Raw genomic sequence first — 55,840 nt, 5'->3', positions numbered from 1 at the left:
CCGCCGTAGCCGTCGCACCCACGCTTGCCATGGCCGCCACGCCCACCGATCAGGAAGTGGTGGCGCCGATCCAGGCGCTCTTCAACGGCATGGCCCGCTACGACAAGAACGCCATCCTGGCTGAAGTACAGCCGGAGGGTAGCGTGGCTTTGCTCCGCGAGGGCAAGGTGGTGCGCATGACGCTTGCCCAGTTCGCCGACCATATCAAGCCATCGAAGGACCGCATCGAGGAGCGCATCCGGGACCCGTTGATCCGCATCGACGACGATATCGCGATGGTATGGGCGCCGTACGAGTTCCTGGTCAACGGCAAGGTGGTCCACTGCGGGACCGACGTGATCAACCTCGTGCGCGACAATCAGCGCTGGGTGATCTCGGGGATTTCCGACAACAGCCGTAACAACTGTCCGTCTTCATAAAGTAAGGAGAAACACCATGACCGCCACTACCGAACGCGCCGTGCTTGCCGGAGGCTGCTTCTGGGGCATGCAGGATCTCATCCGGCACCAGACAGGGGTGATCTCCACGCGTGTGGGCTATACCGGCGGCGACGTGAAGAATGCCACCTATCGCAACCATGGCACGCACGCCGAAGGCATCGAGATCATCTTCGATCCGTCGCTTACCAGCTACCGGAAGATCCTGGAGTTCTTCTTCCAGATCCATGACCCGAGCACGATCGACCGCCAAGGAAACGACCGCGGCACGTCGTACCGGTCGGGCATCTATTACACCTCCGATGAGCAGAAGCGCGTGGCCGAAGACACCATTGCCGACGTGGACGCCTCGGGCCTGTGGCCGGGCAAGGTCGTGACCGAAGTGGCACCCGCCGGGGACTTCTGGCAGGCCGAGACCGAGCACCAGGATTATCTGGTGCATTACCCCACGGGCTACACCTGCCACTTCATCCGCCCGGACTGGAAGCTCCCCGAACGCGCCAGGGTGTGATGCGGGATTTAAGTGGCGTCGTGGAAGATGATGCCCAGCGTGTGCCGGTGGCCTGAACGCAGACGGCTCACGCCATGGCGCATCTTCACCCGGTAGACGCCCCGTGTGCCCTGCACGGGGCGTTCGTTCACCGGGAACACCACCGCATCGCCCTTGCGCAGGGGCACCACTTCCGCCCGTGACTGCATGCGCGGCCGTTGCTCGGTCAGCACGAACTCACCTCCGGTGAAGTCCGCGCCAGGCTCGGACAACAACACCGCTACCTGCAGCGGGAATACCAGCTCGCCGTAGAGATCCTGATGCAGGCAGTTGTAGTCGCCTTCGGCGTATTGCAACAGCAGCGGTGTGGGCCGCCGCTGGCCCGCGGCGTGGCAACGCTCCAGGTAATCGGCATGATCAGCCGGGAAGCGCGAGTCAACTCCCAGGACCTGGTTCCATCGGTTGGCAACTTCAGCCAGCTCTGGGTACAGGCTCGTCCGCAACTGTTGCACGAGGTGGGGGAGAGGGTAGTTGAAGTATTGATATTCCCCGCGGCCAAAGCCGTGGCGATGCATTACCACTCGGCTTCGGAACTTGCCTGCCTCCTCATACATCCGCGTTATCTGGTCGCAGTAGGCGGGGGACAGCAAACCGGGCAACAAGGCCATGCCGTGCGTATCGAGCTGACTGGCAAGGTCCGGTCCGTAGAGCAGGTCATCGTGGGTCTGTGCAGTGCTGTTCATGGCGCGATCGTGCGAGTGAGGGATGGGACGAGCATGCTCTTGCCAGGCCCGTTGAGCCACCGGCGTCTTGCTATTGAATTCGCCTCGGATGCCGCGTAGCCGAAACGCTCGAATGGGCAACGCACCGTAAACCAATCCACTGCGCCTCGGTCGTGTCGTCGGCTTCAGGTATGGTCCGGGTGCTGGCGTAGATTGGGCAGAAAAGCCGCCAACAATCCAATCGCCGGGAGGAACGCACAGATCGCATAGACCGTCTCGATACCCCAGACATCGGCAACTTCACCCAGCACCGCGGCGCCCAAGCCACCCATGCCGAACGAGAAGCCGAAGAACAGGCCCGAGATCATGCCGATCTTGCCCGGGACCAGCTCCTGGGCGAACACCACGATCGCCGGGAAGGCCGAGGCCAGCAGCAGGCCGATCACGATGGTCAGCGGCATGGTCCAGAACAGGTTGACGTGCGGCAGCAGCAGGGTGAACGGCAGCACGCCCAGGATGGAAAACCAGATCACGTATTTGCGGCCGATGCGATCGCCGATCGGCCCGCCAGCTACCGTGCCCACGGCCACCGCGGCTAGGAAGGCGAACAAGTGCAGCTGCGCCACCTCCACCGATACCGCAAACCGGTGGATCAGGTAGAAGGTGAAGTAGCTGGTGAGGCTTGCCAGGTATACGTACTTGGAGAAGATCAACGTCAGCAGAATGGCAATGCCGCGCATGGCTTCGCGCTTGGGCAACGCGGGCATGCCTTCGCGGTGCGTCGCACCTTTCTTCAAGCGTGCCAGGCCATGGTGCTTGTACCAGGTGCCCACGTTCCAGAGGATGGCGCACGAGAGCAATGCCAGCAGGGCGAAGAAGGCCACGCTGGATTGGCCCCAACGCACAACGACCACCGCGGCGGCCAGCGGGCCCAGCGCGGATCCGGCATTGCCGCCTACCTGGAACAGCGATTGCGCCAGGCCGTGCCGGCCCCCCGCGGCCATGCGAGCCACGCGGGACGATTCCGGATGAAACACCGACGAGCCCAGCCCCAACAGGCAGGCGCCGAAAAGCACCATGGGGTACACGTGAGCGGCCGACAGCACCAGCAGACCCGCCAAAGAGAACAACGTGCCGCCCGGCAACGCCAGGGGCGTCGGACGCTTGTCCGCATACAGGCCCACCAATGGCTGCAGGATGGACGCTGTGAGTTGGTAGGCCAGGGTGATCATGCCGATCTGGCCGAAGTCCAGGTGCAGGCCGCTTTTCAGGTTCGGGTAAATGGCCGGCAGCAGCGACTGCATCATGTCGTTGAGCAGATGGCAGAAGCTGATGGCCAATATCACGCCGAAGATAGTCTTGCTGGCTGCGCCCATGGGGGCTGCGGCCGTGGGAGGAGTGATGGATTCGGCGGCAACGGGCACTGGCGGGGCGAGCGACTGCTCCGCGATCGGGGTCGACATGGCGGGGGTTCCTGAGCTGATCTAATAAGAATATGCTCGCCTAAGCCGTCCCGCATCCTCGGATAGGCCATTCATATGTGCGAGTGGGACAATGCCCTTTTCCCGGACCGACCCTAACGATTTCGACGGCGTCCCCCGTCCGGTGGTCGCGGTGAAGAATAACTATCCGCCTTCGCACGAACTTGCCCCCCACACCCATCGCCGTGGTCAGCTGCTCTATGCCGCCAGTGGCGTGGTGGTGGCCAGCACGGCGACCGGCGCCTGGGTGGCGCCGCCGGAGCGCTCGGTTTGGATCCCGGCGGGTACTGCGCATGCCGTGCGCATGGTGGGCGCCGTCAGCACGCGTAGCGTGATGATGGATGCCTCCGTCGCTACCGCCCTGGGGGACGAATGCCGCGTGCTGGGTGTGTCGCCTTTGCTGCGCAGCCTGCTGGTCGAGGCCTGTGAACTGCCCAGGGAATACGACCTGCAAGGGCGCGACGGACAGCTGATGGCCTTGCTGGTATCGGAACTCGCCCGCGCTCCGGTGATCCCGCTATCGGTGCCGTTTCCAACCACGCCGGCTATCGCGCGCAAGTGCCATGCCTTCCTTGAATCACCCGCGCCACACGACACCATCGAGCAATGGAGCCATGAACTGGGCATGGGCCGCCGCGCCTTCACCCGGGCCTTCCGGCGGGAAACCGGCATGAGCTTCGGCGAATGGCGACAGCAGGCCTGCCTGCTGGTGGCGTTGCCGAGGCTTGCGGCAGGCCAGCCTGTCACCTCTATTGCGCTGGACCTGGGGTATGAGAGCCCGGCTGCGTTCTCCACCATGTTCAAGCGGCTACTGGGCATGGCTCCCAGCCAGTATCGAAACTGACACAAACGCAGCTGCCGTTGGCACGGCGTTGTTACCTGCATGTCATACGAGGTGTTTAGGCTCAGAAAGACCGCATGACAGGGGATGCGGTCCATCGCAACTGGGCCAAACTTCCTTGGAGGATCGTCGTCATGCGCAAGTCATTGGCCGTGGGCATCGCCTGCGTGCTCACCCTGTCAGCTGCCTCGATCGCTGCCGCGCAGCAGCCGATCGCCGTTCCCGCACAAGAGCAAAGCGCCGGCCTCGGTTTCGGCTGGGGTGGCCATGGCAACGAGCCGCGTACTGCCACCCCGATCAAGCACCTGGTTGTGATCTTCCAGGAGAACGTCTCCTTCGATCACTACTTCGGTACCTATCCGTATGCCGCCAACCCGAAGGGCGAACCGGCGTTCTACGCGCGTCCCTTCACGCCCGACATCAATGGCCTGTCCAAGCGCCTGTTGACCAAGAACCCGAACGCCGCCAACCCGCTTAACGCCGACGCCGCGATCAACCCGTTCCGCCTGGAGCGCGCGCAGGCCGCAACGGCTGACCAGGATCACGGCTACACCGACGAGCAGAAGGCTTTCAACGGCGGCAAGATGGATTTGTTTCCGCTTTTCACCGGCCACGGCGAATCACTTCCCGGCGGCGAGCCTTCCGAGGAAGGCAAGGGCCAGGTGATGGGCTACTACGACGGCAATACCGTTACCGCCTACTGGAATTACGCGCAGAACTACGCGCTGAACGACAACAGCTACGGCACCACGTTCGGCCCGTCGTCTCCCGGCGCGGTGAATTTGATTTCCGGCCAGACCAACGGCGTGATCGACACGCTCAACGGCACCGGCGCCGAAACCGACGACGGCAACGGCGGCCTGACCATGATCGGCGACCCGGACCCGATCGGGGATATCTGCTCGTCGCCCACGGCGAACCAGGTGACGATGGGCGGCGAGAACATCGGCGACCTGCTCAATGCGAAGAAGATCACCTGGGGCTGGTTCCAGGGCGGCTTCGACACCACGCGCAGCAACCCCGACGGCAGCACCGGCTGCGGCCGCCACTCGCTGTCGACGGTGACCAATACCACGTCGAACGACTACAGCCCGCATCACTCGCCTTTCCAGTATTACCCGTCCACGGCCAACCCGACCCACGCCCGTCCCTCGTCGGTGGCGATGATCGGCAAGACGGACGCCGCCAACCACAACTACGACATCGACGACTTCTACGCCGCCGTCGACGCCGGCAACCTGCCGGCCGTGAGTTTCCTCAAAGCTCCGGCCTATCAGGACGGCCATGCCGGTTATTCCGATCCGCTGGACGAACAGACCTTCGTGGTGCACGTGATCAACGCGCTGCAGCAGAGCGACGAGTGGAAGGACACGGCTGTGGTCATCGCCTATGACGATTCCGACGGTTGGTACGACCACCAGGATCCGCCGCATGTGAATGCCTCCAAAGGCAGCACCGATGCCGTGAACGGCGCCGGCATCTGCAACGGCCGGGGCACGCTGCCGGGTATCGATGGCAAGCCGGCGCAGGGCCGTTGCGGCTTCGGCCCGCGCCTGCCGTTGCTGGTGGTGTCGCCGTGGGCCCGCGAGAACCATGTGGATCACACGCAGACCGACCAGAGCTCGATCACCCGCTTCGTCGAGGACAACTGGCTCAATGGCAAGCGCATCGGCGGTGGTTCGTCCGACGCCCACGCCGGCCGCCTGGACAGCATGTTCGACTTCTTCGTTCCGCGCCTGTTCGATCGCAAGCTGATCCTTGACGAATCCACCGGCCAGCCGAAGAATCATTCCGGTTGGCCGACCTGGCCATTCGGAAACGGTATGCATGGTTGATTCCACCCAGCGCCGCCGCTTCTTGCGGGCGGCAGCATGGACGGCCGCGGCGGGAGTGATCCCGCCGCGGCTTTTTGCCCATGACATGCACGGCATGCCTAGCGGCAAGGTGGGCAACAAGCTGTGCATGCATCCGATGGGCGACACCTCGCACTTGCCCGGTATCATCGATCCGAACAAGCTTGCGCCGTTTGTCGACCCGTTGCCGATCCCGCCCACCTTGCACGCGCAGGCTGGCAAGCTGCTGCGCATCCGCATGGCGCAGACCGCGCAGAAACTGCATCGCGATCTGGCACCGACCACGTTGTGGACCTATGGCGGGCAGTATCCAGGCCCCACCATCGAGGCACGCACGGGGCAGGGCATCGATGTGGCCTGGGAGAACGCACTGCCGCTGAAGCATATGCTTCCCGTCGACCATGCTATCTGCGGGGCCGAGGCCGACAAACCCGAAGTGCGCGCCATCGTGCACCTGCATGGCGCCAAGGTGCCACACAAGGACGACGGCTTCCCCGAGGACTGGTACGTCCCGGGCAAGTCGCGCACCCACCACTATCCCAATACCCAGGATGCCGCCACGCTCTGGTATCACGACCATGCGATGGGCATCAATCGGCTGAACATGTATGCCGGCATGGCAGGCCTGTACCTGCTGCGCGACGACCACGAGCTCTCCCTCGGCTTGCCCTCGGGCGATGAAGAGATTCCGCTGGTGATCGCCGACCGCCTGCTGCATGAGGACGGCCGCCTGTACTACCCCGATTCCGGTGACGCCAACGCACCATGGGTGCCCGAAGTGTTCGGCAACCTGACGCTCGTCAACGGCGCCATCCTGCCCCGTGCCGATGTACAGCCGCGGCGCTACCGCCTGCGCGTGCTCAACGCTGCCAACGGCCGTTTCTACCACCTTCGCCTGAAAGACGGCCGGCCCTTCCAGGTGATCGGTTCGGACCAGGGCCTCTTGGCCAAACCTGCAACGCTCAAGGCTATATTCCTTGCACCGGGTGAACGCGCGGACATCGTGGTCGATTTTGCTTACCTGCGCGGAGGCAGCGTGGAGCTGATGAACGACGCGCTGCCGCTGATGCAGTTCAAGGTAGGACAGGGTGAAGTAAAGGACGACAGCCGCGTGCCCGAGGTGCTGCGTGAACTTCCCCGCGTGACCGAGGCCAGCGCATCGAAGACGCGCGAGCTCACCCTGGATGAATACAGCGACTGCGTGGCGACGCCCATGCTGATGCTGCTCAATGGCAAGCGCTGGCACGATGAGGTCACCGAGAAGCCGGTGCTTGGCAGCACCGAGATGTGGAGCCTGGTGAACCTTACCGAGGACACCCACCCGATCCACCTGCACCTGGTGCGCTTCCAGATCCTCGATCGCCGTCCTTACGACGTGGGTGAGTACATCAAGAGCAAGACCCTCCACTACGTCGGGCCGGCGCAGGTGCCGCCCGCGCACGAACAAGGCTGGAAAGATGTGGTGCAGGCCTACCCGGGCATGGTCACTCGCATCGTCGCCACCTTCGACGGGTACGCCGGGCGCTATGCCTGGCACTGCCACCTGGCCGAACACGAGGCCAACGAGATGATGCGGCCGTTCGAGGTGGTGGCCGCTTAAGCCCTTAGCGCAAGCACGGCGTTCAGGCCGCCGAACGCGAATGAATTCGACAGCGCTGCGCGTACCGGCGTCTGGCGCGCCGCATGGAACACAATGTCCAGGTTGCAGGCAGGGTCGGGTTCGAGCGCATTCATGGTTGGGGGAATAACGCCCTCGGTGAGCGCGCCCATCACGGCGATCAGTTCCAGCGCCCCGGACGCGCCCAGCGCATGCCCGTGCATGGATTTTGTCGACGACACCGCCGGATGCATGGCGTGGCTTCCAAGGGCCATATGGATGGCCCGCGTCTCGGTGACGTCGTTGGCGAGGGTGCCGGTGCCGTGAGCGTTGATGTAGTCAACGTCGGCCGGATCCATCCGTGCATCGGCCAAAGCCGCGCGCATGGCCCGGGCGGCGCCGGCATCCGATGGCGCCACGATGTCGCCGGCATCGGCACTCATGCCGACGCCTGCGATATGTGCCAGGACCTTGGCGCCACGTGCCCTGGCGTGGGCAAGGGATTCGATCACGAACATGCCGGCGCCTTCGCCCAGCACCAGGCCGTGGCGCTGCCGGCAGAAGGGGCGGCAGGTATCGTCAGAGAGCACGCGCATCGCTTCCCAGGCGCGGAAAACCCCGTAACTCAGGCACGCCTCGGTGCCACCGGTGATCGCCACGTCCACCAGGCCGCTGCGGATGGCAAGGACCGCCTGGGCGATGGCGTGGTTGGCCGATGCGCAGGCGCTGGACACCGCGAAGGAAGGCCCGGTAATGCCGTGGCGCACGCAGATGTGGCTGGACACCGCATTGGCCATGATGCGAACGATGGTCAAGGGATGCAGGCGCTGGGAATTCTCGCCGTAGAGCTTTTCGCTTGCCGCATCCTGGGTGGTCTCGCCACCCACCCCGGTACCGACGATGACAGCCGCCCGTGTACCGCTGGCTTCGTCGAAGTGGAGCCCGGACTGGGCCATGGCTTCGTTGGCGGCAAGCAGCCCGAACTGCGAAACCCGGTCCAGCAGTGGCAGCGTCCGCTCATCAAAAAGGGTGGACGGGTCGAAGGCTGGGACCTGGGCCGCTACCCGCACACGAAGGCTCTCCGCGCGCGGGTGCACCAGTGGGGCAATGCCAACCCGGCCGGCCTTCATGGCGTCCCACAGGACATCCGCGCCGAAGCCGAGCGCGCTGACGGCGCCCGCCCCGGTGATGACAACCTGGCGATCGTCGGTGCTGGAACTCACGTCGTGGCCGGGGTTCCCGAGGCCATGGCCTGGCGTACCGCGGCCACCAGCCCGGATGCCGTATCGGCGTCGAGGTTGGCGTCCTGCTCGGGCAGGTGGATATCGAAGGCTTCCTCGATGTCGAAAATCACCTCGATGGCGTCGAGCGAGCCGAGGCCAAGGTCCTTGAACGTGGTTTCCGGTGTGACCTTTTCCCGGTCCACCCCGGCGCTCTTGGCGATGATGTCGAACACGCGGCTTTCGATCGGGTCAGTCATGGACCTGCTCCCTGGCGGATGGATGGTTTGTGCCGATCTTCTCGACCCTCCATTACCTTTTGCTTTCATTTCGTAAGGAATTTCGCCCCCGGAAGGCGGCGACGAAGGCATCCAGGGCATCCGGGGCCACGTTCGATACGGCAATGAAGGCCATGCCGCCCTCGGTCCAGCTGACCGAATTGTAGCCATCGGCGGCGGTCGCGGCAGGTTCCGTGGAGCCTGCGGCTGGCCATTGATAGAGGTTGATCACGTGCAGGCGGTGCCGGTACACCAGCGCCGCCACGCTGCGTCCCTGCAGCACGTCCATCCGGCCCCCGGCCAGCGGGAAGCCTTCGGCGGCGAGGTCCGTGACCTCGGGGGAGAAATCGAGCTTGCCGTCGAACCAGGGCTTGACCGTGTGCTGGTCGGTGGAGACCACGTCGATCAGGTGGTTTATCTGCATCGACCGCATGTGGCCGGAGATCGCTTCGGCAACCATGGCGTCTTGCCTCGGGCCCGTCCCACGCAGCAACCCGAAACTGCCGATGGCGGCCAGGGCAAGGAATGACGCGGCCAGGGCCAGCCCCCAGGCCGGCGGCCTGCGGCGCGTCATGGCGCTGGTGCGCGGGGCCGCGGGCAGGATGGACGCACGCAGGTAGGCAGGTGCCTGGTAGCGCAGTTGCGGATGGGACATCGCCCCGCGCGTGGCCTCGAGCCTGCGGTAGTACGTGCCGCAGCGTTCACAGGCTTCCATGTGGCGTGCCACTTCCAGGCTCTGTGCCGCGTCCAGTTCGTCATCCAGGTAGGCCTGCACCAGCAGGGCATCATGGCAGTTCATGGCGACACCTCCAGCGGCGAACGGACGAGTTCGGCGGCCAGGCGTTCGCGCGCCCGAGCCAGCCGCGACATCACCGTGCCGATCTTGAGCGATGTGATGGTGGCGATTTCCTTGTATGAGAAACCCTCCAGTTCCCGCAGCACCACGATCTCGCGCAGCGGCGCGGGCAGGGTATCGAGCGCCGACTGCAGTACGGCGATATCGGACGCGACCAGGGCGATGGCTTCGGGAGTGGGGCCACCGTCCACAAGCAGGTGGAGGTCTTCGTCGAGCGATTCATGCACACCCTGGCCAGGCTTCTTCGCGATCAGCGTCCAGGTGGTGTTGCGCACGATCGCCAGCAGCCACACCCTCGGGTTCTCGCCGTTGAAGCTGTCGAAGTAGCGAAGCGCCCGCAGCATCGATTCCTGCAGGGCGTCCTCGGCATCGGCATCGCTGCGCGCCAGCCATCGGGCAAGGTTCCAGGCAGCGTCCAGGTGCGGAAGAAAGCAGGCCTCGAAACGGGCTGTCCGATGGCGGTCGGGCGCTGGGCTCATGGCGGCGAGGAGGGCGGGCATGAAGATACTTACCGAGGTTACTCCCGTTTTATTCCCGTGGGCTTGAATGGGAATAAAGCCGCAGGGAAGGGGGTATGGGCAAGGGAGGCACGCGGTGGAACCCGCCGGTCTCTCCCCTTTGAAAACCAACCCCACGGAGACTCCCATGGACCATTCAAGCAACGATACCGAAAGCCCCGAAGGCCGCCGCGGATTCCTCAGGTGCATGGCCATGGCTGGCGCCGGCACCCTCTGGCTGATGAAGGGCGGCGTATTGCAGGCCCATGGGCTCGCCGATGGCAATGCCGGCACCGCCGCGCCTGACGCCACCTTCAGCTTCGTGCAGGTAAGCGACTCGCACATCGGTTTCCACAAGGAACCGAACATGGATGTGGCCGGTTCCTTCCGCGACTGCCTGGCGCGCGCCACGCATCAACGCAGCCGTCCGGACTTCATCCTGCACACCGGCGACCTCACCCATCTTTCCCGCCCCGAGGAATTCGATACCGTGGCGCAACTGGTGCGCGACAGTGGCGCGCCGCACACGCTGTACGTACCGGGCGAGCACGACGTGATCGGCGACAACGGCGCGGAGTTCTTCAAACGCTTCGGCGAGAAACAGGCCGATGGCGGCTGGTACAGCTTCGATCACCGCGGCGTGCATTTCGTCGGGCTGATCAATGTGCTCAATCTCAAGGCTGGCGGCCTGGGGTTCCTCGGCCCCGACCAGCTGGCGTGGCTGAAGAAGGACCTCGCCTCCTTGTCGGCATCGACGCCACTGGTCGTCTTCGCGCACATGCCGCTCTGGAACCTCTATGAATCATGGGGCTGGGGCACCGATGACAGTGCCGAGGCCATGACGTACTTGAAGCGCTTCGGCTCGGTCACCGTCCTCAACGGCCACGTACACCAGGTGCAGCAGAAGGTGGAAGGCACGGTCACCTTCCATACCGCCCGTTCCACCGCCTACCCGCAGCCTGCGCCTGGCGTGGGCCCCGGACCGGGGCCGCTGAAGGACATCGTGGCCGGCTCGTTGAAACACTACCTGGGTGTGCGCGAGGTTCGTCACGTGCGCGGCGCGCAGACACTGGCGATAGCCGAGGAGGCATTGGCATGAGAATGGGAATGATGGCCTCGGCGCTGGCCCTGGCATGGATGGCGTCGGTGTCCAACGCGATGGCGGCGAAGGCCACGCCTTCCGCATCGGTGCCAGGGCCGAGGGTGGAAATCCAGAACTTTGCCTTCATGCCCAAGACGCTGATGGTGCCGGCAGGCTCGAAGGTGATCTGGACCAACCTGGACGAGGAGCCGCATATCGTGGTCAGCGCCGGAGGGAATTTCCCCAACTCCCCTGGCTTGGACACCAACGACAGCTACAGCTTTACCTTCGTCAAACCGGGCACTTATACGTATTACTGCTCGATCCACCCCATGATGGTGGGCACGATCGTGGTGCAGTAATCGTGGTGCAGTAGTGGTTTCCACGTGCCGCCCGGGTGATATTATGGCGGCACGTTCCGGGGGGAACCAGGTGCTAGACCATGACTACTCAGAACCGCGCGAGCGGTGGTTTTACGCTGATCGAACTGATGATCGTGGTGGCGATCATCGCCATCCTTGCAGCGATCGCCATTCCGGCCTACCAGGATTACGTGATCCGCAGCCAGGTGGCTGAGGGGTTCAACCTGTTCGGTGGTGTGCGGCCAACTCTTGAAGAGTATTACGCCAACAATGGCACGTTCCCGCCCGATAACGACCCCGGTGGCATCGAAGGTCAGATCCAGGGCACTTACGTGAGCATGGTCGACGCCCGTAGCCAGCCTGGCCGGGTCATCATCAATTTCGACATGCCAAAGACGAACTCGGCCATCAGAAGTAAGGGCATCAAGTTGTCGGCGGTGACATCGTCCGGGTCCATCGTCTGGACGTGCGACCCAACCATGACAATGCCGCCGAAATACCTTCCGAGCAGCTGCCGGCGCTGACCTCCCGGCACGATGGGCTGGTGGCCCGTACGTAAGCCAGTGTTGCCGGCCCACGATGGACATTCGGTCCATCGTGGGCCGGCCCCAATCCAGTGCTAGTTGATCACCGCCAGGCCCTGCATGCCTGACAGCGCCGGAAACACTGGCGTATCACCAAGGAAAACCAGCTGGCCATCGCCCAGCACGAAGAACGTGTTGATGTTTCCGGTGCCTGGTGTCAGCACCTCCAGGAAGCGCCCGTCGCGCGAGAACTTGGTATCTGTGGGTGCGGCGCCCGTTGGAAGGCGCGCCGCCACACCATTCTTCGACAGCAGCCGCAGATGGCCATCCACATCCACTCGATAGCCGCTGAGCGTGCTGGTACCCGCGTTGGCGGTATAGGCAAGGTGGCCGGATGTCGCCAGCCAGCAGGTAGCGGCCTGCCCGTTGGTGATGGAGGCGGAGATCGGCGCAAGATGGCCGTTGCGCTGCACGGCATACGAGGACGCCGCTGCACCGGCCGCTTCGCTTACCAGCAAATGGCCGTTTTCATCGAAGCCGAAGCCGAATGGCGAAGGATCGGACGATGCAGTGGTCACCGGGTCCTGCGCGAGGCTGCCGTCGCGTGCGGTGGCGAAGAGTTCTATCGAACCTTTGCCTGCGGAATTTTTCACCGTGACGGCCAGCCATTTTCCGTCCGGCGAGAATTGAAGCTGGGTGGCGGTGTTGCCTACGTTCGGCTGGTTCCCCACAAGCGGCACGTCCGTGCCGATGAAGCGGGATGAACCGAGGAATTCCCTCAGGTGGCCGTCGCGGCCGATCTGGAACGTGGTGACGTTGGCTTCGTTGGCGCTATTGAGCACATAAAGCTGATCGCCGTGCTGGGCCAGGCTCACCGGGTAGTCGCCGCCCGATGAAACCACGTCCTCAAGCGCAAGGCTGCCGTGGTGAATGGAGAACACCGATACCTGGTTACTCCCGGCATTCACGGCGAACAACCATTTGCCATCCTGGCTTGCCAGCAGTTCGTTCTGTGCGCCGAGGGGATCGGGCGGCGGCGCCGTGGTGCCCACGCCTACGCCCACACCACCGGTAGCCGCCACCTGGATCCTGTCCAGGCCGCCGAAGAAGTTACGCCGTAGTACCGCAACGGAGTTTGCCTTGATGTTGTTAGACATCACGTACACGTAAGAACCTACGCCAAGATCCAACGAAGGAACCGGCTGTGCGTGCGCGGCCGACATGGCGAAGAACGCAAGCACGATGCCTGCGGCTAATGTTCGAAGTTGCATGATGGTGCCTCCAGGTGAACCCCAGGGGGAGGGGCACCATGAGTTCGTCCCGGCGGCTGTTCTGGTTACAGGTAATTTTGTCTTACGAGTTTTACGTCACGGCTGCGGCGCGGGCGTCGCCATGGGCTTGCCTTTGTCCACCACCCAGGTGGAGACCTCGCTACCGCCTTCATCGCCGGGGCCGGCCAGCAGTTCGTGCACCATGCCGGCGGGATTGAAGAAGTGGTCGCCCGCATGCAAGGTGCGGTCGGGCTGGCCCTTCTGTTTCAGGATCAAGGTTCCGCTGAGCACATAGCCGGCTTCGTCGCCTGGGTGGGTGTGCCAGGGCGCTACGGCGCCGGGTGGCATTTTTACGGTGCCGAGCACTAGTTGTTTGCCAGGCGCGCCATCGACGTCCCGGGTTTCAAGTACCGCGCGGATAGGTGCGGGTTTTGCGCTGGACGGTGCCGGTGCATTGGCTTGCGCCAAAGCCAACAACGGCATCGCCGCGGCGACGGCGACGGCTGTGAGGACGATCGACTGGAAGCGATTCACGGCGTGCTCCATGCCGGCGGGGATATCCGGCGAATGACCCCACAGGAATGGGCGGCCATCATGGCTGGTCGCCCGAATTGTCGGTAAGCCGCACGTTCACCAGGTCCAGCTTCCTGCGCAGTTTGGCCACTTGATCCGCCTTCACTGGCGAAGCCCGGTTGCCCCAGCTATTACGCACGTACGTGGTTACATCAGCTACCTGCTGGTCGGTGAGCTTCCACGCGAAGCTGGGCATCGTCAGCGGTGAGGGACGGGTCGGCGATGGCCCTACGCGCATACCGGCCAGGATGATATGCAGCACGCCGGTGGGATCGTTCTGCTGGGCGACGGCGTTGTTGCCCAGCGGCGGGAATAACGTCGGTTGTCCCACGGCGTTCTCGAGGTGGCAAGCCGTGCATGCGTCGGAGAATATCGCCGCACCGCGCTTCATGGAGCCGGCATCGGCCGCGGCTATATCGGTGTCGGGACTTGCCGGCAGGGATTTGAGATACACCGCGATGGCATGGCGGTCTTCATCGGTGATCAACGAGGTTGAATAGGTCACCACGTCGCCCATCGGGCCACCGGCCGATGCGCGATTGTTGCGGCCGGTCTTCAGGTACTCGGTGATGTCATCCACGCTCCAGCGTCCCAGGCCCGTGCGCTGGTTGCCGGTGAGGTCAGGGGCAACGTAGGCATCGAGCACGCCGCCCTCAAGATCATGACCCTTCTTGTCGGCGCCAAGCAGGTTTCGCGCGGTGTGGCATGCGCTGCAATGCCCCAGGCCACGCACCAGGACCGCACCGCGGCTCCAGTCGGGCGGTGCGTCGGCGGGCGCTTGCGACTTCGGTGCGTCGTGCAGGGCAATTACGTTCCAGAACGACACCATGAAACGGATATTCATGGGGAAGATGAGATCGTTTCCGGGCGGCTTGTACGCCACCGGCGGCGTCGTCTTCAGGTAGGCGAGCAGTGCGTCGTCGTCGTCGCGTTCCAGGTTGCGAAACCACGGGTAGGGGAACGCCGGATACAGATGCTGTCCGCGCCCGCCGATGCCATCGTGCATGGCCTTGTAGAACTGATCCGGTGTCCAGTTGCCGATGCCGTTGGTGGGGTCGGAGGAGATGTTCGAGGAGTAGATCACGCCGAAGGGTGTGTTCAAACCCAGGCCGCCACCGAACGGTTCACCACCCGCCCGCAAGTGGCACGAAAGGCAATCGCCCATGCGCACCAGGTACTGCCCGCGCCGCAATTGCTCGGCGTTCGGCCCGTCGGCGATGGGCTGGGTGATGACTTTTGCTGCCGCTACCGAAGTAACGGGCCCCGAAGGCAGCGCCGAAGCACGGCCAAGGTTCCAGGCCATGATCGCGCCGCCGATGATGCCCAGCACGATCAGTACCAGTACGACACGGATAAGGATTCGCATGGCATCTACGCCTGTACCAGGGGGCCAGGTTGCTTCAGGTATTGCTGCACGATCGCTTGCGCCGACATGTAAGCCAGCGCCGCCAACGTGCCCGTGGGGTTGTAGCCTGCGTTCTGCGGGAAGGCGCCAGCACCCATCGAGAACACATTGTGCACGTCCCAGCTTTGCAGGTACTTGTTCACCACGCTGTTGGCTGGGCTATCACCCATGATCGCGCCGCCGGTGTTGTGCGTGGTCTGGTAGGGCACTACGCTCCACGAGCCGATACGCCGGTTCAGCTTGATCTCGCGCGGGTTCATCGCCTTGGCGATCTCCGCGGCGCGATCGGTAAGGTAGTCGGACATCTTGTGTTCGTTGTCCGTGAAGTCGAACGTCATGCGCAGCATCGGCCGGCCGTGGATGTCCCGATAGGTGGGATCCAGGTCAAGGTAGTTACCGCGATGGCTCATGCACGAGCCATGCACGCTAAGGCTGAAGGAGCGCAGGTAATTCTTCGCGGCGGCATGCTTCCAGGCCTTGCCCCACGCAGGCGTGCCCTGGGGCGTGTAGATCATCTCGATGGGGCGGCCACCGGTGACCATGCCGGCGATATAGGCGCCGCCGATGAAGCCAAGCCCCGAATGATCGAAGTTGTCGCCGTTGAAATCATCCACCACCGTGGCCAGCGCACCGGCGCCGATAAAGGGATTGATCAGCTTGTCGTCGAAGAACACATTCACCGATGACATGGTCTGGTAGGCGTAGTTCTTGCCCACCACGCCCTGGCCCGTGGCGGGATCGTACGGCGTGCCGATGCCCGACAGCAGCAACAAGCGCACGTTCTGCAGGATGTACGACGACAGGATCACGATATTCGCGGGCTGGAAGAATTCCTCGCCAGCGCTGTTCACATACGTCACGCCGGTGGCCTGCTTCTTGTCCGGCGACAATTCCACTTTCAGCACCTCGCACTCCGTGCGCAGGGTGAAGTTGGGCTTGGCCATCAGGTAGGGCAACACGGTGGTCTGCGGGCTGGCCTTGGAATAATTGCCGCAGCCGAACTTCTCGCAGAAACCACAATAGGTGCACGCACCCAGCTGTGCACCTAGATTGTTCACGTAGGGTTGGCTTAGGTTTCCCGTGGGGTGGGGAAACGGATGCCGCCCAAGTTCCGCCGCTGCTTTGCCGAACAAGGTCGGCCCATAGGTTTGCGGCATCGGCGGGGTGGGATATTCCGCGGAGCGGGAACCTTCGAACGGGTTGCCGCCTGGCTGGACTTGGCCATTGAGGTTGCCAGCCTTGCCACTGGTGCCGCAGAGCACGTCGAAACTGTTGTAGTGGGGTTCGAGCTCCTCGTACGTTACGCCCCAATCCTGCACGGTGAGGTCGTAGTCGGTGACGGACTTCTTGCCGTAGCGCTGCTCGTTGTGGCTTTTGGTCAGGAAGTCCGACGGCAGGAATCGCCAGATCTGCCCGTTCCAGTGCACTCCGCCACTGCCCACGCCCGTTCCCAGCAGGAACGACCCCAGATGCCGCATCGGCAGCGCCGTCTGGCTGGTGTTGTTGCGGATGGTCAGCGTGTCGTCGGAGACGTTCTGGAACAGATGATGCCGCCACATGTAGCGCAACTCATCCTGCGCGAAGCCGGTGGCGAAATCGGTGGAGGTGTCGCGCCAGGGCCCGCGTTCGAGTGCAAGCACGTCAAGCCCTGCATCGGCCAGTTGCTGGCCCATGATGGCGCCGGTCCAGCCGAAGCCGACGATCACCGCATCAACGGGTTTGAGGGTGGTTGCCATGCTCAGGTCTCCGAATTCCAGCCGGGCCTACCCTTGAACCCCACGGGCGGGAAGGGAACGGGTTCACCATGGCGGCTGACCCATTCGCGGTAGTCGTAATGCGCGCCGGGAAAGCCGATCATCTTCCAGGCGCCCATGTCCTTGTTGCCACCGTAGATGGGATCGGAGAAATATCCTTCCTTGGTGTTCTGCAGCAACATGGTGAAGAAGGCCTTGGCGTCAACGCCGTCCTCCAGTTGCACCTTGCCCGCTTCGAAGTCCTTGAGCAGCGCGTCCCGCTCGTCTTCGGACAACTTGGCGAAGTCCGCGCCGTTGTGGTTGGCGTGGGTGTATTTGTTGATGGCGCCGATCGCCGCGCGATACATCTGCGCCGGTGAAAACCGGCTCTGGTAGCCCTGCTCGGGCGCACCCTTGGCCCACGGGCCGCCCAGGTAATAGTGATCGCCACGGCCGAAGGGCCCAGCCAGTTGCCGGTCGAGGAAGAACGGTACGTTGGCCTCGACGGCGCCGGGACCCACTTCATCGTTGGGGATCAACCGGCTGACGGCGGCCTCGATGAACTCCCTTTCGGCTGCCGTGAAAAACTTGTAGTCGGTGCCGGAAACACCGGGTGGCGCATCGGCCAGGCCTTCCTGCCACGGCACCCCTCCCTGGTAAGTTCGGGGTGGTGCACCCAGCTCGCCATCGTGAACCTTCGCCCCCAGGGCGCCGGCGACACCGGCCGTGGCGGCAACGGCACTTCCCAGGAGGAAATGCCTGCGATCGAGCTTGGGCTTGTCCATCGAACATTCTCCGGAATGTCTCGCTCCCCTGCGGGCGGGCACGAGTGTCACGGTGATGCGTGGCCTGGCGTTTGTATAAACGTGTCGACTGTATTCCTGATTATCTAAGGGGTGGAATGAGACTTTCGTGTAGGGTGGCTGTCGCAAGTTCTTGCGATTCATGAGCCCGTGGCGAGGCGAAACTAGATACGCCGGGGCCGCCGCACGGTGCGCACCGTGCCTTTATTTCCCCCGCCGCAGAAAAACCGATCGCCGCCATCGGATTCCAGCCCGGAAACGCGCGCACCCGCGGGCATTTCCAGGGATTCGATTACCTCGCCGGTATTGGCATCGACGTGCCGCAGTTCGCTCATATCGTTTTCAAGGGTGGCGTGCCACAGCTCACCGTCGACCCAGGTGACGCCGGTAACGAAGCGGTTGGACTCGATCGTGCGTAGCACCGCGCCGGTATCGGGATCCACCTGGTGGATCTTCCGCCCCTGGTACTGCCCAACCCAAAGCGAGCCTTCGGCCCATGCCAGGCCCGAATCCCCACCGCCGCCGGGAGCGGGAATCCAGGCAAGTATCCGGCCGGTCGCGGGGTCGATCTTGTGGATGCGATCCTCGGCAATCTGGAACAGGTGCTCGCCGTCGAAGGCCGTGCCTGCGTGGGCGGGGATGTCGATGGTGCGTCCTGTTTTCCCGCTTTCAGGATCCAGCGCAATGAGCTTGTCGCCCGCGGCAAACCAGACCTGCTTGCCGTCGTAGGTGAGCCCATGCACGTTGGCGACACCCGGGAAGGGTCCATGCTCGCTGATGATGTTGGCTGTTGATCGTTTCATGGGCTGATCCTAGTCACCGGGCAGGGGAGAAGGGAGTAACAAGGTCGTCGTGAAACCGGGCAGCGGCGGGGTCATCCAGCGACGCGCGCGGCCGCCGCCGAAAGAATGCGCCATGCCCGATGCTGCCAAATCTTCCAGCGACCGCTGTACGGTGCGCTGGCTCGCACCCAGTGCCAGCGCCAGCGCCGAACTCGACCACGACTCACCGTCGGCAAGGAGGGCCAGTACCTCTCCATGCCTGCCTTCCACTGGCCGCGCCAACACCACGATTTCGCTCGCATCAAGCGGGGCCAGCACGAAGCCGTGCGCGGTGGCGTTCACCTCGGCCAGGGCGCCAAGCATGGCGCGAAGCCGTCCGATCTCCACACGCAGTCGGGCGCGATGGGTTTCATCGGCATGCCTGGCGCGGAACGCTCGTGTGATCAAAGTATTCCTCGGTACGTCACCAGGCCACGCTTCGGCCAAAGCCCGGACCAGGGTAAACAGCACCGGACGTGTCGACAGCGACACGGCGGTGTCCGCACGGCGAACGACATGGCGGCAGGCGTCGATCACCAGGTTACGTGAAGCAAAAAGCGCTTCGACGTCCTCAAGCAACAGGGCGCGTTCGACGTCGCGGGAGACAAGGCGGGCCGCCGGCAGGGTCAGTAGCCGCGATGCCGCTTCCACTTCCGCCGACAGTGCCGGGATGGCCGCCTGGCGGGCATTGGCCGCCGCCCTGGCAAGCGCTTCGCGTGCGACACCGGCACGTACGCGGCGCATGGCGATGCCCGCCACCATCAGCGCGTGCGCCGCCATCAGCGCTGGAGGGAAGGGAGAAGGATCGATCTGGGCAAGTGCCCGCTCGGCATCGTCAAGATGTCCGAACAGCAGCAGCCGGCGAACCGCCAGATACCGAGCGTGGCCGGCATTCATGACGTCGCCGTGCGACTGAAGCGTGGCCTGCGCCGCGTCGAGCCTGTGGGTTGGCCACGCCAGCTCCCGCGAGGCCAGCGCCACTTCCGCTTCCGCCACCACGCATCGCGCACGGGCCACGGCCTGTTTCGGCCCAAAGCCGCGCGCGGCACTTTGCAGTAACGCCTTGGCCTTGGGGAAGTCGCCAAGCTGCGCCATGGCGATGCCCCGCAACGCCAGCGCCGGTGGATCGTTTCGCAAGGCAACGCGATTGAGCGCACCGAGCGGATCACCTGCCGCGAGGGCGCGTCCGGCAGCGGTGATCAGCGAGTCCATGGAAGTACCGCCGCCTGCGCTTCAGGCACGTTACGGGTGCTTTTCCTGCGCGCGGAGCTCTTCCGTAGTGAAAAGCGCTTCGGGGACTGCTTCCAGATGAGCGCGTGCGATCGGCTTGCCGTTTCCGTCCGACAGGCCATAAGTGTGGTCACGGATCTTCTGCAGCGCACGGTCGATGTCGGCCACGCGCTGTTCGCCACGGGCAAGCAGGGCCTCTTCATTGGCCAACTGCTCCAGCCGGTCGCCGTCGTCGCCGCCGTCCATGGGTTCGTCGCCGGCGGCTTCCTGCACCTGGCCACCTTCGACCGCGGCGGCATCGGCGGATGCCGTCAACTGCCGGCGGAGCGTGACCAGGCGGTCGTGCTGACGTGCGATGAAGGCCTCGTCGAGGTCCGGGTGCGGGGACTTGGTCATGGCAGTACTCCGGGGGATAAAAGAAGCCTACATCAGTTGAAACTAACCACGGCCACCTCGAACGGTTCAAGGGTTACCTCAGCCCCCGAATTTCGGATCCCCGGTGCATGATCACCGGTGCTCGGCGCGACATAGCTGATGGTCGCGCCTGCCTGGTCGAGCTTCACTGTTTGCGGGGTCTGGCGTTTGTTCACCAACAGCAGCTTGCGCCCATGCCCGGTCACGAATCCCTGGGTGAAGACAGCGCTGCTGCTCGACGCGGTGGCAACCAGTTGATCGCCAGGGCCAAAATTGTCCTTCAGGAGCTTCAACACCCAGTAGCGCGCATTGGGAGCGTTCGTGTGGTAGTTGATCATGCTCACCGACGGGTATTGCGTGGGATAACCCACCAGCTGCGATTCACCCACCACGTCGATGCCCAAGGCCGCCGTCTTCGCATACAGGTAGGCGTAGAGCGCGCCGGAAAGGTTCCAGTAATCCTTCGGTTCATCCACCGCGGGCGCGCCACTGTTGCTGTCATCGTCCGAGGCCAGGATGGAGCCCAGTTCATTGAGCGACGTCTTAGTCTCCGGCGACAGCCTGTGCTTGATCTGCTCGATGTATCGCGTGGCCGAAAGGAAGCCATCGGCCTGGTCGAAGAAGGTGTACTGGTTGGCCTCCATCGGCTGGCCGGGCGATGGCGTGGCATAGAAGTGATAGCTGATGAAATCCAGCGGCGTGCCCGGCGCGTGGTTTTTAGGGTTGAGGAAGTACTCGAACATCGCGCTTTCCGTGCGCGGTGCCGCCGAGGCGATGGCGACGAATTTAAGGTCCGGCTGCACCTTGCGCATCGCCGCTGTCACCACATCGTAGAACTTGGTGTATTCCTGCGGTGTCCAGTGGTGCTCGGAATCGACTTCGTTGAGCACCTCCCAGTAGGCCACTTTGTAGTGGTGCTTGCTGGCGTGGAACTTCCCGTGCTCGTCGGTGAAACCGCCCTTCGTGTACCAGGCCAGCAGCCGTGCGTAATAGTCCGCGGCCTGCCTGTAGGTCGGATCCTTGATCCGGGTGCCCTGGGTGTAATCCCAGAATGCTCTATCCGGATCCTTTGGGTAGGTCACCGGCTTGTCGGTCTGCCACAGCCATGCAGGCATGGTGCTGAAATTCAGCACCACCGGATGGCCGGCCGTGGCGGCCATGAAATCCTCGAGCGTGGGATCAAGAAGGGTGAAGTCCCAGGAGGTGCCTTCGCTTGTGGGAGGCTCAAGTTCCGCCACGCCCTGCCGCGGATAGGGCAGCCATGGCACGTAGCGCACCTCATCGGCCTGGATATCCTTCAGCGCCTTGAAGGCCACGTCGTGGAACTTGCCGCCGCGTGCAAGGCCCGGGTTCACCACGACTTGCAAGGTGGCCACGGCTTTCGACATTGCCACGGGTTTGGACCAGTCCACTTGCAGTGCGATCGGCTCGGCGGCTGCTTGCGCGGAGAGGACTGCCATGGTGACCGACGCGAGGATGAGACCGAACGTGCGCATGGCTATTCCTTGTGGGGAAGAAGGACACCATACGGCCCCTACCGTCTGCTGGCGAGTACACCATCGAGCACCAGCTGCGCCTTGAAGCCGGCTTTCTCAAGCCGTTTGGCCACTTCGTTGGGGACATCACGGCCGCTGGTGAGCTTGTTGGGACTGCCGGTGTAATGGAACAGCCGGCCGCCGCGACGCAGCACCCGCGCCAGTTGGTCGTAGAACGCTTGCGAATAGAGCTCGCCGGCGATGCCGAAGCGCGGCGGGTCGTGCAGCAGGGCGTCCACGGAACCACTCGCCAACTGCGTGATCGCTTCGGATACGTCGCCATGAGTGAGGCTCAACCGGCCACCGCTGGCGGGCGCATCGGGATCGGGCGACCACGGGTTCAATGTGCGTAGCCACAACACGTCTTCGTTCTTCTCGAACGACCGAATATTGGCCACGCCAGCCTCAAGGCAGCACGCGGCGAAGTAGCCCAGGCCGCCGCAGGTATCGAGCACGAGCTTGCCGCGAGGTTCGATCAGCGCCACCTTGCGTCGCGCATCGTCCACTGGCGACTCTTTCGACGTCGGCAGCATCTTGATGCCGTCGATCTCGAACGTGGGCGCGCCCCACTCGGTAGGCACCAGCTTGATCAGGGAGCCGGAGAACCGCGACACCGTGTCGAAACCCTCGCCGTCCCAGTAGTAGATCGTCCGGTCCTTGAGCCTGGCGGGGTAGGGATAGTGCTGGTCACGCCATTGCCAGGTGTCGCGATGAAGCGCAGCGTCTGCCTGTGAGCGGCCAAGGTCCAGCGACCCCGTCCATGTGATTGCGCCTGCCTCGCGCGCCGCGCTCAGGGCCTGGGCGGCCGGGCGGGTCAGCAGGGGACCGGGATAGTGCGACACGATGAAGAACTCCGGGTAACGCACGAATGACGGAAAAAAGCGAGGGGTGCCATCGTAAGGGAAAAGCCCGTTGGCGTGTTCGGACCCAGAAGCTTGACGGGCATCATGTTTAGGCCCCTGGGCGGCTGGCAAGATTCGGGTGCACACAGCCCCCACTGCCAGGGTAAGTCCCCATGCCACACACCGCAGCCAGCTTCGAGTCCGTCAGGCGGGAAATCGAGCGAACCAGCGCGCTTCGCGATGCGGCCCTGCTCGCCGGATTCGAAGCGCTCGAACAGCGCAACAGCTCCCTGGCCCAGATGGTGCTGATGGTCTTCGGCGACCGCCGCCGCGCCGCGCAGTGGATGAGCCAGCCGCAACGTGCGTTCGATGGACGGACCGTCTGGCAGGTGCTGATCGACGGCGACGAGGAAGCACTATGGGATGCGCTTGAGCAGCGGCAAGGAGGTGCGGAGCTGGCATCGAGGTTGCGCGTGGAGGGTTAATTGCACTTGGGCTTTATCGCCCCATGGCCTCGCCTTGACGCCCCGGAAGACCATCCCTGAAGATCTGATCATGAGGGGGTGTCGTAGATTGGGCGCTGGCCAGGAGATTAGACTGCGATAACGACAAAGGTATGCCTGATTTTTGAACATCAGGGAGTATTTTGTGAGGGTTAAATAGGCTGGGTACGGGACGGCATTCAAGGGGGATGCAACGTGCTTACGAATTTTTTGGCGATGCCAATACTGCTCAGGTTCATGACCGGTCACGCGCTGATCTGCGTGATCCTGTTCATCGTTTCCGTGCTGCCCTACGACTCTTACGGCATCGACGGGCGCCAGGTCTCCCAAGCAGAATGGTGGAGCAGTGGCGTAGGACCTCTCGTGTCACTCATCGGCTTGTTTGGATTTGCGGCCGGCTGGTCTCTTCTCAAGAAGAAGAGATATGCGCGAGAGCTCTATCTGGCATTTCTAACGGCTGGCTTCGTTGTGCCCTATCCATTTATCGGAGAGGCCTGGTTTAGCTTGATCGGCATACTCATCGTGACAGCCGCAGGGGTGTATCTGTTCAAGAATAAGGTCGTCGCAGCATATTTTGAGCATGTTGTGAGCGAGCTTTCGGCCGGTTGATATGAAAGCATCCAGGTACGACAAATTGGAAGCTCAGCTGGCGGCTGTGGAAGTTGATCTTTTGAATTTGCTCAAGCGCGTGCTGCCGCGTGCCGCGCACTCCGGTGAGTTCTTATTCTTCAATTCGGAGTTCATGCCTGACTACATCCGGCCTCATTGGTTACCGGAGGAGAGTGAAGTGGTTCTATCGCTCGCCCGGGAGTCGTTGTCGTTACGCGACCAGCTTCAGCTTCCTGCGAAGGGTACGGCCGCGCAGATGTATCTCTCGGCTTGCACCGAAAATTCGAACGTCAAGGACGAACATCGCCGCGGCTCTCGCCAGTTGGCAGCCTGGCTGCTTGGGGAACTGTAAAAGGTGGCAGGCAGCCAGGGTCAGAAATCCGCCACAGAACGGTCGGGCTTGCGCCCACCTGGCTGCCCGCCCGAAGGCGGATGGCCTCGACTACCGCGGGAGCTACCTGCGGTAGTCGATCCTAGGCCGCCTTGATCAGGCAGAGCTGCGTAAGTGCCGTGACTCCGTCATCCAGGCCGATCTCCTCGACGATCTTGCCATCTTTGAGTCGAAGCACCGTGGTGCCGGTGAAATGCATCTTCCTGCCCGTGGCCGCGGGAAGCGAACCTGCCAGGAAGTCGCTGAAGGCCGGGCCGGCGTGCGTGCCACCACCTTCCCAGCGGCCGACAACGTAGTCACCCTCGGCAATGAGATCAGCGGCGCCCCAGAACTTCAGGTCCGGGAATGAGCTGCGAAAATCCGTCATGAAATCCTTGATGTCCTGATGACCCCGGCGCGGCTCGTGCAGCGAGTACTGAAGCAGCATGTCGGGCGAGGCAAGCTCATCGACGATGGCGAGGTTGCAGGTTTCACCCCAGAAATCGTTGAACCAACGGCCGACGATGGCCTTGTTATCTTCTTCTTTCGACATGGCTAAGCATCCTTATCTGGTGAGATGAGTGGGAGGGTGGGCCCTCCCCAGGAAAGATAGATTCCGCATCGATACGGGAAACTCCGTTTCTTGCTTTTGAGATAAGCGGCGCCCGGGCTTGCCAGGATGATTTTTGTCGCGAAGCCTTGGAGAATAGAGAAGCCTTCTCCACCCAGGACCCACCGTGAGCAGACCCAAGCTGTACTCGGGAACCAGGAACGCCTCGAGCTGGGCCATGCGCGCCTGGCTTGCCCTGCGCGCGGCGGGGGTCGACTTCGAGGAAGAGATCGTCAATATCGTGCGACCGCAGCGCTTTGCCAACCTGAAAGCCGTCGGTCGCATTTCGCCGCCGGCGATGGTGCCCGTGTTGGTGGTGGACGGGGTAGCGATCTACGATTCGCTGGCGATCATGGAATACGCGAACGATGCGTGCGGGGGACGCCTGCTGCCTGTCGACGTGACGCAACGGGCCCAGGCGAGATCCCTGGCGGCGTGGCAGCACTCAGGTTTGTCGAATATCTGCGCCCGAATTTCATTCGAGAGCGCCTTCTATCCGGAAAAACGGACGCTTACTGCCGTCGAGACGAGCGAATGCGAGCGTCTGTTCGGCGTTCTCGCCAAGTACGTTGCTGAAAGCAGCGGCCCGTTTCTTTTCGGGACCCTGTCTCTGGCTGACCTGATATTGGTGCCGACCATCGTGCGTCTTGTCGCTCATGACCCGGTTGTGCCCTCGAGGGACGCCATCGAAGCCTGGACGCAGACACTACTGGCGATGGCCGACGTCAAGGAATGGATGCGGGACGCAAGATTGCTGCCACCTATCTGGTCGGACGACTACCTCGTTCCCGGGCAGCCGGTCGACTTGCGCGTTATTCCCGATCCATTCGACGCCGCCTGAATCCACTACCGCGCCGGTGCTACCAGTAGATGCTTTGCCAGCAGGCCATGCAGGTACCCGATGCCGCGGGCCAGGTGCAGGGTGCCGAACATCAGCAACACGCCGAACAGCAGCGAACCAAGCAGTGCGGCGGTACCCGCGGTTCCATCGATGCCAAACATCTGGATGTGCATGAAAACCCAGGAGTTGTCGGCAAAGCCGGGCGTGGCAAGGCCTGTCCAGGCGGCCAGCGGCAGGCCGATGAAACTGACGACCAGCGCGATCAGCGTCACGAAGATGGTGAAGTACGCAATGCCCAGCGGCAGCATCAGCAGGAAATAAATATGCGTGGACCACATGCGCGGATCGGTAAACAGACCCTTGATCTTCGTCATCAGGCGATCGTCACGGTTCGCGTACAACGGTCGGCGCGGCATCCGCACACCCAGCATGGCTTCCACCAGGCGTCCTTCAGCCAGTGACAGCACGCGCACGATGCCGAAGTACAGGATGATGATGGGAATGCCGATGATCAGCACCGAAAGCCCCAGCGACAACGACATGCCCACGGCTATCAAGGTGAAGTAGAAAACGCCCGAGACGAGCGCCAGCAGCATGTAGAACAGCGCGCCGTAGCTGCGGAAGTCCGCCGCCACGCCGAAGAATTTTCCCCAGGGCGTGGTCCAGCGCGGAGCCGGCGGGCGTAGCGCGGTCTGAACCTTGGCCTCAGTATCGCGATAGATCTCCGCCACTTCGTCCGGTGCGCCGTAGCTGCCTGCGACCATGGCAATGATCTCCGCTTCGGATTTGCCGGGGTTCTCGCTCATTTCCGAACGCAAGTAATCCTCTGCGTCGTAGAGGGCATCCTGCACGAGCGCGGGATCCGATCCGTCCAGCGCCTTGCGCAATTCATCCAGATACCGCTTGATGGTGGTGGGGTAGGGCGAGGCGGCAGTATTCATTTCACATCCTCAAGCGCGGTATCGACGAAGTCGCGGGTGGAAGTCCAGGCAGAGGTCCAATCACGCAGTGCCTCGCGGCCATTCGCATTGATCCGGTAATAACGTCGCGGCGGGCCGGTGTCGGAGGGTTCGACATGGCTATCGAGCAAGCCGTTGCCCTCAAGCGTGCGCAACACCGGATACAGCGCGCTCTGCTTGCCGATAAGCACGCCGTCGCCCTCGCGCTCGAAGCGCTTGGCAATCTGGTAGCCATACATGGGCTCGTCGGCGGCCGCCAGGATGGCCAGCAGGGCAAGCGACACCGTGCCGGAACTGAGCTCACGCCTGAACTTGCGAAAATGTGCGTCGAGGTCGCCCATGTCTGATTTCCCTAGCTTGGGAATTAGACTAGTGCGAAGCTCGGTATAGTGAATGTGCTGGTAGTCATGGCAGGCGCATGATGAAGGGGGCAGGGATCCCCGGAGGAACACTTCATGACCAAGATCGAAAAAGTCATTTTTACGGGCAAGACCCACACTAAAGTCAATCACGATCCCAAGGCACAGCGTGCCGATCACGACGTCGTCGACATCAAGCTGTCGACGCCGGGTGGCGAGAACTATGAGTTCAACGCCGTCGTAACCCACCCGACCGCCGAGCAATTGTTCGCGGGCGCCTGGTCGGCTTGCTACACCAGTGCACTTAATCTGGCGGCCTCGCTGAAGAAGGTCACGCTTCCGGCTGATGCTTCGGTGGACATCGAAGTGGATGTGGGTCAGACGGGTCCAGGCTGGTTCCTCGGTGCCAGGTTCAATGTCCGTCTGCCAGGTCTGGCACAGGATATCGCCGAGGCCATCGTTCACTCCGCCCATCTGATCTGCCCTTACTCGAAGGCCGTCAAGGGCAACATCGACGTTGCCGTGACCGTGGCGACCACCTGACGCACTGCCAAGCCGGTTCGACCAGTCCCCGCTGTGTCGAACCGGCTGATCGAGGAGAATTCCATGAACGTGTTGAACGTCGCGGCTGCGAGCCTGCTGGTCGTCGCAGGCAGCCTGGTGCCCCATGCTGCACAGGCGCAGCAAACGGGAACCCACCGCACCGAGTTATCCAAGAACGACATCAGCATTCCCGGCTGGGAGGCCGTGCAACTGCGCGTGGACATTGATCCGGGGAAGATCGCCCCGAATCACAGGCATCCGGGTGAAGAGATCATCTATGTCGTCGAGGGCACGATCGAGTACCAACTCGAGGGCAAGCCGTCGGTAAAGCTCAAGGCCGGTGATGTCCTGTTCGTGCCTAAAGGCGTTATTCACAGCGCGAAGAATGTCGGCCAGACCAATGCGGCGGAAATCGGCACGTATATCGTTCCCAAGGGAAAGCCGCTGGTTGAATGGATAAAGTGATCGCGGAGGAGGGTAACCTATAGGTTGCAAAATGGAACCTATAGGTTATATTATCGCCCCGGGCCAGACAGCGGGGAGACTCAAGTGATCAATGAGAATTCAGACGAGCGGAGCGACAGGCTCGTTCGCCACGAGCGGCGCGGCCTGTGGCTGTCGCTGATGGTGATCGTGCTGCTTGGCGTAGTTGCCCTCGTGGCGGGCATGTCATCGGATCCCACCAAAATGCGGAATGCCGAGCGGCTGATGACCTTGATTCCCATGGTCATCATCTTCGGTGCGATCTGGGTCAACCGGCTTCAACACAGTGCGAAGCCAGCCCAGATCAAAGAACACAAGCGCGCGATGTTCAACGATGAGCTGCGGCTCGTCGCCTCCCAACATGCTTTCAGGGCAGGGTTCGTGACCATGCTTGGCGCACAGGCGTTGTTCTGCCTGCTGTCCTTTGTGATGACGCTTTCCTGGTCGGCGGGGTTGCTCGCCGCCTTGACCGTGGCCCTGGGAACCGTGGTCTTCCTGGGCGTGTTTCTCTTCTACGATCGGGCTTGATCCGTGGTCGAAGAGCGTCTTTCCAATAGTTTGAAAGTTCATCGGGCGGCGCTGAATCTCACCCAGGCCGATCTGGCGGAGCTCGTCGGTACCACCCGTAAGTCGATCAATGCGATCGAGGCCGGGCGCATGGTTCCGTCGACGTTCCTTGCGTTGAAGCTCGCCCGCGCCTTGAACCTGAAGGTGGAGTCGATATTCGCGCTAAGCGCTGTTTGACATAGCGTTCCCTTACGCCGTCGCAGGAGCTAAGTGTCTAGGGTGACCCGCACCCTGCCGCACAAGCGAGCTGAGGGTGTCGCCCCAGGAAGGTAGAGATGAGCCCGGCGATCTGGCTCGGCACCTGCAGCGAGGCAAAATGACCGGCATCGAGAATATGGATCTCCGCCTGCGGGGCATCGCGCAGGTATGCGAGGGCTCCAGGCGTGGTGAAGAAGTCATCGCGGCTGCCCCAGAGGACCAGGACGGGAATTTTCATGTTCCGCAACAGCGCCTGCCAGGCGGGATAGCGCTTGACGTTGTTGCCGTAGTCGAACCACAGGTCGTTGCGTGACTGGACCACGCCCGAGCGCTGCGCGGACTGGACCATAAGCAAGGTGGCATCAGCGCCGATATCCTCCTCATCCGTCCAGCCGTTGGCGCGGGGAGCTAATAAGCCCTGGGCGTATGCCGTCCGCTTTGCGTCGGTGGAGGCATCCCGATGCGCCCAGTGGCGGCGCAGCGGGCTGTTGGGATCTTGCGCGGCGGGAAAGCCATCCAGATGGATCACGCCGTTCTGCACCACGATGAAGCTGATCGCACCTGGATCGGCACTCATCAAACGAAAGCCTACCGGCACGCCATAATCCTGCATATACAGGCCGTAGCGTTCGATCCCGCGCAGCTTGAGGAAATGACGCACGGTATCGGCAACATGGTCGAAGGTGTAGGCCCATTGCCGGTGATCGGGTGCCTCGGAGTATCCGAAGGCCGGGTAGTCCATGGCGATGACGTGCAAATGCCTTTGTTGCACCAGTTCATCCATCAGTCGCGCGTACATGACCGATGACAATGGATAACCGTGAAGCAGAACGAGGGTCGGCGCGGATGGATCGCCACCCTCGCGATAGAACAGTTGAACGCCATCGACAGCCTGCCAGCCTTCGTGCAGCCCCTCGGAATGGCCGGTGAGCGGTACCGCGGCAAGCGCAAATCCCATGACCATGCCTAGCAGGTGATGAAGAACGTTCATGCGTATACCGCCGCAACCCGGCTCGCATCGTGGCCTACCGAGAACACGCGACGCTCGGCGATAACGCCAAGATTACGGCCATGCCACTCCACTTCGAAGGGCACCGGCTGTACTCCGGGAGCAAGACATTCTTCGATCTGGATATTGGCAATGGCATCGGCATCGCGGCAGGCGCGGACACGGTCGCCAAGCCTCTTCAGGTAGATCCGCGCATGGCTGAATGCACCGCCGCCAAGCACGCCGATGTGCCCCGGTACGATGCGGCCGCGGTGAAGGCGCTCGAGGTTGGCCAGCCCGTTATCGATAAGGCTTGGCGCGGATGAGCCGATGTAAGCGATGTTTCCCACCAGTGCGTCGCCGCAGAACACCAGGTCGCATCTGGGCACGTCAATCGCCGTAGCGCAAAATGTCTTGCCCGGATTGTGGAATAACCTGATGTCACGCGCCCCCCAAGTGAAATTGAGCTCCTGGGAATAGGTCGCCGTGGGCGCAACGTAGCTTGCATCGTCGTCCTGGGTCCGATGCCGCTGAGACAGATAGGTGTACAGGTAATCGCGATGAGCGAGGATCTGTGCGCCCGGGAACAGGCGAAGGCCCGCCATGTGATCGCTCATGTAGTGTGTCATGACGATCATCTTCACCGCGGCCAGAAGGTTACCTTCGATATACGCCTGCATCCACTGTGCATCTGCATCGCTTCCAAGCGCGTCGATCAGCAGCGCCTTGCCGCGGTGTACGAAAACCGTGGCCACCGATTCGTAGAAATCGCCATGGAAGATCCAGATGTCATCTTCGATTTGTTCAACTCGCATGTTCTGCTCCGGTCTATGCCGGGTTAGTATCCGCAAGAAGCCGAACACACTGAAGCGATCCTTCCTCACCCAATGATGAATATCATTCATCCATGAAACACGCCCTGCCACCGATGCATACGCTGCGCACGTTCGAGGCATTGGCGCGCCTGCGGAACTTCGCCCGCACGGCGGAGGAACTGCACCTGACTCCCAGCGCGATAAGCCATCAGATCAAGGCGCTAGAGGCGTTCTATTCGAGCCGGCTCTTCCTCCGGAGCCGGCGTGACGTTACGCCGACCCCCGCAGGCATGCGCCTGCTGGACGTGGTGGCCAGGTTCCTCGATGAGTTGTCCGATGTGGGCCGCCAGCTTCGTGTTCGCCATGCCGATCGCCTTTCGCTCACGGCTCCGCCGTCGCTTGCCAGCCGCTGGCTTCTGCCGCGGCTTGGCCAGTTCCTGGAAGCTCACCCGAGTGCGGATTTCAAGTTGCGCGCCACCTTCGAGCTGGTGGACCTGGATGCCGAGGACATCGATGCCGGTATCCGCTTCGGCTCAGGGCGCTGGCATGGCCTTCGAGCGCAGAAGCTCTTTGCCGAGGCCATCTTTCCCGTGGCATCGCCGCACTACGTAGAGAGCCTCGGCATCCGCCGCATTGCCGACCTGAAGCGCGGCGTGTTTCTACGCGACGATTTTCAATCCTGGGATGTCTGGTTTGCGCGTACGCGGACATCCGGTACTGTCGCGCAGTCCGGCCCGGTATTCGACGATTCGGCTTTGCTGTTGCAGGCTGCGGAAGCCGGGCAGGGTATTGCCCTTGCACGGGCGCCCCTGGTCACCGATGCCATTGCTGCAGGCAAGCTCGTTCGTATCGGCCGCGTGGCCCTGGCATCGCCAGGCGGTTACTACCTCGTGACGCCGATCCATCGCGCCGATTCGCCGATGGTCAAGGCGTTCCGACAATGGCTCGCCGGGCAATAAAAAGCCGCCCCGGCAAATCACCGGGGCGGCCTTGGTCAAACGCCTTATTTCTTCAGGTCAAACCGGTCCAGGTTCATCACCTTCGTCCACGCGGCGACGAAATCCTTGACGAATTTCTCCTGCGAATCGGCGGTGCCATAGACCTCCGACTGCGCACGCAGCACCGAATGCGAACCGAACACCAGGTCGATACGGCTGGCCGTCCACTTCTTCTTGCCGGTACCACGCTCGAAACCGTCAAACGATTCCCGCGCCGGCGAGGCTGGCTTCCATTCGGTACGCATGTCCAGCAAGTTACGGAAGAAGTCGTTGGTGAGCTTGCCCGGAGAATCGGTGAAGACACCCTGCGAGCCGCCATCGACATTGGCGCCGAGCACGCGAAGGCCGCCGATAAGCACCGTCAGCTCCGGCTGGGTCAACGTCAGCAATTGCGCCTTGTCGATCAGCAACGCTTCGGCTGGCACGCTGTACCTGGCCTTCAGGAAGTTCCGGAAGCCGTCGGCAACGGGCTCCAGCGGCTCGAAGGACTCGACATCGGTCTGTTCTTGGGACGCGTCGGTGCGGCCCGGGGCGAAGGGCACCTTTACCGCGTTGCCGGCATCTTTCGCTGCCTTCTCCACCGCCGCGCTACCAGCCAGCACGATCAGGTCGGCCAGGGAGATCTTCTTTCCGCCGGCATTGAACTCCGATCGAATGCTCTCCAGCTTATCGAGCACTTTCTTCAGCTGTGCCGGCTGGTTGACCTTCCAGTCCTTCTGCGGCGCCAGGCGGATGCGTGCACCATTGGCGCCGCCACGCTTGTCCGAGCCACGGAACGTCGATGCGGACGCCCAGGCCGTGGACACCAGTTCCGCCACGCTCAAGCCCGAGGCCAGCACCTTCGCCTTGATCGCTTCCACGTCGCTTTCAGTGACTAGCGGATGGTCGACCTTGGGCACCGGGTCCTGCCAGATCAGTTGTTCCTTGGGTACTTCCGGGCCCAGGTAACGTTCGATGGGCCCCATGTCGCGATGGGTCAGCTTGAACCATGCCCGGGCAAACGCATCGGCGAACTGGTCGGGGTGCTCGAGGAAACGACGCGAGATTTTCTCGTAGGCCGGATCAAGACGCAGCGACAGGTCGGTGGTCAGCATCTTGGGGGCGTGGCGCTTGGACTTGTCGTGGGCGTCTGGAATCACGTCGCCGGCGCCCTTGGCCACCCACTGGTTCGCACCGGCTGGGCTCTTGGTCAACTCCCATTCGAAACCGAAGAGGTTCTCGAAGAAGTGGTTGCTCCACTTGGTGGGGGTCTGGGTCCAGGTCACTTCCAGGCCGCTGGTGATGGTGTCGCCGCCACGGCCGGAGGCGAAGCTGTTCTTCCAGCCAAAGCCCTGGTCTTCCAGCTCGCCGGTTTCCGGCTCTCCGCCGACGTGTTTCGCGTCGGCGGCACCATGGGTTTTGCCGAACGTGTGGCCACCGGCGATAAGGGCGACGGTCTCTTCATCATTCATCGCCATGCGGCCGAAGGTCGTGCGGATGTCGTGCGCCGCGGCGATCGGGTCGGGGTTGCCTTCCGGGCCTTCCGGATTGACGTAGATCAAACCCATCTGCACGGCACCAAGCGGGTTCTCGAGGTTGCGCCCGTGCTCGGTGCGGTCCTCTTCGTTGCCATGTTTCTCCGCTTCTGCGGTGATTACGCCACTTTCGTGGTCGCCGGCGTCGGCCTTCTTGTTCTTGCCGTAGCGATGATCGCCACCGAGCCATTCGGTTTCGGTGCCCCAGAAAACATCCAGGTCCGGTTCCCACGTGTCCTCGCGGCCGCCGGCATAGCCGAACGTCTTGAAGCCCATCGATTCCAGGGCGACGTTGCCGGCCAGGATGTAGAGGTCCGCCCAGGAGATGTTGCGGCCGTATTTCTGCTTGATCGGCCAAAGCAGGCGGCGCGCCTTGTCCAGGCTCACGTTATCGGGCCAGCTGTTCAGCGGCGCAAAGCGTTGTTGACCGCGACCGCCGCCACCGCGGCCATCGGCGATGCGGTAGGTGCCGGCACTGTGCCAGGCCATGCGGATGAACAAGCCGCCATAGTGGCCGAAGTCGGCGGGCCACCAGTCCTGGGAGTCGGTCATCAGGGCGTTGAGGTCTTTCTTGACGGCAGCAAGATCGAGCTTCTTGAACGCTTCTGCATAGTTGAAGTCTGGATCCGGATTGGACCTGGACGAATGCTGGTTGAGCAGGTCAACGCGTAGCTGTTTGGGCCACCAATCCCGGTTGGTCGTGCCGCCACCGGCGGTGTGGTTGAAAGGGCATTTGGCTTCGGTCGTCGACATTCGCGTTCTCTCCTTGGGGTGGGCTGGCCGGAGACGAACAGGAGCAGTCGCCGGCGGGGCGTGTGGACACGTAGCCCGTCGATCATACGGCGACCGCGGAGATTGCAAAAATTGATTGAAGTTATGGTTACGAAAGGCGGTAGCTATCGGCCTCGGGAATATTGCGACGCAGCATTCCCGAGGCCGTAGCACCCCGTCAGTAGTCGTAACTCACGCCGAACTGCACATAGCGTGGCTGCTGGCGAACCAGCGCCAGTCCGTATTTCGGATCGGCGGTATAGGGTGCCGTGACCGAGTATGGGTAGATGTTGGTCTCGGTCTGCCCATTGTTTACGTTGTAGATGTTGGCGGTGAATGCCAGCTTGCCCGCGCCGAACGTCGGTCGCCACGTGGCGCCGAGGTCGAGCTGGCGTACCCACGGAAGCCGGCCATGGCTGCCGGGAGGCGAAGGCTGGCCATCGCACCAGTGATAGGACGGCGCATAACCTACGGGATCGGTCTGGTCGGGGCCGTAGTAGCCAAGGCAGGTCTTGGGCGCGCCGGACACCAGGCTCAGGTTCGCCGACACGATCCACTCGGGGGTCAGCTGGTAGTACCCGAACAGTTTGAACTGGTGTTTGTGGTCATTGCTCTGCGGGCCGTTGGTGTTATCCATGATGGCGCCGTTGTCCCAGTCTTCGCTGGTGGACGCCGCCGTCTGCTGCAGGTCCGAGCGCAGCTGGCCTTCAGTGTTGCCATAGCTGCGCGAGAAGACATAGTCCACCTTCGCATACCAGGTGCCGTCGAACGGATGCTCCAGGAAGGTCTCCAGGCCGTAGTACTTGCGCTTGAGAGCATCGAAGCCCAGTTCCTTGTTGCTCAGGCTTACATTGTGGTAATTCCCTGCCGAGTCGACCAGGTTGAAGGTATTGGCCGTACCGGGATTGAACAGCCAGCAACTCACCGGATTGCTGTCGCTGGTAACGTCGTAGCCCAGCGACTGCGCCTTGCCCAGCACGGTATCCAGGTCGCAGTAGTCGTCGATCGCATCGCGAAGAATCCGGCGCGTCACCTTGGCGCCATAGGTCCAGCTATCTCCCGCGGTCTTGGTGAAACCGAGCAGGAATTCGTCCTGGTTCTCGGACTTCAGGTTCCGCGCCGTCACCGTTTTCGGGTCGGGCAGGATGCCGAAAGCATTGTTCGCCGAGACCGGGACGGACATCTGGGACAGCCCTGTGGGCGTGCCATCGGCAGCAACCCCGCTATAGGTGTAGTACTGCGACGTGCTGACATAAGCGCCTGCGGCATTCAGCGCGGGGTTCAGCGGCAAGCCGAGGTAATAGCGGCCGGCATTAGCGTAAATCTTGAAGCTCGAATCGCCATTGACATCCCAGCTGGCGCCAAGCCGCGGTGCGAGCTGTGGCTTGGTCTGGGTGATATAGGCCTGCCCATTGGCGTTGTAGTCGGTGAACTGGTCATTGCGCAAACCGATCTTCACCAGCCACCGGTCGCTGACCTGCCAACTATCCTCGATGTATTGTGCGCGTTGCGCCGAACGCACGCTCGCTAGCGAGTTGGCCACATGCTTGACCACATAGTAGCCATCGGCTCCGTTCGGGTAGGCCGAGGTGGCGCCCACGCCAAGACCGGACGACAACGGCACATCGGGCGTGTCGGTCTGGCCGTAGGTCCAGTAGTAGCCGGGGCCTGAGGTTTGCGAGCCCTGCGCCAGGGCGCGTGCGTTCTGGTTATCGATACCGGCGGAGATCGTGTGGTCGCCGATCTTGTAGGTCAGGTCGATGCGCAGGTTGTTGGTGTGGTTGGCGCGGTCCGGACTGTAGAGCGTTTGCACGGTCTGCGGGCTGGTGATGGCGCTGCCGCCATTGAGGGCCGGGTTTTCCGAGGACGTGCCGTTGACGTAGGTGAGATCCTGGTTATAGCTGCCCGGCGAGTCGTAATTGCGCGTCTTCATCTTGCCGTACAGCGCGGTCAGGGTGAGGTCGTCGGTGATGTAACTGGTGAACTTGGCAGTGTAAAGGTCGCCACCGGTCTTGGTGCTGTCCGTGGCGCCGATGTAAGCACCGCGCGTGCGGTTGACGTAGTCATAGTCGTAGATCGACCCGTTCGCACTGCGCTTGTTGGAAGCGCCGGTGACCTCGAGGATATTGCTGTCGGTAATATTCCAGTCGAGTTTGCCGTACCACTTGGGCTGCTCGTAGGTGTAGCGCGTTTCCGGGCTGGTGTTCTCCACCGAATTGACCGTGGTGGCGTTGCTTCGCTGCGCCTCGACGGCGGCGAAGAAGAACAGCTTGTCCTTGATGATGGGGCCGCCCACATAGGCATCGACGGTGGTGACCCAGGTCTTGTTCTTGCTGTTGGGATCATAAAGATTGCCGGCCACCGGGCTCGCCGGAAGGCCCTGGGTGTAGTAGGTATTCTTGGCATCCGCCGCCGCCCAGGCGGGCTGCCAGAGCACCTGTGCACCGAAGTGCCAATCGTTGGTCCCGCGCTTGCCCACCTGGTTGATGACGCCGCCATCGGAGCGGCCGTACTGGGCGCTGTAGCCACCGGTATAGATTTCCTGCTGGTCGATCGCGCCATAGGGCAGGGTGATGCCACCGAAGCCGCGCAATGGATCGGTGGTGTTGAATCCATTGAGGTAATAGGCGTTCTCGCTGGCTGACGAACCGCCGAAGCTGGTGAGCTGCTGTCCGGTGGGGCCGGTGAAGTTGCCGCCGTTCGTCACCACGCCGGGAGCCAGCAGCGCGATCGCTTCGGCATTGCGCGCCAATGGCATTTTCGTCAGCTGGTCGGCGGTGATCACGGTACGGGAATCAACGCTGGTCACATCGATCAGCGGCGTCACCGCTGCCGACACGCTGACCGCGCTTAAGGTCGTGGCATCGGATTGGGCAAAAGAGACTTCAGTGTTCGCACCCACCACCAGCGAGATGTTTTTTCGGGTATCGACCGTTGCGCCGCCCTGGCGCAGGCTTACCGTGTAGGTGCCCAAGGGCAACTGGCCGGCCGAATACCGGCCCTTGGCATCCACCGGCACTTCGCGGCTGATGCCGGTACTGCCTTCGATAAGAACGGTTTCGCCACTGACGATGGGCGCCTGGCCAAAAAGGCTGCCAGTCGTGGACTGGGCGAACGAAACGGTGCCAAACAGTGCCAGGCCAAGGGCGGCGCTGAGCGCCGTGGTGCGAACTATATATTTTTTAGTCATGACTCTACCGAGAGCGACATTTGTCGCACGCTGATGGGTCCAGGCGACTGCCTGGGGCGATTTGGTTTGGCCACGTGGTGGCCTCGATGCAAAGCGCGTCCTTCCCTGGCGACGTACACCCAAGCCGCAACTGGCCATCCCGGCCGCGTGGGACCAGGGCTAATCAGGCGTTGTGGTGATGCCGTGCTACGCGCAGATGCTGTTTTGTTACCAGGGGACGCCTGGTATCAGAGCCTTTGCTTCGGACAGCAGGTACAGACGTCACTACATCGGATACCGGGACGCGATACGCCAACAGCGAGTGATGGGTTGTAGCTGAACGCGTTCACTGGAAAATATCCCCGTGCGGTACAGGAAAATGGTGCACAAAATCGGCCTGCAGGTCATTTGTTGCACCGCAGCGAACGTTTGTCAACAGTTTTCTTACGAAATTTGCCAAATTGCCAAAAGTTGCCATCTAGACGCCTGGACGGCCAAACGGCTCAGGGCCTCGCCTTATTCTTCGAGGCGGATTTCTTGGCGATCACCTTTTTGGTCGCTCGCGGTAGCGTAGGCGCCTTTATCTCAAGGTCTATCCAGGCAGGTGCGTGGTCGCTTGCGTGGGGAAGTCCCCGCACCCATGTGTCCACGCCGGCTTCGCGCAACTTCGACTTCAGCCCGGGGCCCAGCAACAGATGATCGATGCGCAGCCCGGAATTGGTTTCCCAGTGTCGGCGGAAGTAGTCCCAGAATGTATAGACACGCTCGTCGCCGAATAACTCGCGCAACGCATCTACCCAGCCTTGCGAAAGCAGGCGTTGATAGGCCTGGCGGCTTTCCGGCTGCAACAACGCGTCCTTCAGCCAAGAGCGGGTGTTGTAGATGTCTTCGTCGGTGGGTATCACGTTGTAGTCGCCAGCCAGCACCACGGGGTGGCCGCTGGCGTGCAATTTCTTCGCATGACGGATCAACCGTTCGAACCAGGCCAGCTTGTAGTCGAACTTTGAGCCTGGCTGCGGATTGCCGTTGGGCAGGTAAAGGCAGCCTATGATCACACCGTGGACGGCCGCTTCGAGGTAGCGGCTTTGCGTGTCCCTGGCGTCGCCGGGAAGCCCACGCCGGCTTTCCACCGGATCGGCGCCGCGGGCCAGGATGGCCACGCCGTTCCAGGAGGTCTGGCCCTGCCAGATCGCCCCGTAACCGGCGTTGTTGATCTCTGCCAGGGGAAATAACGCATCTGCCGCCTTCAATTCCTGTAGGCAGGCAATATCCGGCTTCTCATGTTCAAGCCACTGCAGCAGGATGGGCAGGCGGGGGCGTATACCATTGATATTGAACGTGGCGATTTTCATGGCGCATCATGCTAACGCCGTGCCTGGTGGAGGCTGGGTGAGCATCCATTGGCGACAACTGGAGAACAATGATGGACGAGCAAGGCATCCGGGCCGTCATCGACAAGCACTGGGCGGCATCCGCTGCAGGCGACCAGGCCGCCGAGCACGAGATCTACCACGATGATGCGGTGTGCGAGTACCCCCAATCAGGCGAGGTCATTCGCGGGCGGGCGAACCTTCAGGCGCTTCGCAGCCATCACCCCGGTAAACCGGCGGGATTCGTGGTTCGCCGTATCGTTGGAGAGGGAAACCTCTGGGTAACGGAGTACGTGATTGCCTATGGGGACAAGCGCGCCTTCACGGTAAGCATCATGGAGTTCCGCGACGGGAAGGTGTCGCATGAGACACAGTACTTCGCCGATCCCTTCGATGCTCCGGCCTGGCGCGCCCAGTGGGTTGAGAAAGAGGCGTAAAGGTTGGCGGCTACCGCTTCGCATAGGGCCGCCGCCGCTGCCGCGCGCCAGGTTCTCAGGCCGGCCAGACCCTTGCCATTGCGGATAGCCAAGGCTCAGGTCGAAATGGCTCATGGGCTAGCCGGCTTCGGATGCGCTTGGTGATACGCCTGAAGTTCCTGCCCCATTTCGGCGCTTATATCGCGTATTTGAGGCAGCATCGCCTGGATTTTTGCCTGGGATATTGCCATCGTTTGATTCATGAGTGCGGGCATTTTTTGTATGACCGCCTGGCCCGACGGCGTCCGGTAGAACGCCAGCATGTCGTTTATTTCATTTTGCGAGAAAGTCTTCTTATAGAGGTCGATCATCATGGGTTGCATTTTTTCCCAGGACATTTGCTGCCTCATGACATCGGTCAACTTTCCCACGGCACGAGCGGCGATTTTCTTTTCTTGAGGATCCAGAGGTGCGCCTCCATTGGCCTGTTGCACGGACTTCAACATCAAGCCGTTGGTCTGATCAATGATCCCATCGACGAGCTTCTGCGCGTGCGTGACGTCCATAAGTTCGTGGATGGAGGCCTCACTGGGCGGCGCATCTGCACCCCACGCCGGCGAGATCAGGAAGCCAAGCAACAACAATATCGAAAGACGACTCTTCACAAACGTTCCCCCATTGGTGTCGAAAACCAGGGAAATGATAAGTGAGAAAGGGCCGCCCGTGTGGTGGCCAAGGTCAGTCGTATGTGTCACCCGATAGTGGTGTGGCACGCATCGAAGCCCGCTTCTCGAACTCTCCGAACCACGCTGCAAGCCGGGGATGGTCGTTGCCGAACACCGGTAGTTCCCGGAATGCGATCCAGCTGAGCGCCGTCGCCAGGGCAATATGACCTACGTGCGTTGGCGAGGCCGTATCCAGCTCGCCTTCGAGCCAGTCATAGCTGGTAGTTAGTTTCTGGGTATAGCCCTCGCACAAAATTCCGTATCGAAGCGCTTCGGGCCTTCGCGTCGTCTCCCAGCGGATGGCAACGCCGGCATCGGCAAGGCCCTGGGCAACGGCTTGAACGCGCAGGGCCTGCCACCTTGCCTCGCCGTCGGTGGGGATCAACTTGCGTCCGTCATGCAGGGTATCCAGGTAGGCACAGATCACATCGGAATCGAAGATCGACGTCTGTCCAGGTCGAACAAGGGCGGGAACCTTGCCAAGCGGGTTCTGGGCAAAGACAACCTCGTTGCGGCGCAAGGGGCTGGTTTCGTGATGGAGCACGTCCATCTGGTCCGCGATACCCGCTTCATGGGCAAAGACAAGGACCTTCCGCGCGTAAGGCGAATGAGTCTGGTAGAGGAGTTTCATCATCGTCATCGGTGATTGATGGAATCGGACCTTTGATTCGGTTGGAAGATCAAGCTGTCGCACGGGCGAAATCCCGGATTTGGCGCTAGCATCCTACGGGCGTGCCTGGGCATATTCGTGGCAATATGGGTAGTCTCAACGCTTATTTTCTGCGTTCGAAGTGACTATAAAGGCCTATAGGCATGGAACTGGACAGATTCGATCGTCAGCTTCTTAACCTTGTTCAAGAGGACTCGGGGGTAACGGCCGAGCGCTTGGCCGAACAAGTTGCCCTTTCGCCCTCGGCCGTCCAGCGCCGTCTTCGCCGCATGCGCGAGCAGGGCGTGATCGTGAAGGTTGCGGCCATTGTCGATCCGAAGAAAATCGGCAAACCGACCTTTTTTATCGTGTCGCTTCAGGTTGAGCGCGAACGGCCTGAGCTGCTCTCGCAGCTTCGCCACTGGATGGCGGCGCAGGCGCATATACAGCAGGTCTTTTATGTAACGGGCGAGGCGGACTTCATCCTGATCATTACCGCGCCGGATACGGAAGTCTACGACGAGCTTATGTCGCGCCTGGTTGGTGAAAACCCGAACGTAAAGCGCTTCACCACCAACGTTGCCCTGGGTATCGTCAAACGCGGGCTGACGATACCCATTCCGCTCGACATCGACGACTAGGGGTTGTTAGTCCCGGGGAAGCCGAATTCGCGTTTTTTCCGCACAAAGCGCGGCCATATTGCGGCCAAGTTTCGCCGTGCCGCGGCAAACTTATGGCATGAACGAATCCCTCCTGCATGACCTCATGGCGGCTTCCACCCTTTTGTGGGGTAGCTACCAGCCCACCCGATTGATCGAGCTACCGGCTCTGGCGCAACGCGCTGGGGTAGGGCGTGTCCTGGTCAAGGTGGAAGGCGGGCGTCCCTTTGGCAACTTCAAGGTGCTAGGCGGCATGACTGCCAGCTTATGCGCGCTTGCGCGTGCTGCCGGGGCGTCCATCGAGGAGTTGCTGTCGGGTCAAACACCACACAAATCGTTGCCCCGGCTGATTTGCGCCAGCGACGGCAATCATGGCCTGGCGGTGGCGGCAGCCGCCAGGCGTGCAGGTGCGAGCGCGTCGGTCTACCTTCCGAAGAGTGCAAGTCGAGTCAGGGCCGAAAGGATCCAAGCCCGGGATGCCGAAGTCGTCTGGATTGACGGAACTTACGACGACGCGGTGGATGAAGCCGCGGGCGCAGCGTCGCGTGGCGAGGGCCTGCTCATCTCCGACACGAGCGCCGATCCGGACGATCTTATCGTCCACGATGTCATGGCGGGATACGCCTTGCTCACCACGGAGCTTGTCGCGCAATGCCAGGAAATACTCGCAGGCTATCCGACGCATCTGTTTGTCCAGGCGGGTGTAGGCGGGCTGGCGGCAGCCATGGCGGACGGCCTGTGCGACTACCTGGAAAGCCCGGGGCGGCTTATCGTCGTGGAGCCCGCCTCCGCCGCGTGCGTGGGCCACGCCCTGGCCATGGGGCAACCCGAGCGGCTGGCGGGCGATCTACATACATGCGCGGAAATGCTGGCGTGCGGGCTCGCATCAGCCTCGGCGGTGCCAATCCTGCTCAAACACCAAGCGCGTTCGGTCGAGGTAAGCGAGGAGCAACTGCAGGGCGCGGTGGATACATTGCGTGATGCGGGCGGTCCCGCCACGACGCCTTCCGGTGCGGCTGGACTTGCCGGATTTTTGCATGTCGCGATGGAGCCTAAGCTTCGCCTGGCGCATGGGCTTGATGCGAATAGCGTGGTGTTGCTGGTTGCTACCGAAGCCTCCCCGGAGCTTCGTCTTTAGTCTGCTAAGCTGGGTCTCTTTCTGACGCAGACAGGGGTCATGCGTTCAAAAGACCTCACATTCCATCATCCGGTAGCCTTCTGGCTCGGTTGCACCGCGGTGATCGCGGGTGTGCTTGCGCACCTGCCGATGTTCACCATGGCCGCGCCCATGCACTACCACCTGGCCGGGATGCCGATGGACAACGCGATGCTCGTAGGCATGGCGCTTGTGCCGCTGGGTGTACTGCTGGCCGCCTATGGACTGATGCCGCGGATCGAGCAGATGCGCCGTACGTTGCACGCCGGGCGCAGTCCGTTGCCCTTCGACGTCGCCGACAGTGTTCCGCTTAACCGCGAGCACTGGAAGCTGGTGACCGTGCTCACCATCGCGCTCGCCGTGGATGTGATGAAACCGGCCACGATCGGGTTCGTGATGCCGGGGATGGCGGGCGAATATGGGATCAGTGCTTCGACCGCCGGGCTGCTGGCTTTATTCGCACTCACAGGTACAGCGGTCGGCTCGATCGTGTGGGGAAGACTGGGCGACCTGTTCGGTCGCCGCGCCACCATCCTGCTGTCTGCGCTGATGTTCATGGGCACGTCGATCTGTGGCGCCATGCCAGCCTTTGGCTGGAACCTGGTGATGTGCTTCATGATGGGTGCGGCCGCCGGCGGTATGTTGCCCATCACGTTCACGCTGATGGCCGAGACCATTCCCACGGCACATCGCGGCTGGTTGCTGGTGGCGCTCGGTGGCGTGGGCACATCGGCCGGTTACCTGCTGGCATCGGGTGCGGCGACACTGTTCGAGCCGACCTACACCTGGCGGGCGCTGTGGCTGCTCAATCTTCCCACCGGTGCGCTGATCGTCCTGCTCAATCGCTATATTCCCGAATCGCCGCGCTTTCTTGCCCTGGCGGGACTGGAGGACCAGGCACGCGCGGTACTACGGCGATTCTCCGGTGGCGCCGTGGTGGATGTGCCTGACGTGGCACACATCGGCGACTCCGCGCCGGCCGATGTTCAGCCTGAGAAAACCGGCCTGCGCCGGCTTCTGCGCGGCCGTCACGCACGCATTACGCTGGGCTTGGCGACCTGCGCACTAGCCTGGGGACTGGTGAACTTCGGGTTTCTGCTGTGGTTGCCCGCGAACCTGGTGAAGCTGGGTATCGATGCACACGGCAGCAGTGCCTTGCTGGCACGCTCAGCGATCCTGGCGCTGCCGGGCATCGCTATCGTCGTATGGTTCTACCAACGCTGGAGCAGCATCCGCACGCTGGTGCTTTTCATCGGCATCACGGCGCTGTCGCTGCTGTTCTTCTTTTTGATCGACCTTGCCGACGTGCGCGTTTCCGCAGTCACCACCATCGGCACCGTAGCGTTGCTGTTGAGCATCAGCGGCGTGATTGCCACGCTAATTCCTTACGCAGCGGAAATTTATCCGGTGCATCTGCGCAGCACCGGCGCCGGGCTGATCGCGGGTTGCTCGAAGTTCGGCGGCATCCTTGGCGCCGGGTTGGGCGTGGCCGGCATGTTCGAGCACTTCATGTTGTCGGCAATAATTATTGCCGTGCCCATGGCCGTGGCCGGCTGGATGCTCGCGCGCAGCGGCATCGAGACGCGCGGACATGGGCTGGAGGCCATCCAGGATGTGCTGACTACTGAATGATTCAGGGTTCATCACAGGCTACTTCGCTGCGAGGCATGGCAGTGCACTAGACTCATGCTTCGATCAGGGGAAAAACGTGTCCGAATCCATGCCGCAATTCTTTGCGCTGGCACCGCTGTACGATCATCTTGTAACGCGCCAGGTCGATATCAAATCCCTGGGTGATGACGGCACGCTTGGTGATGCCACGGTGCCCACCATCTTTACGGCTATCGACGTCGAACTTTGGGCGCGACGATTTCTTGGCGACATGGACCGCTTCCTGGCCCCTTCCGCGTCGGCCAGGATCAAAGGCCTGCTGGGTTTGAGCGCGGTGCTTGCCCATGTGATCGACAGCAAGCGCAACATCGCATCGGGTATTGCTGATCAGCTGCAGGGCGTTTTCGACTATTCGGTGGACGAGACGGACCCCGATCCCCTCTACCAGAAAGGTCTACAGGACGCGCGCAATACGCTTGCGCAACTACTCAATGGCAGCCTGATCAAGGCCTACGACATCCCGGTCATAGGCCAATACGCAACGGCTGCCGATCCGGTACCTGTGCCATTTCGCATCCATCCGCTTCCGCCCACCATCGTCGACCAAGCAATATTACCCACCTTCGATTCGACGGATGTGCTGCAACAGCTTTCCCTGTGGAGTTACAAGCTTACTTTTGCACACGAGTGTGCGCACCAAGACATGGTGCGAATTACAACGCAGTTCAACCGGTCGAGCCGGGTCTCCCAGCAAAGCCCCTCGCAGATCGGTGTCGACCTGTTCAACACGTTGGCTCAATACATGGCGGTCGCCGACAAGCTGTGGATGTTGCTGGACAAAGCCTCGCCCGTGAATGCAGTCAAGACTTTCGCCGATCTTGTGGCGACGATCGCCAATCATTGGACCATTCGCCTTTCGCATAGCGAGAGCGGCCATAGGCCGGACGGCAGCTTCGCTGCACAGGCAAGCCGGACCTTTGGTTTTCGGGTTACTTATTCGGAGAATGGCAAGCTCATCGAAAGCGTGTCGCTGACTCGGGACCCGTCGCAACCTGGGTCAGGAGACACGTGGCCCGCGGTGGAGGTGATGCTTCCGGACGGGGTTAGCGTGCCTCTCATAGCGCAACCATCGGATGCGCCGAGTCATACCATAGGCTACCTGCCGAAGAACGGTACGGAAGCACCGGCATTCGCTCGACAAACCCTTCAATTGACATGGCATGGCCTGGAGGTAGCGGCGTTCCAGAACGCCCGCGCCTGCTTGTCCATCGTGCGCAACGAAGATCTTCTTCATGATCCGTCGCACCCTGAAAATACCAAGCTGCGCACGAATCCCGTGTTTCTGCTCAAAGCCGGGGAGGTGGTGGGGAACAGCATTGTTCCGCTGATCGAGCGATACCACCAGCAGGAAATAAAGGGTGCCACTCTGCTGGCGGCACTGGACGACGCTATCCAGACACTGTTTCCACCGGACAGGCTCGTTGCCAATACGCGGGCGACGTGGCAATTGGACTACTCGTACGAGCTGGCCCGGAGCGATACTCCGCTCGGCGACTATTCGCCTATCCGGGCTCGGGTCCCTGTCACGCTCTATCCCGATGGACCATTGGCCGGGGCCGCCCAGGTGCTGGCCAAGGCGGGCGAGGGGTGGATAGACAACTTTCAGCCTGCGTTTGACGGGGGAAGCTGGATACTGAGCGTCACTCTACATTCCGCGCTTGAATCGGCAGAGCGGCCTTTGTTTACTGCAGAATTGTTCTATCCGATCAAGAAAGACGACGCAGCGTCGTAGAACAAGCTCCTGTGAAATCGCATGGCCGCGGAAGTCATGCTGTCATTTTCCCGCGCCTGGGCTGCTGGACACCGTGAGAATCCGGAAGCTGCCATCCACCATGGTTGGCCGCTTGCCCTCCGGCGCGGGCGAAAGCTCCGCCGCGGACAGGAAAACCCTGCCGTTCCTTTCATCCAACGCAAGCGTGCGGGCGCTACGCTGGGTGGGCACGGTTGCCGTTACACGATAGTGATCCGCGCCGTCGCCCTCGATGACGGTCAACGTGCCACTTTGCCCATTGGAGCTGTAGACGCGCCCCGTGCGCGAATCGAAGCCCGCCGCGTCCGCGCCCTTGCCGATCGGCAGCGTGGCCACCTGCCTGCCGCTGGCGGCATCGGTGATGACGACCACCTCGTTCTCGCAGACGGAAAACAGCCGATGCCGGATACTATCGATGGCCAGGCCGCTGGGCGCCTTGCAGCCTGCCAGGTCGAACGTGCCATCCACCTTGCCGCTGCGTGTGTCGATGCGCGTCAGGGCGTTGCGATCCTCGAGATTGACGAATACGTGTCCGATGCCGTCAGACACCGCGAATTCCGGCGCGCCGGGGAGTTCGATCGAACCGATCTGCCTGGCCTGGGTGGGATCAATCACACTCGCATCATGGCTGTCGCCATTGAAGGCAAGCACGTGCCCACTCGCCTTGTCGAAAAGGATGGCGTCCGGCTTCTTGCCGCTAAGTGAAATTACCGACACTGTCTTGAAGGTGGTCATGTCGAAGACGAGTACTTTGTCGGTCTTGCCATCGCTGACGAAGCCTCGTTGCTGTAGTGGCACCAGCGCTACGCCGTGTGCGCCCTTCAGGCCCTCGATCCGGGCAACGGCTCCTGCTGCGTCGACGTCCACCACGTCAATGTGATCCCCGCGGGTGACGAACAGGCGACGGCTCGCTTCGTCGAACGCCAGGTAGTCCCAACCGCCGGGTTCGGGCAGCGAGACCAGTGGGGTCGTGGTGAAACCGGCCGTTGCAAGTGCTGTAGCGAGAATGAGCGAGATCACATGGCCGCCGTGGTTGACAAAGGTCCGCCTACGATGCACTTCCAGCCTTTCCGATTCCTTAAGACGGCCGAAATACACTTTTGAGTCAAGAAGTCTACCCTGAGGGAGGCATCGGAACTCTCTCCATGTGCGTACCGTTGAAGTAGGGACGCAACTCAATCCAGGGATGCCCCACCCAATCTGGTTGAGAGAGAGCTATGTACGAAGGTGCATTCGGCGAGAGGCTCGGACGATCGTTTCAGATATCCAATCCACCCACACTTGTAAGCCATACAAAGCGGGGAAGCCGGCTTGCCGTGACGGAACTGCGTATCGACAAGGGCGGCTACGGCATGACATCGCCGATAGGGAGCAACGATGCCTATCTGATTTGCCTGAACCTCAAGAAGCAGGCGACGCACGAGTTGTGGTGTGATGGCCGGCCTGTATGTTCAACGGCCTATGAGGAAGGCACGACGTATCTGCTGGATTTGCGTAGGGACCCCATCACCTATATCAGCGAGCCACTGCATTCGTTGTACTTCTATATACCGCGGCGCGCGATCGACGAGGCGAACGAGGAGATCTGCCGCTCGAATGTCACCGACATCGCGTTGGAGCCGGGCGAATGCGTCAAAGACCCGATCATCATGAGCATCGGTCAAACGCTGTTGCCGATCTTCCGCAACCCGTCGGCTTTGCACCAGCCCCTCGTGGGTCATCTTCTTCAGGGCCTCTGCGCTTACCTGGCCCTGAATTTCGGAGGGCCTTCGACCACGAACGACATCATCAAAGGCACGCTTGCTCCATGGCAACAACAACGCGTTACGCAGATGATGCGTGAGCGGCTGTTTGAGGGTATATCGATAAACGAGCTTGCCCACGCGTGCGGTTTGTCCACCGGGACATTGGTGAGAGGGTTCAAGAAGAGTACCGGTGTATCGCCGCACCAGTGGCTACTTTATCGCCGTGTCGATCGGGCGATCGAACTCATGTCCGAACCCGATACGTCCCTGGCGCAAATTGCCTTTAGCTCGGGCTTTTCCGATCAAAGTCATTTCAGCCGCGTCTTCGCGCAAAAAATGGGCGTGACGCCTGGCGCGTGGCGCAAGTCCCAGGCATCGGTCAGGAAAACGGTAGTTGCCTAGCTGCTGCCTAGGGCAGCGAATCCAGGAAGCCCCGCTTGACGGCGATCATCACCGCATGGGTACGGTCTTCAGCGCCCAGTTTGGCCATGATGCTCTTCATCCGCGCCTTGACCGTGTCTTCGGTGATATTCAAGGTTTCGGCGATATGACGATTGCTGCGTCCCTGAGCCACCAGGGAGAGAACGACAATCTCTCGGTCGGTCAGTCCCTCGCGACCCGTGTGGCTTGCAATTTCCTGGGCCACCTCCGGCGCCACGATATGGCGGCCCGTCAGCGCGCCGCGTATCGCCTTGACAATTTCATCGCTGCGGGCCGTTTTCAGCAGGTAGGACGTGGCTCCCAGCGTGAAGGCCCTGACCACCCGGGCGTCTCCGGGGAAGGTCGTTAGCACGATAATCGTCGCGTCGGGAAATTCGCTGCGTATGCCCGTGATGGCTCGCAAGCCGTCCATAACGGGCATCTGAAGGTCGATCAACATCACGTCCGGAAGCAGCTTTCGAAACTGCTCGATCGCCTCTTTGCCATCGGCGGCTTCGCCGGTGACTTCCATATCGGATTCCTGCTCGATGACCGCTCTTAACCCGTCTCTCATTACCGGGTGGTCATCGACAACGAGTATCCCGAATCGTTCTTTGATCTCGTTCAAAAAAGTCACCTGTTTTCCGTCACCGGCACCGAAAACAAGGGTGTGAGCAGGATCCCCACGTTCTCCCTGGCGTTATGACTATGCGCTGACACCAGGGGCAATTCAATGCTCGAAAGTGTACTTTTTTTGCTAATTGGGATGGTTTTCCCAACATTTTATGGCGCCGTGCTCGCGGTTGGCCGATTGCAGCCACGTCAAAGCGTATAGGCGAAAAACACATTGCAGTGCAAAAAGCTTCAAGAACACCAACGGCACTCAAGGTAACGTGGCTTCTACTGGCCCGTGATGAGGACTGCACGATGACGACAGGATTTTGTGCGGCGGCATGGGAAAAGTCCCGGAATATCAGCGAGCCGCCAAGTCGCCCATTGGACACGGGCTTTTGGAGTGTCCTGCGATTGGCCAAGGACATCGATCATGACGAGCAGCGCGTGCGTGATTGGTACCTGACGGTGACGATTCGTGAGCTCGGCGGCAAGACGGCACAGGAACTGGTCCAGATGGGCGAGACCGATCGCGTCATGGGGTTCTTGAGGTCGATCAGGCGCGGCTATCGCGACTGAGGGAAGCGCACATGAGTATGCGAGAGCGGAAAGAGGCGGATAAAGGCGCTACAGCGAGCCAGGCCGATGACCGAGTGCAAGATCCAGCGCGGCCTTGGCGATCTGCACGTTGGCGTCGGCGTCTTCCTGGTCGGCTTGCGCTTGCGCGAGCACTGCCTCGCTGCTGGTGAGATCGGTGATGCTGCTGAGCCCGCGTTGATAAGAAGCCAATGTTGCTTGATAGGCGACATCGGAGGCCTTGGTGTAGGCAAGCGCTTGCTCACGATTGTCGAGGCTCGTCTTAAGATTGCTGTAGGCCTGCACAACCTGCCGGGAAGCAACATTCTTGGCGGCCGCCAACGAATCTTCCGCGGCGGATTTTTCCGAGATGGCGAGCGATACATTGGTTGCCCGTGCGCCGCCGTCGGACAGGGGCCAGTCGAACGAGATGAACAGGGCATTGCCAGTGCGGTTGATTGAAGAATAGGGGCTGCCGTCGCTGCTGATCTTGCCGATATTCTGGAATACCTGCGCCGACAGGCCGATCGTGGGGCGATAGGCCGCCCTGGCCGTATCGATCTTGGATTCCGATGCGGCCACCTTGTTCTTCGCGGCGAGGATGTTCGGCCGCGATTCGATCGCTTCATCGATAAGCGCATTGAGTGCCGGCAAGGCGCCTGGCGCTGCCACTTCCGATGGCGTGGCGACCTCGAAACGGCTTTCGGGTGGCAAGCCCACCGTCGCAACCAAACCTGCAAACGCTGTATCGGCGGCACCGGATGCTTTGGTGAGCGCCAGGCGCATGGCCGCCGTCTGACGTTGTGCTTCTGCCACCTGTACCACCGTGGCGCGCCCATGATTGCGTTGCGCCTGGACGGCCTGCTCGGTTAGCCGCGCCGACTCGAGCGCCTTTTGCGCGGCGCGGACGCGACCCTTCGCGGAGGTGGTCTCGAAGTAGGCTTCCGAGACGTCGTAGACCAGTTTTTCCTGCGCCCCAAGGACCGCCGACTGTGCGGCATCGGCGTTGTGCTGAGCTTCTTCGACCTGGCCTTTGCGGCGGCCGAAATCGAACAGGAGCCACTTCATTTCGAGGGTCGGAAAGATCTCGCGCGTCGACGAAACGAAGTATCCCTTGGACGAGACCGTCGGCGGAATGGCTACCGGTGTTCGCTGGAAGCCGCCCAGCGCCTTGAGGCTGATTTGCGGTGCGTATTGGCTCTTGGCCAGCTGCGTCGCCAAATTCGCCTGATAAGCCTGTTCCTGGACCTCGCGCGTTTGCGGGTTGATCGACAACGCCAACTGCAACAGTTCCGGCAACGAATAGGTTCGATCTTCGACGTTGGGCGTATCGCTGGTCGCCGTTGCCGGGGCGGCGGTCTTGGGAGCGCCCGTCCACGACACGGGCGCGTCGCCCGCCCAGGCCGGCACGAGATAACCCCATAGCGCCATGGCAACGCCGCAAGCTATAGAGAGTAACGATTTATAGCAGGCGCGATGCATGGTCGATCTCTTGGTTCAGGTGCAGACGCGCCAGGTCGACGAGCGAAGTCGGCGACGGTGCATCAGGGTGCATCGCTTCGGCAGGAGCTCCTTTGGAAAGCCAAAGCAGGCGTTGCGACGCTTCAAGGTCGGCGTTGGGCTTAGGGTGTTCGGACTGGAGGCGCTGAACGATAAAGGCCGAGCTTGTCAATCGGTCCATGGCAGCCGCTTCGCTGTCGGCGGTATCAGGCGGCCTACTGCCTGGAACCCATTGTCCTTCGAATGCCGAGCGCGATTTCAGCAAGGCGGCTTGCCGTGCTTTCGTGGTGACGTCGAGTCGAAGTTGCGTTGCTGTTTGCGCCGTGGGAGCGACAAGCAGCGCGCTCAATCGCTCCAATGACGAAGACCACAGCTTGCGCGCCTGCTGCAGCGCGCTTACAGGCCAGAGACTGGTGAAAAACACGCTGATCCAGAGGTTTCCGATGACGATGCCGACCACCCGGTCCCGGAGTACCGTCAGGTCGCTTGCCGGCACGTAGCCCTGCAATACGCCAAGGAAGAACGCGAAGGCCATTTGCATGCCGGCGTAGGAAATGTTTTCGCTACTCGTGGAGACCCAGGCACAAAGTGCCGAGACACCCGCCACGAGCAGGCATAGCTCACCGATATCGGTCAACGAAGGCATGACGAAGACCAGGCACAGGCCACCGATAAGGCCTCCCAGCACAGCGCCGGCGATGCGCAGGGTGAGCTTGTGCGCGCTCTCGCCGAAGGTGGTCAGTGAGACGAAGAAGCACGTCGTAACGGCGGTCCGGATACCCGGCCAATCCAGCAACGTATAGGTCGCATAGGACGCCATCACCGCGAGCGTCACCTTGAGCGCGTAGCGCGCGTGCGCCGGATCGTGGAACGCATTGGCCACAAAGAACCCACTCGGATGAGTGGGGGACTCACTTGGCGTGCCTGCCGGCACCTCTCCACTGGCTTGCGCATGCAGGTCGCGTAGTGCCAGGTGTAGGGCCTGGCAAGCAGGATCGGATGCCGGTTCGGCGCTGTCCTGGGGCGGTGAAACGGGGGCGGTGTCGATGCCCCTGCGCTTAAGAAACAACCAGCGGCTCTGGCGAACGCTAAATGCCAGCGCGTGCCGGGATGTCGTTGACAACTGTGGCGGCAAGTTACGGGCGATCTGGAGTATCTCCAGTACGAGGCCAAACATCCTTTGGTCCTCTTCCGCGAACGCCTTGAGTTTTTTATCCCAAATGTACGCCTTCCCCCTTAGCTGGATGAGAGACACGAGCTTTTCACGCAGCAAGGACGGACTTTGGGAGGACGGCAGTTCGATATAGTCCGCTACCGCTTCCATCAATGCCGTCGCTCGCCGACGGGAAAGGAGAACAGGGCTTTCTCCGGTCAGAAGATTGAGGACGACAATCGTCAATACCGGCGTGGCGACAACGACCCAAAGCCACAAAACGACATGGGTGATGGCCTCTGCACTGGGCACGTCGTCGATGAGCGTCTGTGAGAGCATGAGCACGAACCCGGCGAGAAAGGCAACCGGGCCAAGCGTGCTCGTGCGTGACAGGAACGTGCCCATGAACGTGCTCAGCGCAAGCAGCGGAATCCGCAACGCGGGCTCCGAGGCATCGAACACATAGAACAGGACCGAGAGGGCCACCGCCAATGTGGCGGCCGTCAGGCCGGCGACGGCGAACATGAGCGTCGAGGCGGTGTCTTCCATGCTCAGAAGAAAGATCAGGTACGCCACGTAAGGAGGAATCGGTATCTGAAACACCATGGTGATTGCCACGGCGATGGCCGTTCCGGCGGCAATGCGCAGGATGGAACGGACTCTCGGCGCATCAAGCTGAAGTTCGCGACGCAGCAGCGCCGAGAGCCCTTCCGCGAAGGCGCTTTCGCTGACGGAAGTCATCTGGTTACCTTGACCGAAGCGGTAGCGCCGATACGCAGGAAACCCGCATCGGGTTGATCCAGGCGCACCCAAACCGGGAAGCGCTGTGCAACCACCACCCAATTGAGATTTCGATCGACTGCGGGGAGACCCGGGCCTGCTTGCCCCTGGGGCTGGACACCCGAGCCAAGGCTTTCGACCACGCCCTGGACCGGGTGCTCATCGTGGCCCATCACCCAGACAGTGGCGCGATCGCCTGGCTGAAGATGGCGCAGATCCGTTTCCCGGAAATTGGCGATGGCATACCAGTGGGTGTTATCGATCAAGGTAAAGAGGGGATGACCATCCACGGCGAATGAGCCGATCGAAAGATTGAAGCCAGTGATCCGGCCATCGACCGGGGCCCGAATGGTCGTTTCGCGGACATTACGTGCCGCCAGGGCCTGGGCGGCTTGAGCGCCCAGCAGTTGCGCCTTGAGGCTTTCCACATCGCCAATGGCCTCCTTTGCTTGCGAGGCCTGTTGAAGGGCGGCGGCCAACTGCGCACTGGCCGTACGCTCGTTGGTACGGGCTTCATCCATTTGTTGGGCCGTCACGAAGCCACTGCCAAGGAGCGGTGCCATGCGCTGAACCGTGTTGTGAGCCAGCGCGAGCTGCTGGCGGGCGCGATCGGCTTGAAGCGAAGCTGCCTGTGCGCCGGAGCCCTGTGATGTCACCTGACGGCTTGTCAGGTCGATGTCGGCTTCCAGGGCCGCGACCTGCGCGTCAGCCTGGCGGAGCTTCATCTCAAAGGGTTCAGGATCGATGCGAAGCAGCACGTCGCCTTTTCGGACAAGCTGGTCGTTCTGGATATGGGATTCGACAATGCGCCCGCTTACTTCAGGCGTGATGCCGGCGGTATAGGCAAAGACATAGGCGTCATGAGTGCGAGGTCGCCGGTCAAGGACAATCATTGTCGCCACCAGCATGGCTACCGCGCTGGCGATCGCAATGAACGCAATGATGCGACCCAGGGTCGTCTTCTCGGACATGGGCTTAGGTCTCCTTCATCCGAGCCATAGCAGCCAGATCGCCAGCGTCACGGCGATCCAGATGCACAGGTACACCACTACCGGCATCGGCAGGGCCGCGTCGATGCCAGCTTTCCCGAGCACGGCGCGCAGGACGACAACGCCGAACAGACCAAGCAAGGCGCAAATCATCCAGGTCGGGAAATACGATCCCAGGATGTTTCGCGAGGGGGACGCGCTACATGCCGTCAAGGCGGCGACGGACGCCAGCGTCGCCGCGGCACGCAACCAAGCAGTCGCTTTCAGGCGCGAAAACTTGGACTTTGGGCATCGACATGAATTCATGGCGCGTTGTTTCCTGGCATTGGCGTTACTTGTCCGAGGGCGATAGAAGGCTCCGTCCACCCGCCGCGGGGTGGGCGCTTTCAGGTATCGTCGTTCTGGCCCGCCAGAGACCGGCAGGGCGTATTCGTCGCGTCAGCGAAGAAGGTTCACTTTCGCCAGATCGACCAGTTGATTGGCTCGGCCATCGATAACCGCCTTGATCATGAAGAGCCCGAATTTGTAGGCTTCATCGAATGTGGTTGTCGGTGGCATCGCCAATTCCTGGCGTGCGCTGACCACATCCACGAGGGCGGGGCCGTCGTACTCGAAAGCCTCAATGAGTGCCGCGCGCAAGTCCTTCGGATCTTCCACGCGAATGCCCTTGACGCCTACGGCATTGGCCATGTCCGCGAAGTTGGGATTGATCAGGTCGCAGCCGGTGTCGACAAACCCGTGCGCCTTCATCTCCATTTCCACGAAGCCCAAGGTCCCGTTATTGAGCAGGACGATCTTGACCGGAAGACTCAATTGCTTGAGCGAGAGAAAGTCGCCCATCATCATCGAAAAGCCACCGTCGCCGGACATCGAAACCACCTGGCGCTTCGGATAGGCAACCTGCGCCCCCATGGCATGGAGCATCGCGTTCGCCATGGAACCGTGATTGAACGAGCCGACGATACGGCGCTTGCCGTTGACCTTGAGATAACGCGCGGTCCAAAGAATGGGCGTGCCGACATCGCAGGTAAAAATGGCATCTTCCGCGGCCAGCTCGCTGACCAACTGCGTCACGTACTGCGGATGAATCAGCTTGCTGCCATCCTTGGGCTCGGCGAGTTTGTCCAGGCCTTCGCGCGCTTTCTTGTAGTGAGCGAGCGCTGCGTCCAGGTGGCTGGAGTCGGTTTTTTCGGGAATGGACGGCAGGAGGCTCTGGAGGGTCTCCCTCACGTCGCCGATCAGGCCCAGGTCGAGCGGGCAGCGATTACCCAGCGCTTCCGGGCGTATATCGATCTGCGCGATCTTGGCGTGCTCGGGGAAGAACTGGCGGTAGGGGAAATCCGTACCCAGCAACAGCAGCGTGTCGCAGTCCTTCATGGCGGCGTAGCCGGATGAGAAACCCACCAGTCCCGTCATGCCGACATCGTACGGGTTGTCGTACTCGATAAATTCCTTGCCACGAAGCGTGTGGACAATCGGTGCCTTCAGGCGTCGTGCGAGCTCGACCACCTCGTCGTGAGCACCGGCGCAGCCCGCACCGCAGAAAAGAGTGACACGCGTGGCGTCTTTGAGCAGGTTGGCCAGCCGCTTGAGGTCCTTCAGGGCGGGATGAACGATGGGCTTGGTCGGTACCACCCAACGCGGCGGCTTTGCCACGGCCGGTTGGAGCGCGACATCGCCAGGGATGACCACGACCGCGACACCACGTCGCGCGACGGCGGCGCGGATGGCCCGCCCCAGGATCTGCGGAAGCTGCGCTGGATTGGACACCAGCTCCACGTAGTGGCTGCATTCCTTGAACAGCGACTCCGGGTGCGTGGCCTGGAAATAGTCGATGCCGATTTCGGTGCTCGGGATATGCGCCGCGATGGCAAGCACGGGCGTGCCGCTGCGATGGCAATCGAAAAGGCCGTTGATCAAGTGAAGATTGCCGGGGCCGCAGCTTCCTGCGCATACCGCCAGCTCACCGGTCAGATGCGCCTCGGCGCCGGCGGCGAATGCGGCGCCTTCTTCATGGCGCGTATGGATCCATTCGATCTTGCCCTGGCGCCGGAAAGCGTCTGTCAGGCCGTTCAGCGAATCTCCGACGACGCCATAGACGTGCTTGATGCCTGCCAGCTCGAGAACGTGGGCAATGTAGTCGGCAGAGGTCATGGCCATGGTAACGATCTCCTTTGCAATGGATGTCAATGCGCGACTAGGCACCAAATCGTGCGAATCGAAGAAACGTTAGCGCCGATGCCGCTTTGCCCGCTTGTACGCAATTGACCGGATATGTACGAAAACCATGTGGTTTCCCCGCGCTGTCGACAAGGCCGGGCGTGTCGACACTTTTGAGTCTGGAACGAGGCGGCCCGATTCGTCGTGAGCGAGACGGGATGTCCTGTCTGTTCCTTGCCGGACAGTTTTATCCAAGACCCTTTTGGGCCTGGCACCTACAACGTTAGCGGGATCGCGGAGACCCTTCATGATGCGTAAAAGCACGGCACTGTCGCCTTTGGCTCGT

Annotated in this window: 57 protein-coding genes and 1 pseudogene (2 of these 58 cut by a window edge); 25 read left to right on the top strand and 33 right to left on the bottom strand. The window is 61.8% G+C overall.

Features of this window, described 5'->3' with window-relative positions; genetic code table 11:
* Positions 1–419 carry the 3' portion of a nuclear transport factor 2 family protein gene (locus NDK18_RS01455; RefSeq protein WP_250626887.1) on the top strand. It extends 40 nt beyond the left edge of the window, so 419 of the gene's 459 nt are visible here — the last part of the coding sequence; its start codon lies off the left edge, out of view; the stop codon is at positions 417–419.
* Between the two features lie 16 nt (positions 420–435).
* Positions 436–948: a peptide-methionine (S)-S-oxide reductase MsrA gene (gene msrA / locus NDK18_RS01450; protein WP_250622837.1), complete on the top strand. Its 513-nt coding sequence runs from the start codon at positions 436–438 to the stop codon at positions 946–948.
* An 8-nt stretch (positions 949–956) separates the two neighbouring features.
* Here the strand turns inward: msrA and NDK18_RS01445 are convergent, their stop codons facing one another.
* Both NDK18_RS01445 and NDK18_RS01440 read right to left on the bottom strand, forming a co-directional pair.
* Positions 957–1,670, bottom strand: coding sequence for a 2OG-Fe(II) oxygenase (locus NDK18_RS01445; RefSeq protein WP_250622838.1), 714 nt, complete (start codon positions 1,668–1,670; stop codon positions 957–959).
* A gap of 164 nt (positions 1,671–1,834) precedes the next feature.
* The gene (locus NDK18_RS01440; RefSeq protein WP_345777066.1) at positions 1,835–3,112 is read right to left on the bottom strand and encodes an MFS transporter; all 1,278 of its coding nucleotides are present in this window, start codon (positions 3,110–3,112) and stop codon (positions 1,835–1,837) included.
* A 91-nt stretch (positions 3,113–3,203) separates the two neighbouring features.
* On the opposite strand from NDK18_RS01440, the gene NDK18_RS01435 reads away from it, so the two are divergent.
* The 3 genes from NDK18_RS01435 to NDK18_RS01425 all read left to right on the top strand — a co-directional run bounded on the left by NDK18_RS01435 (position 3,204) and on the right by NDK18_RS01425 (position 7,424).
* Positions 3,204–3,974: an AraC family transcriptional regulator gene (locus NDK18_RS01435; RefSeq protein WP_250622839.1), complete on the top strand. Its 771-nt coding sequence runs from the start codon at positions 3,204–3,206 to the stop codon at positions 3,972–3,974.
* 131 nt (positions 3,975–4,105) lie between these two features.
* Positions 4,106–5,806 (top strand): phospholipase C, encoded by a 1,701-nt coding sequence (locus NDK18_RS01430; protein ID WP_250622840.1) that lies wholly within the window; start codon positions 4,106–4,108, stop codon positions 5,804–5,806.
* The gene (locus NDK18_RS01425; protein WP_250626886.1) at positions 5,799–7,424 is read left to right on the top strand and encodes a multicopper oxidase family protein; all 1,626 of its coding nucleotides are present in this window, start codon (positions 5,799–5,801) and stop codon (positions 7,422–7,424) included. The genes NDK18_RS01430 and NDK18_RS01425 overlap by 8 nt, the downstream gene beginning before the upstream one ends.
* Here NDK18_RS01425 and NDK18_RS01420 read toward each other — a convergent pair.
* From NDK18_RS01420 to NDK18_RS01405, 4 genes are read right to left on the bottom strand one after another with little or no spacing between them, the layout of a single operon-like run.
* Positions 7,421–8,644 carry a beta-ketoacyl-[acyl-carrier-protein] synthase family protein gene (locus NDK18_RS01420; protein WP_250626885.1) on the bottom strand — a complete coding sequence of 408 codons (1,224 nt, stop codon included), beginning with the start codon at positions 8,642–8,644 and terminating at the stop codon, positions 7,421–7,423. The two genes, NDK18_RS01425 and NDK18_RS01420, sit on opposite strands and share 4 nt — an antisense overlap.
* Positions 8,641–8,901, bottom strand: coding sequence for a phosphopantetheine-binding protein (locus NDK18_RS01415; protein ID WP_250622843.1), 261 nt, complete (start codon positions 8,899–8,901; stop codon positions 8,641–8,643). Before NDK18_RS01415 ends, NDK18_RS01420 begins: the two co-directional genes overlap by 4 nt.
* 52 nt (positions 8,902–8,953) lie before the next feature.
* Positions 8,954–9,718 (bottom strand): anti-sigma factor family protein, encoded by a 765-nt coding sequence (locus NDK18_RS01410; protein WP_250622844.1) that lies wholly within the window; start codon positions 9,716–9,718, stop codon positions 8,954–8,956.
* Positions 9,715–10,275: a sigma-70 family RNA polymerase sigma factor gene (locus NDK18_RS01405; RefSeq protein ID WP_250622845.1), complete on the bottom strand. Its 561-nt coding sequence runs from the start codon at positions 10,273–10,275 to the stop codon at positions 9,715–9,717. Before NDK18_RS01405 ends, NDK18_RS01410 begins: the two co-directional genes overlap by 4 nt.
* Before the next feature lie 145 nt (positions 10,276–10,420).
* Here NDK18_RS01405 and NDK18_RS01400 point away from each other — a divergent pair, with 145 nt between their 5' ends.
* The 3 genes from NDK18_RS01400 to NDK18_RS01390 all read left to right on the top strand — a co-directional run bounded on the left by NDK18_RS01400 (position 10,421) and on the right by NDK18_RS01390 (position 12,239).
* The gene (locus tag NDK18_RS01400; RefSeq protein WP_250626884.1) at positions 10,421–11,371 is read left to right on the top strand and encodes a metallophosphoesterase family protein; all 951 of its coding nucleotides are present in this window, start codon (positions 10,421–10,423) and stop codon (positions 11,369–11,371) included.
* A complete protein-coding gene (locus tag NDK18_RS01395) occupies positions 11,368–11,715 on the top strand; it encodes a cupredoxin domain-containing protein (protein ID WP_250626883.1) in 348 nt (115 codons plus the stop codon). Before NDK18_RS01400 ends, NDK18_RS01395 begins: the two co-directional genes overlap by 4 nt.
* Positions 11,716–11,795: 80 nt before the next feature.
* The gene (locus NDK18_RS01390) at positions 11,796–12,239 is read left to right on the top strand and encodes a pilin (protein WP_250626882.1); all 444 of its coding nucleotides are present in this window, start codon (positions 11,796–11,798) and stop codon (positions 12,237–12,239) included.
* Positions 12,240–12,334: 95 nt separating this feature from the next.
* Here the strand turns inward: NDK18_RS01390 and NDK18_RS01385 are convergent, their stop codons facing one another.
* From NDK18_RS01385 to NDK18_RS01340, 10 genes are all read right to left on the bottom strand, one after another.
* Positions 12,335–13,510 (bottom strand): lactonase family protein, encoded by a 1,176-nt coding sequence (locus NDK18_RS01385; RefSeq protein WP_250626881.1) that lies wholly within the window; start codon positions 13,508–13,510, stop codon positions 12,335–12,337.
* A 96-nt stretch (positions 13,511–13,606) separates the two neighbouring features.
* Positions 13,607–14,044 (bottom strand): dimethylsulfonioproprionate lyase family protein, encoded by a 438-nt coding sequence (locus tag NDK18_RS01380; protein ID WP_250626880.1) that lies wholly within the window; start codon positions 14,042–14,044, stop codon positions 13,607–13,609.
* A 58-nt stretch (positions 14,045–14,102) separates the two neighbouring features.
* Positions 14,103–15,449: a c-type cytochrome gene (locus tag NDK18_RS01375; RefSeq protein ID WP_250626879.1), complete on the bottom strand. Its 1,347-nt coding sequence runs from the start codon at positions 15,447–15,449 to the stop codon at positions 14,103–14,105.
* A 5-nt stretch (positions 15,450–15,454) separates the two neighbouring features.
* Entirely contained in the window at positions 15,455–17,224 is a 1,770-nt protein-coding gene (locus tag NDK18_RS01370; RefSeq protein ID WP_250622853.1) for a GMC family oxidoreductase, read from the bottom strand.
* Positions 17,225–17,226: 2 nt separating this feature from the next.
* Positions 17,227–18,006 carry a gluconate 2-dehydrogenase subunit 3 family protein gene (locus NDK18_RS01365; RefSeq protein ID WP_250622854.1) on the bottom strand — a complete coding sequence of 260 codons (780 nt, stop codon included), beginning with the start codon at positions 18,004–18,006 and terminating at the stop codon, positions 17,227–17,229.
* Positions 18,007–18,188: 182 nt separating this feature from the next.
* Positions 18,189–18,827, bottom strand: coding sequence for a Vgb family protein (locus NDK18_RS01360; protein ID WP_250622855.1), 639 nt, complete (start codon positions 18,825–18,827; stop codon positions 18,189–18,191).
* 9 nt (positions 18,828–18,836) lie between these two features.
* Positions 18,837–20,057, bottom strand: coding sequence for a helix-turn-helix domain-containing protein (locus NDK18_RS01355; RefSeq protein ID WP_250626878.1), 1,221 nt, complete (start codon positions 20,055–20,057; stop codon positions 18,837–18,839).
* 30 nt (positions 20,058–20,087) lie between these two features.
* Complete coding sequence (locus tag NDK18_RS01350) at positions 20,088–20,471, bottom strand: TraR/DksA family transcriptional regulator (RefSeq protein WP_250622857.1); 384 nt, start codon at positions 20,469–20,471, stop codon at positions 20,088–20,090.
* A 32-nt stretch (positions 20,472–20,503) separates the two neighbouring features.
* A complete protein-coding gene (locus NDK18_RS01345; RefSeq protein WP_250626877.1) occupies positions 20,504–21,985 on the bottom strand; it encodes a GH39 family glycosyl hydrolase in 1,482 nt (493 codons plus the stop codon).
* A gap of 38 nt (positions 21,986–22,023) precedes the next feature.
* On the bottom strand, positions 22,024–22,866 hold the full coding sequence (locus NDK18_RS01340) for a class I SAM-dependent methyltransferase (RefSeq protein ID WP_250626876.1): 843 nt from the start codon (positions 22,864–22,866) through the stop codon (positions 22,024–22,026).
* A 173-nt stretch (positions 22,867–23,039) separates the two neighbouring features.
* Here NDK18_RS01340 and NDK18_RS01335 point away from each other — a divergent pair, with 173 nt between their 5' ends.
* The 3 genes from NDK18_RS01335 to NDK18_RS01325 all read left to right on the top strand — a co-directional run bounded on the left by NDK18_RS01335 (position 23,040) and on the right by NDK18_RS01325 (position 24,330).
* A complete protein-coding gene (locus NDK18_RS01335; protein ID WP_250626875.1) occupies positions 23,040–23,351 on the top strand; it encodes an antitoxin Xre/MbcA/ParS toxin-binding domain-containing protein in 312 nt (103 codons plus the stop codon).
* A 213-nt stretch (positions 23,352–23,564) separates the two neighbouring features.
* Positions 23,565–23,978, top strand: coding sequence for a hypothetical protein (locus NDK18_RS01330; RefSeq protein WP_250622861.1), 414 nt, complete (start codon positions 23,565–23,567; stop codon positions 23,976–23,978).
* Between the two features lies 1 nt (position 23,979).
* Positions 23,980–24,330 carry a hypothetical protein gene (locus NDK18_RS01325; protein ID WP_250626874.1) on the top strand — a complete coding sequence of 117 codons (351 nt, stop codon included), beginning with the start codon at positions 23,980–23,982 and terminating at the stop codon, positions 24,328–24,330.
* Between the two features lie 121 nt (positions 24,331–24,451).
* On the opposite strand, the gene NDK18_RS01320 is transcribed toward NDK18_RS01325, so the two are convergent.
* Positions 24,452–24,901, bottom strand: coding sequence for an ester cyclase (locus tag NDK18_RS01320; protein ID WP_250626873.1), 450 nt, complete (start codon positions 24,899–24,901; stop codon positions 24,452–24,454).
* A 184-nt stretch (positions 24,902–25,085) separates the two neighbouring features.
* Here NDK18_RS01320 and NDK18_RS01315 point away from each other — a divergent pair, with 184 nt between their 5' ends.
* Positions 25,086–25,799 carry a glutathione S-transferase family protein gene (locus tag NDK18_RS01315; RefSeq protein WP_343219734.1) on the top strand — a complete coding sequence of 238 codons (714 nt, stop codon included), beginning with the start codon at positions 25,086–25,088 and terminating at the stop codon, positions 25,797–25,799.
* A 5-nt stretch (positions 25,800–25,804) separates the two neighbouring features.
* Here NDK18_RS01315 and NDK18_RS01310 read toward each other — a convergent pair whose 3' ends face one another.
* Both NDK18_RS01310 and NDK18_RS01305 read right to left on the bottom strand, forming a co-directional pair.
* On the bottom strand, positions 25,805–26,740 hold the full coding sequence (locus NDK18_RS01310; protein ID WP_250622865.1) for a sensor domain-containing protein: 936 nt from the start codon (positions 26,738–26,740) through the stop codon (positions 25,805–25,807).
* Positions 26,737–27,099 (bottom strand): PadR family transcriptional regulator, encoded by a 363-nt coding sequence (locus NDK18_RS01305; protein WP_250622866.1) that lies wholly within the window; start codon positions 27,097–27,099, stop codon positions 26,737–26,739. The genes NDK18_RS01310 and NDK18_RS01305 overlap by 4 nt, the downstream gene beginning before the upstream one ends.
* Positions 27,100–27,213: 114 nt before the next feature.
* On the opposite strand from NDK18_RS01305, the gene NDK18_RS01300 reads away from it, so the two are divergent.
* The 4 genes from NDK18_RS01300 (at position 27,214) to NDK18_RS01285 (ending at position 28,887) form a co-directional block, all read left to right on the top strand.
* On the top strand, positions 27,214–27,660 hold the full coding sequence (locus NDK18_RS01300) for an Ohr family peroxiredoxin (RefSeq protein ID WP_250622867.1): 447 nt from the start codon (positions 27,214–27,216) through the stop codon (positions 27,658–27,660).
* A 63-nt stretch (positions 27,661–27,723) separates the two neighbouring features.
* Complete coding sequence (locus NDK18_RS01295) at positions 27,724–28,125, top strand: cupin domain-containing protein (protein WP_250622868.1); 402 nt, start codon at positions 27,724–27,726, stop codon at positions 28,123–28,125.
* 84 nt (positions 28,126–28,209) lie between these two features.
* Positions 28,210–28,671, top strand: a complete 462-nt coding sequence (locus NDK18_RS01290) for a hypothetical protein (RefSeq protein ID WP_250626871.1) — start codon at positions 28,210–28,212, stop codon at positions 28,669–28,671.
* Between the two features lie 3 nt (positions 28,672–28,674).
* Positions 28,675–28,887 (top strand): helix-turn-helix transcriptional regulator, encoded by a 213-nt coding sequence (locus NDK18_RS01285; protein ID WP_250622870.1) that lies wholly within the window; start codon positions 28,675–28,677, stop codon positions 28,885–28,887.
* A 37-nt stretch (positions 28,888–28,924) separates the two neighbouring features.
* Here NDK18_RS01285 and NDK18_RS01280 read toward each other — a convergent pair whose 3' ends face one another.
* Both NDK18_RS01280 and NDK18_RS01275 read right to left on the bottom strand, forming a co-directional pair.
* Positions 28,925–29,899 (bottom strand): alpha/beta fold hydrolase, encoded by a 975-nt coding sequence (locus NDK18_RS01280; RefSeq protein ID WP_250622871.1) that lies wholly within the window; start codon positions 29,897–29,899, stop codon positions 28,925–28,927.
* Positions 29,896–30,711: an MBL fold metallo-hydrolase gene (locus NDK18_RS01275; RefSeq protein WP_250626870.1), complete on the bottom strand. Its 816-nt coding sequence runs from the start codon at positions 30,709–30,711 to the stop codon at positions 29,896–29,898. The genes NDK18_RS01280 and NDK18_RS01275 overlap by 4 nt, the downstream gene beginning before the upstream one ends.
* Before the next feature lie 92 nt (positions 30,712–30,803).
* Between NDK18_RS01275 and NDK18_RS01270 the strand changes: the two genes are divergently transcribed.
* A complete protein-coding gene (locus NDK18_RS01270; RefSeq protein ID WP_250626869.1) occupies positions 30,804–31,670 on the top strand; it encodes a LysR substrate-binding domain-containing protein in 867 nt (288 codons plus the stop codon).
* A 44-nt stretch (positions 31,671–31,714) separates the two neighbouring features.
* Here NDK18_RS01270 and katG read toward each other — a convergent pair whose 3' ends face one another.
* From katG to xth, 3 genes and pseudogenes are all read right to left on the bottom strand, one after another.
* The gene (gene katG / locus NDK18_RS01265) at positions 31,715–33,976 is read right to left on the bottom strand and encodes a catalase/peroxidase HPI (RefSeq protein WP_250626868.1); all 2,262 of its coding nucleotides are present in this window, start codon (positions 33,974–33,976) and stop codon (positions 31,715–31,717) included.
* 196 nt (positions 33,977–34,172) lie between these two features.
* Positions 34,173–37,184 (bottom strand): TonB-dependent receptor, encoded by a 3,012-nt coding sequence (locus NDK18_RS01260; protein WP_250622875.1) that lies wholly within the window; start codon positions 37,182–37,184, stop codon positions 34,173–34,175.
* 485 nt (positions 37,185–37,669) lie between these two features.
* A pseudogene (xth, locus tag NDK18_RS01255) lies at positions 37,670–38,515 on the bottom strand (exodeoxyribonuclease III); the annotation flags it as partial.
* Between the two features lie 71 nt (positions 38,516–38,586).
* Between xth and NDK18_RS01250 the strand changes: the two are divergent.
* Positions 38,587–38,970: a nuclear transport factor 2 family protein gene (locus NDK18_RS01250; RefSeq protein ID WP_250626866.1), complete on the top strand. Its 384-nt coding sequence runs from the start codon at positions 38,587–38,589 to the stop codon at positions 38,968–38,970.
* Between the two features lie 110 nt (positions 38,971–39,080).
* On the opposite strand, the gene NDK18_RS19385 is transcribed toward NDK18_RS01250, so the two are convergent.
* Positions 39,081–39,614, bottom strand: coding sequence for a DUF2059 domain-containing protein (locus tag NDK18_RS19385; protein ID WP_250622878.1), 534 nt, complete (start codon positions 39,612–39,614; stop codon positions 39,081–39,083).
* Between the two features lie 73 nt (positions 39,615–39,687).
* A complete protein-coding gene (locus NDK18_RS01240; RefSeq protein WP_250626865.1) occupies positions 39,688–40,305 on the bottom strand; it encodes a glutathione S-transferase family protein in 618 nt (205 codons plus the stop codon).
* Between the two features lie 182 nt (positions 40,306–40,487).
* Between NDK18_RS01240 and NDK18_RS01235 the strand changes: the two genes are divergently transcribed.
* The 4 genes from NDK18_RS01235 (at position 40,488) to NDK18_RS01220 (ending at position 45,541) form a co-directional block, all read left to right on the top strand.
* Positions 40,488–40,964 (top strand): Lrp/AsnC family transcriptional regulator, encoded by a 477-nt coding sequence (locus NDK18_RS01235; RefSeq protein WP_250622880.1) that lies wholly within the window; start codon positions 40,488–40,490, stop codon positions 40,962–40,964.
* 97 nt (positions 40,965–41,061) lie between these two features.
* Positions 41,062–42,120 (top strand): pyridoxal-phosphate dependent enzyme, encoded by a 1,059-nt coding sequence (locus tag NDK18_RS01230; RefSeq protein WP_250626864.1) that lies wholly within the window; start codon positions 41,062–41,064, stop codon positions 42,118–42,120.
* Positions 42,121–42,159: 39 nt separating this feature from the next.
* Entirely contained in the window at positions 42,160–43,770 is a 1,611-nt protein-coding gene (locus NDK18_RS01225; RefSeq protein ID WP_250626863.1) for an MFS transporter, read from the top strand.
* Positions 43,771–43,846: 76 nt separating this feature from the next.
* On the top strand, positions 43,847–45,541 hold the full coding sequence (locus NDK18_RS01220; protein ID WP_250626862.1) for a hypothetical protein: 1,695 nt from the start codon (positions 43,847–43,849) through the stop codon (positions 45,539–45,541).
* Between the two features lie 42 nt (positions 45,542–45,583).
* Here NDK18_RS01220 and NDK18_RS01215 read toward each other — a convergent pair whose 3' ends face one another.
* The gene (locus NDK18_RS01215) at positions 45,584–46,579 is read right to left on the bottom strand and encodes a YncE family protein (protein ID WP_250626861.1); all 996 of its coding nucleotides are present in this window, start codon (positions 46,577–46,579) and stop codon (positions 45,584–45,586) included.
* 296 nt (positions 46,580–46,875) lie between these two features.
* On the opposite strand from NDK18_RS01215, the gene NDK18_RS01210 reads away from it, so the two are divergent.
* Positions 46,876–47,706 carry a helix-turn-helix domain-containing protein gene (locus NDK18_RS01210; RefSeq protein WP_250626860.1) on the top strand — a complete coding sequence of 277 codons (831 nt, stop codon included), beginning with the start codon at positions 46,876–46,878 and terminating at the stop codon, positions 47,704–47,706.
* Between the two features lie 7 nt (positions 47,707–47,713).
* Here the strand turns inward: NDK18_RS01210 and NDK18_RS01205 are convergent, their stop codons facing one another.
* Positions 47,714–48,352, bottom strand: a complete 639-nt coding sequence (locus NDK18_RS01205; protein WP_284691314.1) for a response regulator — start codon at positions 48,350–48,352, stop codon at positions 47,714–47,716.
* 299 nt (positions 48,353–48,651) lie between these two features.
* Here NDK18_RS01205 and NDK18_RS01200 point away from each other — a divergent pair, with 299 nt between their 5' ends.
* Positions 48,652–48,915 (top strand): hypothetical protein, encoded by a 264-nt coding sequence (locus NDK18_RS01200; RefSeq protein ID WP_250626859.1) that lies wholly within the window; start codon positions 48,652–48,654, stop codon positions 48,913–48,915.
* 48 nt (positions 48,916–48,963) lie between these two features.
* On the opposite strand, the gene NDK18_RS01195 is transcribed toward NDK18_RS01200, so the two are convergent.
* The 5 genes from NDK18_RS01195 to poxB all read right to left on the bottom strand — a co-directional run bounded on the left by NDK18_RS01195 (position 48,964) and on the right by poxB (position 55,494).
* Positions 48,964–50,394, bottom strand: a complete 1,431-nt coding sequence (locus tag NDK18_RS01195) for a TolC family protein (protein ID WP_250626858.1) — start codon at positions 50,392–50,394, stop codon at positions 48,964–48,966.
* The gene (locus tag NDK18_RS01190; protein WP_250626857.1) at positions 50,375–52,306 is read right to left on the bottom strand and encodes an FUSC family protein; all 1,932 of its coding nucleotides are present in this window, start codon (positions 52,304–52,306) and stop codon (positions 50,375–50,377) included. The genes NDK18_RS01195 and NDK18_RS01190 overlap by 20 nt, the downstream gene beginning before the upstream one ends.
* Positions 52,303–53,316, bottom strand: coding sequence for an HlyD family efflux transporter periplasmic adaptor subunit (locus tag NDK18_RS01185; RefSeq protein ID WP_250626856.1), 1,014 nt, complete (start codon positions 53,314–53,316; stop codon positions 52,303–52,305). The genes NDK18_RS01190 and NDK18_RS01185 overlap by 4 nt, the downstream gene beginning before the upstream one ends.
* Positions 53,317–53,331: 15 nt before the next feature.
* Positions 53,332–53,640, bottom strand: a complete 309-nt coding sequence (locus tag NDK18_RS19275; RefSeq protein WP_284691895.1) for a YtcA family lipoprotein — start codon at positions 53,638–53,640, stop codon at positions 53,332–53,334.
* A 132-nt stretch (positions 53,641–53,772) separates the two neighbouring features.
* Positions 53,773–55,494 (bottom strand): ubiquinone-dependent pyruvate dehydrogenase, encoded by a 1,722-nt coding sequence (poxB, locus tag NDK18_RS01175; protein ID WP_250626854.1) that lies wholly within the window; start codon positions 55,492–55,494, stop codon positions 53,773–53,775.
* Between the two features lie 307 nt (positions 55,495–55,801).
* Between poxB and cyoA the strand changes: the two genes are divergently transcribed.
* On the top strand, positions 55,802–55,840 hold the 5' end (the start) of the coding sequence (cyoA, locus tag NDK18_RS01170; RefSeq protein WP_250626853.1) for a ubiquinol oxidase subunit II. 885 nt of this gene lie beyond the right edge of the window; 39 of the gene's 924 nt are visible here — the first part of the coding sequence; its start codon is at positions 55,802–55,804; its stop codon lies off the right edge, out of view.

Origin of the sequence: Pinirhizobacter soli, assembly GCF_015905305.1 — a bacterium.
Classification (GTDB): domain Bacteria; phylum Pseudomonadota; class Gammaproteobacteria; order Xanthomonadales; family Rhodanobacteraceae; genus Pinirhizobacter; species Pinirhizobacter soli.
Note: the sequence above shows the minus strand (reverse complement) of the source record. Positions and strands in the feature narration are given on the sequence as shown.

Excerpts from the sequence above, each read along its gene's own strand:
- NDK18_RS01415 (WP_250622843.1), bottom strand. The coding sequence starts at position 8,901 with ATGACTGACCCGATCGAAAGCCGCGTGTTCGACATCATCGCCAAGAGC.
- NDK18_RS01275 (WP_250626870.1), bottom strand. The coding sequence starts at position 30,711 with ATGCGAGTTGAACAAATCGAAGATGACATCTGGATCTTCCATGGCGAT.
- NDK18_RS01295 (WP_250622868.1), top strand. The coding sequence starts at position 27,724 with ATGAACGTGTTGAACGTCGCGGCTGCGAGCCTGCTGGTCGTCGCAGGC.
- NDK18_RS01240 (WP_250626865.1), bottom strand. The coding sequence starts at position 40,305 with ATGAAACTCCTCTACCAGACTCATTCGCCTTACGCGCGGAAGGTCCTT.
- katG (WP_250626868.1), bottom strand. The coding sequence starts at position 33,976 with ATGTCGACGACCGAAGCCAAATGCCCTTTCAACCACACCGCCGGTGGC.
- NDK18_RS01325 (WP_250626874.1), top strand. The coding sequence starts at position 23,980 with ATGAAAGCATCCAGGTACGACAAATTGGAAGCTCAGCTGGCGGCTGTG.
- NDK18_RS01375 (WP_250626879.1), bottom strand. The coding sequence starts at position 15,449 with ATGCGAATCCTTATCCGTGTCGTACTGGTACTGATCGTGCTGGGCATC.
- NDK18_RS01435 (WP_250622839.1), top strand. The coding sequence starts at position 3,204 with ATGCCCTTTTCCCGGACCGACCCTAACGATTTCGACGGCGTCCCCCGT.
- NDK18_RS01370 (WP_250622853.1), bottom strand. The coding sequence starts at position 17,224 with ATGGCAACCACCCTCAAACCCGTTGATGCGGTGATCGTCGGCTTCGGC.
- NDK18_RS01200 (WP_250626859.1), top strand. The coding sequence starts at position 48,652 with ATGACGACAGGATTTTGTGCGGCGGCATGGGAAAAGTCCCGGAATATC.
- NDK18_RS01270 (WP_250626869.1), top strand. The coding sequence starts at position 30,804 with ATGAAACACGCCCTGCCACCGATGCATACGCTGCGCACGTTCGAGGCA.
- NDK18_RS01260 (WP_250622875.1), bottom strand. The coding sequence starts at position 37,184 with ATGACTAAAAAATATATAGTTCGCACCACGGCGCTCAGCGCCGCCCTT.
- NDK18_RS01350 (WP_250622857.1), bottom strand. The coding sequence starts at position 20,471 with ATGACCAAGTCCCCGCACCCGGACCTCGACGAGGCCTTCATCGCACGT.
- NDK18_RS01355 (WP_250626878.1), bottom strand. The coding sequence starts at position 20,057 with ATGGACTCGCTGATCACCGCTGCCGGACGCGCCCTCGCGGCAGGTGAT.
- NDK18_RS01365 (WP_250622854.1), bottom strand. The coding sequence starts at position 18,006 with ATGGACAAGCCCAAGCTCGATCGCAGGCATTTCCTCCTGGGAAGTGCC.
- poxB (WP_250626854.1), bottom strand. The coding sequence starts at position 55,494 with ATGGCCATGACCTCTGCCGACTACATTGCCCACGTTCTCGAGCTGGCA.
- NDK18_RS01445 (WP_250622838.1), bottom strand. The coding sequence starts at position 1,670 with ATGAACAGCACTGCACAGACCCACGATGACCTGCTCTACGGACCGGAC.
- NDK18_RS01190 (WP_250626857.1), bottom strand. The coding sequence starts at position 52,306 with ATGACTTCCGTCAGCGAAAGCGCCTTCGCGGAAGGGCTCTCGGCGCTG.
- NDK18_RS01225 (WP_250626863.1), top strand. The coding sequence starts at position 42,160 with ATGCGTTCAAAAGACCTCACATTCCATCATCCGGTAGCCTTCTGGCTC.
- NDK18_RS01300 (WP_250622867.1), top strand. The coding sequence starts at position 27,214 with ATGACCAAGATCGAAAAAGTCATTTTTACGGGCAAGACCCACACTAAA.
- msrA (WP_250622837.1), top strand. The coding sequence starts at position 436 with ATGACCGCCACTACCGAACGCGCCGTGCTTGCCGGAGGCTGCTTCTGG.
- NDK18_RS01385 (WP_250626881.1), bottom strand. The coding sequence starts at position 13,510 with ATGCAACTTCGAACATTAGCCGCAGGCATCGTGCTTGCGTTCTTCGCC.
- NDK18_RS01360 (WP_250622855.1), bottom strand. The coding sequence starts at position 18,827 with ATGAAACGATCAACAGCCAACATCATCAGCGAGCATGGACCCTTCCCG.
- NDK18_RS01390 (WP_250626882.1), top strand. The coding sequence starts at position 11,796 with ATGACTACTCAGAACCGCGCGAGCGGTGGTTTTACGCTGATCGAACTG.
- NDK18_RS01440 (WP_345777066.1), bottom strand. The coding sequence starts at position 3,112 with ATGTCGACCCCGATCGCGGAGCAGTCGCTCGCCCCGCCAGTGCCCGTT.
- NDK18_RS19275 (WP_284691895.1), bottom strand. The coding sequence starts at position 53,640 with ATGAATTCATGTCGATGCCCAAAGTCCAAGTTTTCGCGCCTGAAAGCG.
- NDK18_RS01230 (WP_250626864.1), top strand. The coding sequence starts at position 41,062 with ATGAACGAATCCCTCCTGCATGACCTCATGGCGGCTTCCACCCTTTTG.
- NDK18_RS01280 (WP_250622871.1), bottom strand. The coding sequence starts at position 29,899 with ATGAACGTTCTTCATCACCTGCTAGGCATGGTCATGGGATTTGCGCTT.
- NDK18_RS01430 (WP_250622840.1), top strand. The coding sequence starts at position 4,106 with ATGCGCAAGTCATTGGCCGTGGGCATCGCCTGCGTGCTCACCCTGTCA.
- NDK18_RS01320 (WP_250626873.1), bottom strand. The coding sequence starts at position 24,901 with ATGTCGAAAGAAGAAGATAACAAGGCCATCGTCGGCCGTTGGTTCAAC.
- NDK18_RS01345 (WP_250626877.1), bottom strand. The coding sequence starts at position 21,985 with ATGCGCACGTTCGGTCTCATCCTCGCGTCGGTCACCATGGCAGTCCTC.
- NDK18_RS01235 (WP_250622880.1), top strand. The coding sequence starts at position 40,488 with ATGGAACTGGACAGATTCGATCGTCAGCTTCTTAACCTTGTTCAAGAG.
- NDK18_RS01250 (WP_250626866.1), top strand. The coding sequence starts at position 38,587 with ATGGACGAGCAAGGCATCCGGGCCGTCATCGACAAGCACTGGGCGGCA.
- NDK18_RS01395 (WP_250626883.1), top strand. The coding sequence starts at position 11,368 with ATGAGAATGGGAATGATGGCCTCGGCGCTGGCCCTGGCATGGATGGCG.
- NDK18_RS01195 (WP_250626858.1), bottom strand. The coding sequence starts at position 50,394 with ATGCATCGCGCCTGCTATAAATCGTTACTCTCTATAGCTTGCGGCGTT.
- NDK18_RS01185 (WP_250626856.1), bottom strand. The coding sequence starts at position 53,316 with ATGTCCGAGAAGACGACCCTGGGTCGCATCATTGCGTTCATTGCGATC.
- NDK18_RS01305 (WP_250622866.1), bottom strand. The coding sequence starts at position 27,099 with ATGGGCGACCTCGACGCACATTTTCGCAAGTTCAGGCGTGAGCTCAGT.
- NDK18_RS01335 (WP_250626875.1), top strand. The coding sequence starts at position 23,040 with ATGCCACACACCGCAGCCAGCTTCGAGTCCGTCAGGCGGGAAATCGAG.
- NDK18_RS01400 (WP_250626884.1), top strand. The coding sequence starts at position 10,421 with ATGGACCATTCAAGCAACGATACCGAAAGCCCCGAAGGCCGCCGCGGA.
- NDK18_RS01405 (WP_250622845.1), bottom strand. The coding sequence starts at position 10,275 with ATGCCCGCCCTCCTCGCCGCCATGAGCCCAGCGCCCGACCGCCATCGG.
- NDK18_RS01310 (WP_250622865.1), bottom strand. The coding sequence starts at position 26,740 with ATGAATACTGCCGCCTCGCCCTACCCCACCACCATCAAGCGGTATCTG.
- NDK18_RS01410 (WP_250622844.1), bottom strand. The coding sequence starts at position 9,718 with ATGAACTGCCATGATGCCCTGCTGGTGCAGGCCTACCTGGATGACGAA.
- NDK18_RS01425 (WP_250626886.1), top strand. The coding sequence starts at position 5,799 with ATGGTTGATTCCACCCAGCGCCGCCGCTTCTTGCGGGCGGCAGCATGG.